Source organism: Sphingomonas sp. AOB5, from assembly GCF_029433115.1.
GTDB lineage: Bacteria > Pseudomonadota > Alphaproteobacteria > Sphingomonadales > Sphingomonadaceae > Sphingomonas.
Map to the genome: position 1 here is coordinate 1 of NZ_JARNTV010000009.1, position 57671 is coordinate 57671.

The 57671-nt window shown below is 65.6% G+C and carries 49 protein-coding genes (1 of these 49 running past the window's edge); 34 read left to right on the top strand and 15 right to left on the bottom strand.

Annotation, left to right across the window (positions count from 1 at the left end; translation table 11 throughout):
* Positions 1 to 89 precede the first annotated feature (89 nt).
* A complete protein-coding gene (locus tag P1X14_RS06005) occupies positions 90 to 329 on the top strand; it encodes a hypothetical protein (RefSeq protein WP_277314411.1) in 240 nt (79 codons plus the stop codon).
* Here P1X14_RS06005 and tssA read toward each other — a convergent pair.
* On the bottom strand, positions 326 to 1081 hold the full coding sequence (tssA, locus tag P1X14_RS06010; protein ID WP_277314412.1) for a type VI secretion system protein TssA: 756 nt from the start codon (positions 1079 to 1081) through the stop codon (positions 326 to 328). The two genes, P1X14_RS06005 and tssA, sit on opposite strands and share 4 nt — an antisense overlap.
* 84 nt (positions 1082 to 1165) lie before the next feature.
* Positions 1166 to 3493, bottom strand: a complete 2328-nt coding sequence (locus tag P1X14_RS06015) for a TonB-dependent receptor (protein WP_277314413.1) — start codon at positions 3491 to 3493, stop codon at positions 1166 to 1168.
* Positions 3494 to 3659: 166 nt separating this feature from the next.
* On the opposite strand from P1X14_RS06015, the gene P1X14_RS06020 reads away from it, so the two are divergent.
* From P1X14_RS06020 to P1X14_RS06030, 3 genes are read left to right on the top strand one after another with little or no spacing between them, the layout of a single operon-like run.
* Positions 3660 to 4967: a serine hydrolase domain-containing protein gene (locus P1X14_RS06020; RefSeq protein WP_277314414.1), complete on the top strand. Its 1308-nt coding sequence runs from the start codon at positions 3660 to 3662 to the stop codon at positions 4965 to 4967.
* Positions 4964 to 5677 (top strand): GntR family transcriptional regulator, encoded by a 714-nt coding sequence (locus P1X14_RS06025; protein WP_277314415.1) that lies wholly within the window; start codon positions 4964 to 4966, stop codon positions 5675 to 5677. The genes P1X14_RS06020 and P1X14_RS06025 overlap by 4 nt, the downstream gene beginning before the upstream one ends.
* A gap of 22 nt (positions 5678 to 5699) precedes the next feature.
* Positions 5700 to 6881 (top strand): serine hydrolase, encoded by a 1182-nt coding sequence (locus P1X14_RS06030; RefSeq protein WP_277314416.1) that lies wholly within the window; start codon positions 5700 to 5702, stop codon positions 6879 to 6881.
* Positions 6882 to 7069: 188 nt separating this feature from the next.
* Here the strand turns inward: P1X14_RS06030 and P1X14_RS06035 are convergent, their stop codons facing one another.
* From P1X14_RS06035 to P1X14_RS06050, 4 genes are all read right to left on the bottom strand, one after another.
* Entirely contained in the window at positions 7070 to 8431 is a 1362-nt protein-coding gene (locus P1X14_RS06035; protein WP_277314417.1) for a DUF1254 domain-containing protein, read from the bottom strand.
* Positions 8432 to 8468: 37 nt separating this feature from the next.
* Positions 8469 to 10055 (bottom strand): long-chain-fatty-acid--CoA ligase, encoded by a 1587-nt coding sequence (locus P1X14_RS06040; RefSeq protein ID WP_277314418.1) that lies wholly within the window; start codon positions 10053 to 10055, stop codon positions 8469 to 8471.
* Positions 10056 to 10125: 70 nt separating this feature from the next.
* Positions 10126 to 11097 (bottom strand): PHB depolymerase family esterase, encoded by a 972-nt coding sequence (locus P1X14_RS06045; RefSeq protein ID WP_277314419.1) that lies wholly within the window; start codon positions 11095 to 11097, stop codon positions 10126 to 10128.
* 11 nt (positions 11098 to 11108) lie between these two features.
* Positions 11109 to 13331, bottom strand: a complete 2223-nt coding sequence (locus tag P1X14_RS06050) for a TonB-dependent receptor (protein ID WP_277314420.1) — start codon at positions 13329 to 13331, stop codon at positions 11109 to 11111.
* Positions 13332 to 13436: 105 nt separating this feature from the next.
* Between P1X14_RS06050 and P1X14_RS06055 the strand changes: the two genes are divergently transcribed.
* The 9 genes from P1X14_RS06055 (at position 13437) to P1X14_RS06095 (ending at position 25801) form a co-directional block, all read left to right on the top strand.
* Entirely contained in the window at positions 13437 to 14099 is a 663-nt protein-coding gene (locus P1X14_RS06055) for a TetR/AcrR family transcriptional regulator (RefSeq protein ID WP_277314421.1), read from the top strand.
* A gap of 214 nt (positions 14100 to 14313) precedes the next feature.
* Positions 14314 to 16581, top strand: a complete 2268-nt coding sequence (locus P1X14_RS06060; RefSeq protein WP_277314422.1) for a TonB-dependent receptor — start codon at positions 14314 to 14316, stop codon at positions 16579 to 16581.
* 17 nt (positions 16582 to 16598) lie between these two features.
* Positions 16599 to 18254 (top strand): carboxylesterase family protein, encoded by a 1656-nt coding sequence (locus P1X14_RS06065; RefSeq protein WP_277314423.1) that lies wholly within the window; start codon positions 16599 to 16601, stop codon positions 18252 to 18254.
* Positions 18255 to 18286: 32 nt separating this feature from the next.
* Positions 18287 to 19003, top strand: a complete 717-nt coding sequence (locus tag P1X14_RS06070; protein WP_277314424.1) for a TetR/AcrR family transcriptional regulator — start codon at positions 18287 to 18289, stop codon at positions 19001 to 19003.
* Between the two features lie 82 nt (positions 19004 to 19085).
* A complete protein-coding gene (locus P1X14_RS06075; protein WP_277314425.1) occupies positions 19086 to 20381 on the top strand; it encodes an MFS transporter in 1296 nt (431 codons plus the stop codon).
* The gene (locus tag P1X14_RS06080) at positions 20378 to 21976 is read left to right on the top strand and encodes an AMP-binding protein (RefSeq protein WP_277314426.1); all 1599 of its coding nucleotides are present in this window, start codon (positions 20378 to 20380) and stop codon (positions 21974 to 21976) included. Before P1X14_RS06075 ends, P1X14_RS06080 begins: the two co-directional genes overlap by 4 nt.
* Complete coding sequence (locus P1X14_RS06085) at positions 21969 to 23273, top strand: family 1 glycosylhydrolase (protein WP_277314427.1); 1305 nt, start codon at positions 21969 to 21971, stop codon at positions 23271 to 23273. The genes P1X14_RS06080 and P1X14_RS06085 overlap by 8 nt, the downstream gene beginning before the upstream one ends.
* Positions 23273 to 24046 carry an SDR family oxidoreductase gene (locus P1X14_RS06090; RefSeq protein ID WP_277314428.1) on the top strand — a complete coding sequence of 258 codons (774 nt, stop codon included), beginning with the start codon at positions 23273 to 23275 and terminating at the stop codon, positions 24044 to 24046. The genes P1X14_RS06085 and P1X14_RS06090 overlap by 1 nt, the downstream gene beginning before the upstream one ends.
* A 9-nt stretch (positions 24047 to 24055) precedes the next feature.
* The gene (locus P1X14_RS06095; protein ID WP_277314429.1) at positions 24056 to 25801 is read left to right on the top strand and encodes an acyl-CoA dehydrogenase; all 1746 of its coding nucleotides are present in this window, start codon (positions 24056 to 24058) and stop codon (positions 25799 to 25801) included.
* Here the strand turns inward: P1X14_RS06095 and P1X14_RS06100 are convergent, their stop codons facing one another.
* Together P1X14_RS06100 and ribB are read right to left on the bottom strand one after the other, a co-directional pair.
* A complete protein-coding gene (locus tag P1X14_RS06100) occupies positions 25802 to 27028 on the bottom strand; it encodes an MFS transporter (RefSeq protein WP_277314430.1) in 1227 nt (408 codons plus the stop codon).
* A gap of 78 nt (positions 27029 to 27106) precedes the next feature.
* Positions 27107 to 28207: a 3,4-dihydroxy-2-butanone-4-phosphate synthase gene (gene ribB, locus P1X14_RS06105; protein WP_277314431.1), complete on the bottom strand. Its 1101-nt coding sequence runs from the start codon at positions 28205 to 28207 to the stop codon at positions 27107 to 27109.
* 165 nt (positions 28208 to 28372) lie between these two features.
* Here ribB and P1X14_RS06110 point away from each other — a divergent pair, with 165 nt between their 5' ends.
* From P1X14_RS06110 to P1X14_RS06125, 4 genes are all read left to right on the top strand, one after another.
* Positions 28373 to 28999 carry a TetR family transcriptional regulator gene (locus tag P1X14_RS06110; protein ID WP_277314432.1) on the top strand — a complete coding sequence of 209 codons (627 nt, stop codon included), beginning with the start codon at positions 28373 to 28375 and terminating at the stop codon, positions 28997 to 28999.
* Between the two features lie 76 nt (positions 29000 to 29075).
* On the top strand, positions 29076 to 29876 hold the full coding sequence (locus tag P1X14_RS06115; RefSeq protein WP_277314433.1) for an SDR family oxidoreductase: 801 nt from the start codon (positions 29076 to 29078) through the stop codon (positions 29874 to 29876).
* An 80-nt stretch (positions 29877 to 29956) separates the two neighbouring features.
* Positions 29957 to 31108 (top strand): aromatic ring-hydroxylating dioxygenase subunit alpha, encoded by a 1152-nt coding sequence (locus tag P1X14_RS06120; RefSeq protein WP_277314434.1) that lies wholly within the window; start codon positions 29957 to 29959, stop codon positions 31106 to 31108.
* Positions 31109 to 31162: 54 nt separating this feature from the next.
* Complete coding sequence (locus P1X14_RS06125; protein ID WP_277314435.1) at positions 31163 to 32782, top strand: long-chain-fatty-acid--CoA ligase; 1620 nt, start codon at positions 31163 to 31165, stop codon at positions 32780 to 32782.
* Here the strand turns inward: P1X14_RS06125 and P1X14_RS06130 are convergent.
* The gene (locus tag P1X14_RS06130) at positions 32775 to 33275 is read right to left on the bottom strand and encodes a flavin reductase family protein (RefSeq protein ID WP_277314436.1); all 501 of its coding nucleotides are present in this window, start codon (positions 33273 to 33275) and stop codon (positions 32775 to 32777) included. The genes P1X14_RS06125 and P1X14_RS06130 overlap by 8 nt on opposite strands.
* Positions 33276 to 33315: 40 nt before the next feature.
* Positions 33316 to 33774, bottom strand: coding sequence for a MaoC/PaaZ C-terminal domain-containing protein (locus P1X14_RS06135; protein WP_277314437.1), 459 nt, complete (start codon positions 33772 to 33774; stop codon positions 33316 to 33318).
* Between the two features lie 74 nt (positions 33775 to 33848).
* Between P1X14_RS06135 and P1X14_RS06140 the strand changes: the two genes are divergently transcribed.
* Genes P1X14_RS06140 through P1X14_RS06155 form a run of 4 tightly spaced genes read left to right on the top strand, consistent with a single transcriptional unit; the run spans position 33849 to position 37113 of the window.
* Positions 33849 to 34250: an OB-fold domain-containing protein gene (locus tag P1X14_RS06140; protein WP_277314438.1), complete on the top strand. Its 402-nt coding sequence runs from the start codon at positions 33849 to 33851 to the stop codon at positions 34248 to 34250.
* On the top strand, positions 34247 to 35395 hold the full coding sequence (locus tag P1X14_RS06145; RefSeq protein ID WP_277314439.1) for a thiolase: 1149 nt from the start codon (positions 34247 to 34249) through the stop codon (positions 35393 to 35395). Before P1X14_RS06140 ends, P1X14_RS06145 begins: the two co-directional genes overlap by 4 nt.
* Before the next feature lie 25 nt (positions 35396 to 35420).
* Positions 35421 to 36239 (top strand): SDR family oxidoreductase, encoded by an 819-nt coding sequence (locus tag P1X14_RS06150; RefSeq protein WP_277314440.1) that lies wholly within the window; start codon positions 35421 to 35423, stop codon positions 36237 to 36239.
* 16 nt (positions 36240 to 36255) lie between these two features.
* Positions 36256 to 37113 carry a MaoC/PaaZ C-terminal domain-containing protein gene (locus P1X14_RS06155; RefSeq protein WP_277314441.1) on the top strand — a complete coding sequence of 286 codons (858 nt, stop codon included), beginning with the start codon at positions 36256 to 36258 and terminating at the stop codon, positions 37111 to 37113.
* A 16-nt stretch (positions 37114 to 37129) separates the two neighbouring features.
* Here P1X14_RS06155 and P1X14_RS06160 read toward each other — a convergent pair whose 3' ends face one another.
* Positions 37130 to 37915, bottom strand: a complete 786-nt coding sequence (locus tag P1X14_RS06160) for an SDR family oxidoreductase (RefSeq protein ID WP_277314442.1) — start codon at positions 37913 to 37915, stop codon at positions 37130 to 37132.
* A 102-nt stretch (positions 37916 to 38017) separates the two neighbouring features.
* Here P1X14_RS06160 and P1X14_RS06165 point away from each other — a divergent pair, with 102 nt between their 5' ends.
* The gene (locus tag P1X14_RS06165) at positions 38018 to 39202 is read left to right on the top strand and encodes a CoA transferase (RefSeq protein WP_277314443.1); all 1185 of its coding nucleotides are present in this window, start codon (positions 38018 to 38020) and stop codon (positions 39200 to 39202) included.
* A gap of 32 nt (positions 39203 to 39234) precedes the next feature.
* Here the strand turns inward: P1X14_RS06165 and P1X14_RS06170 are convergent, their stop codons facing one another.
* Positions 39235 to 39813: a nuclear transport factor 2 family protein gene (locus P1X14_RS06170; RefSeq protein ID WP_277314444.1), complete on the bottom strand. Its 579-nt coding sequence runs from the start codon at positions 39811 to 39813 to the stop codon at positions 39235 to 39237.
* A 102-nt stretch (positions 39814 to 39915) separates the two neighbouring features.
* On the opposite strand from P1X14_RS06170, the gene P1X14_RS06175 reads away from it, so the two are divergent.
* The 12 genes from P1X14_RS06175 to P1X14_RS06230 all read left to right on the top strand — a co-directional run bounded on the left by P1X14_RS06175 (position 39916) and on the right by P1X14_RS06230 (position 55000).
* Positions 39916 to 41550, top strand: coding sequence for a class I adenylate-forming enzyme family protein (locus P1X14_RS06175; RefSeq protein WP_277314445.1), 1635 nt, complete (start codon positions 39916 to 39918; stop codon positions 41548 to 41550).
* A gap of 211 nt (positions 41551 to 41761) precedes the next feature.
* Complete coding sequence (locus tag P1X14_RS06180; protein WP_277314446.1) at positions 41762 to 43342, top strand: AMP-binding protein; 1581 nt, start codon at positions 41762 to 41764, stop codon at positions 43340 to 43342.
* A gap of 43 nt (positions 43343 to 43385) precedes the next feature.
* Positions 43386 to 45911 carry a TonB-dependent receptor gene (locus P1X14_RS06185; protein WP_277314447.1) on the top strand — a complete coding sequence of 842 codons (2526 nt, stop codon included), beginning with the start codon at positions 43386 to 43388 and terminating at the stop codon, positions 45909 to 45911.
* A 66-nt stretch (positions 45912 to 45977) separates the two neighbouring features.
* Positions 45978 to 46829, top strand: a complete 852-nt coding sequence (locus tag P1X14_RS06190; protein ID WP_277314448.1) for a CoA ester lyase — start codon at positions 45978 to 45980, stop codon at positions 46827 to 46829.
* A complete protein-coding gene (locus tag P1X14_RS06195) occupies positions 46829 to 48100 on the top strand; it encodes an acetyl-CoA hydrolase/transferase C-terminal domain-containing protein (protein ID WP_277314449.1) in 1272 nt (423 codons plus the stop codon). The genes P1X14_RS06190 and P1X14_RS06195 overlap by 1 nt, the downstream gene beginning before the upstream one ends.
* A gap of 16 nt (positions 48101 to 48116) precedes the next feature.
* The gene (locus P1X14_RS06200) at positions 48117 to 48875 is read left to right on the top strand and encodes an enoyl-CoA hydratase-related protein (RefSeq protein WP_277314450.1); all 759 of its coding nucleotides are present in this window, start codon (positions 48117 to 48119) and stop codon (positions 48873 to 48875) included.
* On the top strand, positions 48872 to 49651 hold the full coding sequence (locus P1X14_RS06205; RefSeq protein ID WP_277314451.1) for an SDR family NAD(P)-dependent oxidoreductase: 780 nt from the start codon (positions 48872 to 48874) through the stop codon (positions 49649 to 49651). Before P1X14_RS06200 ends, P1X14_RS06205 begins: the two co-directional genes overlap by 4 nt.
* 64 nt (positions 49652 to 49715) lie before the next feature.
* Positions 49716 to 50894, top strand: coding sequence for a lipid-transfer protein (locus P1X14_RS06210; protein ID WP_277314452.1), 1179 nt, complete (start codon positions 49716 to 49718; stop codon positions 50892 to 50894).
* Positions 50894 to 52039 (top strand): CaiB/BaiF CoA-transferase family protein, encoded by a 1146-nt coding sequence (locus P1X14_RS06215; protein WP_346770444.1) that lies wholly within the window; start codon positions 50894 to 50896, stop codon positions 52037 to 52039. Before P1X14_RS06210 ends, P1X14_RS06215 begins: the two co-directional genes overlap by 1 nt.
* Positions 52036 to 53040, top strand: coding sequence for an acyl-CoA dehydrogenase (locus P1X14_RS06220; protein ID WP_277314453.1), 1005 nt, complete (start codon positions 52036 to 52038; stop codon positions 53038 to 53040). The genes P1X14_RS06215 and P1X14_RS06220 overlap by 4 nt, the downstream gene beginning before the upstream one ends.
* Positions 53037 to 54194: an acyl-CoA dehydrogenase family protein gene (locus P1X14_RS06225; protein ID WP_277314454.1), complete on the top strand. Its 1158-nt coding sequence runs from the start codon at positions 53037 to 53039 to the stop codon at positions 54192 to 54194. The genes P1X14_RS06220 and P1X14_RS06225 overlap by 4 nt, the downstream gene beginning before the upstream one ends.
* A gap of 8 nt (positions 54195 to 54202) precedes the next feature.
* Positions 54203 to 55000 carry a crotonase/enoyl-CoA hydratase family protein gene (locus P1X14_RS06230; RefSeq protein WP_277314455.1) on the top strand — a complete coding sequence of 266 codons (798 nt, stop codon included), beginning with the start codon at positions 54203 to 54205 and terminating at the stop codon, positions 54998 to 55000.
* Between the two features lie 195 nt (positions 55001 to 55195).
* On the opposite strand, the gene P1X14_RS06235 is transcribed toward P1X14_RS06230, so the two are convergent.
* The 3 genes from P1X14_RS06235 to P1X14_RS06245 all read right to left on the bottom strand — a co-directional run.
* The gene (locus tag P1X14_RS06235) at positions 55196 to 55936 is read right to left on the bottom strand and encodes an IclR family transcriptional regulator (RefSeq protein ID WP_277314456.1); all 741 of its coding nucleotides are present in this window, start codon (positions 55934 to 55936) and stop codon (positions 55196 to 55198) included.
* Between the two features lie 95 nt (positions 55937 to 56031).
* A complete protein-coding gene (locus tag P1X14_RS06240; protein WP_277314457.1) occupies positions 56032 to 56889 on the bottom strand; it encodes an SDR family oxidoreductase in 858 nt (285 codons plus the stop codon).
* 54 nt (positions 56890 to 56943) lie between these two features.
* A protein-coding gene (locus P1X14_RS06245; RefSeq protein WP_277314458.1) for an acyl-CoA dehydrogenase family protein crosses the window boundary here: on the bottom strand, positions 56944 to 57671 show its 3' portion. 439 nt of this gene lie beyond the right edge of the window; only the last 728 of its 1167 coding nucleotides appear in the window; its start codon lies beyond the right edge, outside the window; the stop codon is at positions 56944 to 56946.

Here is a 57671-nt window from a genome sequence, read left to right on the forward strand (position 1 = left end):
GCAGAACAAGGCCGCAAGCGACGGCAAGACGCCCGACCTCCAAAAGCTCGTCGCCAAGGGACAAACCTGGTTGGTGGCGGAGACGGCCGATGCCTGAGGCCCCACGCGAACCGCGGCAGAGCATCATCCAGAAATACGGCTACACCTGGAAGGCGTATTTCATCGCACTTGTGCTGCTGCCGCCGGCCGCGATCCTGATCCCGCTGAAGATCCCGCATGTCGCGATGCCGTGGCGCGCCGGTGCCGCGCTGATGGTGATCCTGATCCATGGCGCGATTCTGGCGGGCGGCCTCACCCTGCTCGCCGAGCTGTTCGGGGGCGAGGACTAGCCTCCCGCGCGGGCAGCGGAAACGAAGTGGCCGATACCGGTAATGGCCTCGTCCAGATTGGCGAGGCTCGGGCTTTCCGGACCGCATAGCCGGTCCAGCGTCGCGCCGAGACTGGCGAGAATCGCGGCCGCACGATCCATTTCGCTGGCGACTGCATCCAGCAGCGCCACGTCGGTATGTGCGGCACAGTCGCGGATCATCGCGAGGCTCGGGCGATCCAGTGGCATTTGGGGATCCGCCTCGCGCAACCGTTCATATGCCTGTGCGGCCTTATAGTCCGACCAGCTGTAGCGGCGTCCGGGATCGGCGGCATCGATGACCACCGGCACCGCAGACAAGGCAACCGGTATCCGCCTGTCCAGCCATGCGATCACGTTGAGGCGGTACTCACTGCCGGGTTCAACGTCGCTTCGGGGATAGAGCTGGCCCCAGTAACGGGCGCACAATCCTTCGACCAACGCCAGCCCGGGCGCCAACCCTGCAAAGCCATGGATCCGGATCCAGGCTTCGCAGAGATAGGCGGCGATCTGGAGATCCTTCGAACGCGCGATGAGCGTCGCGACCGCCAGGTCCTCGACCCTCTTCCAGTCGGCACGCTTCAGCTCGTGTTCCCATGGGCCGCGCGGAAGCGACGGGTCGTCCTCGCGCCGCGCGTCCCGGATCGCGGCATATATCTCGCTCGCGTCCTCCCCCGCCGGGTCCGGTCCCGGCAGGGCTTCGAGCAAGGTCGCGATGACGGGATCGAAGGTCATGTGATCGCTCTTCCGCGGCTGTCGGGCGATCACGGTATCAGCGCTGTCGTTACGGCTCCATACTGGTTCCGGCGGCATCCTGGCTCAGAAGCGGGTTCCGAGCTGGATGCCGATGGTGCGCGGGCGATTGACCGAGACGCTGGTCGGGCGGAAATCGAGCTTGCCGCCGACCAGAATCGGCGTGCCCGTATTGCCCTGGATCGCCTGATACTGGATCTCGTTGGTGAGATTGTCGACGAAGGCGGTGAGCGACCAATGCTCGCCTTCCAGCCCCACGCGCAGATTGACGAAATTCTGCTCGCCCAGCCGGCTCGACGGATAGTTTTGCGACAGGGCGAAGCGCGGGCCGATATACTGGTACGAGAAGGTGCCGGTGAGCGAGATGCCGTCGCCGATCGGCTGGCGCAGATCGACGCCCGCGGCCGCCGCCCATTTCGGCGTGTTGACCGGTTGCGCGCCCTTCTGGAGATCCTGGGTGAAGCCGAGCCCGGCCAGCGTTGCGGGGTTGGCGAGCGCGGCCCCGCTCTGGAACGACGCATCCTGCCAGGTGCCGCTGAGATAGAAATTGAGGCCACGTGCCGCGCGCCAGCTCGACTGCAGCTCGACGCCGAAAATCTCTAGGTCCGGGCCGTTGAGGGTCAGGACGAAGGGATTGGCGGTCAGGATCTGCGGATCGCGGAAATCGGTGTGAAATGCCGACAGGTTGAAGGTGACGGCATTGTTCGCCCAGCGCGTCTTGGCGCCCACCTCGAACGTCAGCACCTGATCCTCGCGGAACGAGCGCGCGGCTGCGAACCGGGTGAGACTCGGCGGCGTGCCGGCACCGCGCAGTGCCGACGTGAACGGATTGAGATTGCCGTTGCGCACCCCGGTCGCGACGCTGGCATAGAGCATCGCATCGTCGCCGACGTCATATTCGATCGCGGCGCGGGGCAGGAACTTGGAGAGCTGGAACGATTCCTCCAGCGGGATGCCGGCGGCCACCGCGGTGGCGTTCACGTCCGCGATCACGAAGGGCGGGGCGAGGCCGGTCGGGCCGCCGCCGAACGCCGCAATCGACTGGATCGAGACGCTGGTGATCTTCTCATCGACATAGCGGATACCGGCGATGAAGCGCAGCCGGTCGCTGGCGCGGAAGGTGGCTTCGACAAAGCCCGAGATCTGCCGGGAATCGACCGACCCGGCCTGACCGATCAGCGTCGTGCCGCCGGCCGGCGTGGTGAAGGGCGCGAACTCGGGCGCGCTGGTGGTGAGATACGCCACATAGCTGGCGTCCTGATAGTAAAGGCCGCCGATCAGATCGAACGGGCCGCCCAGATCGGTCGCGAAGCGCAGTTCCTGGGTGAAGCTCTCATCGTCGGCATTCGACCGGCCGGTGGCGGTGAGGCGGGTCGTGAAGAGGCCGAACGCCGCGGCCGATTGGGCGTCGTAGAACTCGTCCTTGCGGCTGCGCGTATACCGGCCGGTGATCGAGGTGAGCGTGACCGGGCCGGCGTCATATTCGACCCTGCCGCTATAGAGTTCGAAATTGTCGTGGTTGCTGCCGCGCACCGGCGTGGAGAGCGTCAGCGCGTCGATCCGGGCGGGCGGCGCATCGACTTCATAAGTGCCGCCGAACTCGTCGCGGCCGGCAAAGGCCATCAGTCGGATCGACAGGCTGTCCGTGGGTTTCCACAGCAGGACGGCGCGGCCGCTGAACGCGCGATAATCGTTGAAATTCTCGATGCCGAGCCGGGGATTGTCGATGAAGCCGTCATCCTTGCGGTAATTGACCACGGCGCGGATGCCGAGCCGGTCGGGCACGAGGATGAAGGATGTCGCGGCCGACGCAGAGACGTTGGCGCCGCCCTGATCGGTGAAGGACAGGCTCGACTGGAACACCATGTCCGAGATGGCTGCGCCGCCAAGCTGCGGATCGCGTGAGAAATAGCGGATCGTGCCGCCGACCGAGCCTTCGCCGAACAGGGTCGGCTGGGGGCCGCGCAGGACCTCGATACGGTCGAAGTCGAAATAGTTGAAGTCGCGCTGGCTCGCGGTCGCGGCGGCGACGGGAATGTCGTCGAGGAACTGGCTGACCAGCGGACCCGAGCCGCCCAGATCGGACAGGCGCGGGCTGACGCCGTTGGAAATGCCGCGGACGCTCACATCGTTCTGGCTGGGGCCGCGATCGATCGTCGACAGGCCGGGCGTGCGGCGGGCGATGTCCTCGAAATCGTCGATACCTTCGCGGGCGATGGCGCTGCCGTCGATCGCCGAGACGCTGCCGCCGATATCCTGCACGCTCTCCGCACGGAAGCGCGCGGTGACGACGATATCCTCGTTCCGGTCCTGCGCGGCATCTTCCTGCCGGTCCTGGGCATGGGCCTGCGTCGTGCAGATCGAGGTGCAAAGCGCGAGAAAGCTGGCGGTCAACAGGGCGCGACCCGTGGTCCGGTGCATCATTTCAATCATCCTCCCGTCGCGGACGTCTCTCGTTCGGAGCCATCCTGCGATGCATAGTGTTACTCCGCAGTGACAGCTATTGTCAACGATCACAAATATTGTTTACAATAGTCGCAACGACACGGAGAGGGCCATAATGGAAGAGTCGATCGGCCGGCGCGCATTCGGCGCCGCCTTTGCCGGAGCATGTCTGACTGCGATGCTGCCTGCGCCTGCCTTTGCAGTGGGAGGCGATCGCAAGGCCCTGATCGCTGCGCTCAACGCGTGGTTCGCGAAGATTGTCGACAATGGCTGGGTCAGTGGCGCTGCCGTGCGGATCGTGCGGCCGGGCACGCGGACCGTCACCGTCATGCATGGCCTTGCCGATCGGGAGGCAAAGCTGCCGCTGAGCGAGGCGACGATCTACCGCATCTATTCGATGACCAAGCCGGTCACCGCGGCCTGCGTGATGGCGCTGGTCGATGACGGCAAGTTGAGCCTCGACCGGCCGATTCGCGACTTCCTGCCCGAGTTCGCCGAGCCGCAGGTGTTCGTGCGTTTCGATGACGACAGGCCGGTGACCGAACCGGCGCGGCGACCGATCACGGTGCGGCATTTGCTGACGCACACATCGGGACTGAGCGAGAGCTTCAACAAGGGATTCGAGCCGACCGCGGACCTGTATCACCGCATGGGGCTGATCGCCGGGCAGTTCCGGCCGGCGCTGGGGATCGATTCGCTCAAGCGCTACAGCGAGGTGCTTGCGACGATTCCGTTGGCGTTCCAGCCGGGCGACAAATGGCTTTACGGCAGCGGGCTGGAAGTCGCCGGGCGGCTGGTCGAGGCGGTTTCGGGCAAGGATTATGCGAGCTTCCTCGACGCCCGTATCCTGAAGCCGCTCGGCATGGCCGATACCAGCTTCGCGCTGCCGCAGGCCAAGCGCGCGCGGCTGGCGGCGATGTATGTCGCGGGACCCGAGGGCAGGACGGTCCGCCTCGATCCGCCGCGGATTCCGGCATGGGGCGATAGCAGCGTCATTCCGATGGGAGGCAGCGGGCTCTTTTCGACGCTCGGCGATTATACGCGCTTCGTCCGCATGCTGCTCGGCCATGGCGCGCTCGACGGCGTGCGCGTGCTCAGCCCGGCGTCGGTCCGGGCGATGATGACCAACCAGCTGCCGCCCGCGCTCGGCAATGCGCCGCTGAGCGCCGCGGCACGGTTCGGGCTTGGCGGCGAAGTGGCGGGGCTGGGCTTCGGTCTTGGCGGCTCGGTCCTCGTCGATCCGGCGGCTGCGGGCAGGATCGGCCATCGCGGCGAGTATGCCTGGGGCGGGGCGGCGAGCACCACCTTCTGGGCCGATCCGGTCACCCGCACCAGCGTGGTTCTGATGACTCAGAAGCTTCCGTCCGGCATCCACCCATTGCGCGACGAGCTGCGTCGCATTGCATATGGGAGCCTGACTTGAACCGCAAAACCGTCATTCCCGCCGACGATACGCCGACAGCCGAGCGTATCGCGGGCGAGATCGTGCGCCGCATCAACCAGGGCGAACTCGCCCCCGGTGCGCGGATCACCGAACAGGTGCTGGCCGATCAGTTCGCCACCAGCCGCGGACCGGTGCGCGACGCATTGAAGCTGCTGCAAGCGAAGGGCTGGGTCGAGATCGAACCGCGGATCGGGGCGCGCGTGGCTGCGCTCGATGGTTCGCCCAATCTCGAGAACATCCTGATCGCAGCCGCGATGCTCGGCCTGGCGTTTCGCTTCGCCGTGCAGAAAGCGAGCGACGAGCAGCTGGGCGATTTCTTCGCGCGTGCGGGGCAAGTGATCGCGATCGGCAAGGCGCAAGGCACATCGCCGGACAGCTTTGCGCGGGCCGCAATCGAGGCGGGGAACTTCGCCATCGCCATCGCCGACAACCGGCGGATCGACGATGCGGTCGGGCCGGTGCCGCAGGGTGCGCTGTCCGGCTTCATCCCGATGAGCGTGCAGACCGAAGAAGCGATGGGCGAGGCGACCCAGCTGTGGATCGAACTGGCCGCCGCTTTCCGCATGCGCGACGCCGACACCGCCGAGCGGATCGGCCGCCAGATGACCGAGACATCCTATCGCCGGATCCTGCGCTGGCAGGTTCAGCGCGACACCGATGTCCGGGCCAACGAATACCGGGGGGAATAACCACCACGAAGAGGAGAGGAAGATGCGACTTTCGAAGAAACTGGCCGGAGCGGCCCTGTTGTTTACGGCGAGCAGCGCCTTTGCCGCCTATGCGGTCAACGCAACGATGACCGCGCCGCCGCAAGGCCCGGGAACGGTACAGGTTTCGGCGAATGCGCCGCGGGGCGGAATTTCCGCCGGCGCTTCGCTGACGCTGGGATCGGCCCAGCCGCAGGACGCGGTCGACAAATGCGCCGCGATTCGATCGGCAGTCGATGCGGCCCGGCTTCAGGACGTCGCAGTCATCTTCGGAAACGCCGATGGCGAGGTCTGCCGCTACAAGAAGGGTGCGATCGAATATAACCAGAAGCTGGCACTGGCGTCGGCGACGAAGCTGCTGACCGGCATCCTGTCCTACCGCATGATCCAGGCGGGCAAGATCACCGCGACCAGCAAGCCGCAGCAATATTTCGGCTACTGGACCAACAGCGCGAGCGACAACCGCAGCAAGATCACGCTGGAGCAGCTGCTGGCCTTCACCAGCGGGTTCAACACCAAGGACACCAACCTGCTGAGCTGCGTCTACAACAAGTTCACGACGCTCGATCTGTGCATCCGCCGCATCTACAACGGCAATATCGATAGCGTGCCGGGTGCCGTCTATTTCTATGGCCCGCATCACATGCAGGTCGCGGCCGGCATGCTCGATGCTGCGGACACTGGGGATTTCGGGGCGATCTTCGCGCGCTATGTCACCACGCCGCTGGGCCTGACAGATACCAGCTATGCACTGCAGAGCGCGGCCAATCCCTGGGCGGCGGCCGGTGGCGAGAGCACCGCGAACGATTATGCGGTGATCATGCGGGCGCTGTTCAACGGTCAGCTGGTCACCAATCTCGACAATTTCTTCGCGCCGCGCACGCTGACCGCGACCAAGGGTGAAGTGCCGGCCGCGGTGCTCGCCAACAATGGCAGCCAGTGGGAATATGCGCAGGGTTCGTGGGTCGAGTGTGAGTACGGCACCGGCGGCGCCAATTATGCGACGCAGTGCGCGACCGACAAGATCAACTCCTCGCCCGGCGCCTGGGGCTTCACGCCCTGGATCGATCGCAAGAACGGCTATTGGGCCGTGATCGCGACCGAGGACCATTCGAGCGGCGCGGAAAAGGGCATCGAACTCGAGCAGGTGCTTCAGCCGCTGATGGTGGCTGCGCTGCTGCTCTGACCGGACAGACCCCCCGGCGGCCGGCGGCGAGGTGCATTCCACTTCGCCGCCGGTCTACGTTCGGAGGAAGTCATTTGGTGCGGAGCGGATCCTTGCGGCGGCGGTCGAGCGGACGAACCGGCCGGTGGCCGAACCAGCGGGCGCCGAAGCGCCCCGCCAGCGTGCCGAGGATCAGTGCGAGGAGCATTTCACGGGGTGACCCGCTCCAGCGCAGGCACGCGCCACTTGCGTTCGAGCAGCGCGGTTTCGGGCAGATAGGCGCGCAGCGCGAGCCGCATCGGCCCGGCAGGCGCGGGCAGCCAGTTCGCGGCCATCGGACCGGTGGGGCGTTCGTGCTGGATCAGGATGACCAGGCTGCCGTCTGGCTCGCGGACCAGACCCGGGGTGCGATCCCCGATCGAGAAGCGCCGGATCGGATTCTCGACCAGGAAATAGCGACCGTCCGGCTGGGGATCGTACATGGTCAGCGACCAGAACGCCTTGGCGGGCACGCCGCCGGGCGGCACGCGCCAGCGATAGGCATGGGCGCCCGACAGCCGCTCGCCGGCGCCATCGAAATTGGCGTGGAAATACATCGCTTCCTTCTCGCCCAGCGCAGCGATGCCGCCGAGTGCGATGAGCGAGCGCAGCCGGTCGTTGCGGCCGAACTCGCCGACGCCGCGCGGCTGATAGGTCCAGCCGCCCGCCACCAGATCGCGGAAGAGAAAGCCTTCGCGCAGGTCCTGATATGCGGCGGGCAAATAGGCGTTCCAGCGTGCGAGCAGTTCGGACGAAGGATTGTCGAGGCCGATGCCGAGCGAACGGAAGCGCGTCGCCCGCGCGGTTTCGCCGCGGCCGCCGGGCGAGCGGTTCAGCACTTCGCGCACGACCGCGAGGAAATTGCCCGCATCAGGCACGCCGGTCGTCGCGGCAGCGGTATAGCCCCGCGCCGTGCGGGCCGCGCCGGGCACGCGCACCTGAATCTGTTCGAGCAGCGCCGTCGCGGCGGGCAGGTCGTCCGGACCTTCGACGAGGATGCGCGCGAGCATCCAGACATCGTTGGTCGAGGAACGCAGCAGCTTTACGCCCGCCGGAACGCGTCCGCGCCATTGCGGCCCGGCCAGCCAGAAGCGGCCGCCTTTGCCGCCGGTCGCGCGGGTGCCGATATAAGCGAAATTGTCGGTGAAGGCGTCCATGAACGCGACCGAGAAATAGCGCGACGGGATGTTCGGCACCTCGATCTCGACCGGACCGCCGGAGAGTTCGAGGAAGGATGAGGCATAGATCGTGTCGTTGTTCGGCGCGGTGACGTTGCGCGATTTCTCGTCGGAAAGCTGCGCGCGGCGGGTAACGGTATTGAGCACGCCGGGGTTACCCAGCGAGCGGCCGAGCGCCTGTTCGGTCCGTGCGAATTCGTAGAGCGGGAAGGCGTAGTAGAAGGCGGCGCGCAGGGCCGCGCTGTCATCCTTTCCAAAGGCCATCGCGTCGGACCCTGCGAACGCGCCGGCCAACGGCAGCGCGGCAAGCCCTGTCATGAAGTGCCGCCGGGTGCCGGTGATGCCTTCGATCATCGCTCTTCTCCTGACTTCTTCTCGTTGTTTGCGCCGATCAGCCGACCAGCCGGTCGACACCTTCCCAGAACGGCTTGCGCAGTTCTCGCCGCAGGATCTTGCCTGCAGCATTGCGCGGCATCGTGTCGATGAAGCGCACTTCCTTGGGGCATTTATAGCCTGCGATCCGTTCGCGGCAGTGGACGATGATGGCGTCGGCGTCAGGCGCGGTGCCCGGCTTCGCGACGACCAGCGCCAGCACGGCTTCGCCCCAACGCGGATCGGGCACGCCGATGACGGCGACTTCCGATACCGTATCGTGCGACTGGAGCGCATGCTCGACTTCCAGCGGATAGATATTCTCGCCGCCCGAGACGATCATGTCCTTCACCCGGTCGCGGATGAACAGATAGCCTTCCTCGTCGAGATAGCCGGCGTCGCCCGAATGCAGCCAGCCATCGCGGATCATCTCCGCGGTCGCGATGGGATCGGAAGCATAGCCTTTCATGATCAGCGGTCCGCCGACCAGGATCTCGCCGGTTTCGCCTGCGGGCAGCGGCCGGCCTTCGGCATCGACGATGCGCAGTTCGACGCCGTCCACCGCCTTGCCGCATGATGCCAGCTTGCCACGCCCCGGCGCATGATCCTCGGGGCTGAGCAGGGTGATCGGTCCGGTCGTCTCGGTCAGGCCATAGCATTGGGCGAAGTCGCAGCCGATCCGCACCTGTGCCTCGCGCAGCACCGTCTCGGCGATGGGCGCGCCGCCATAGACGATGATGCCGAGCCGGCTGAGATCGGCATCCTGCATCGCGGGGCTGGCGAGACAGGCCTGGATCATTGTGGGGGCCAGCGTGGTGTAGCGCACGCCCTCGCGCGCCATCAGCTCGACCGCGGCGCCCGGATCGAACTGCCCGGCAAGCACCAGCCGCGCGCCGGATTCGACGCAGCGCAGGACCGGCCCGATGCCGGTGATGTGGAACATCGGCGCGGGCGCGTAGATCACGTCGCCCACGCCCAGATCGAGCGGCGGGCGGCTGAAGATTTCGAGTGACGCGACGACATTGGCGTTGGTCAGCTGCACGCCTTTGGGCAGGCCGGTGGTGCCGCTGGTGTACATCTGCAGGATGACGTCGTCCGCCTTGCCCATATGCGGGTGCGGACGCTCGCTCTGCCGTTGCCGCCAGCGGGCATAATCGGCGGCCTGCGCGCCATCGATATCCTGGATCGACAGCGCGCGCCCGGCCAGCGCACGCTCGACGGTCGGGCGGAACTCGGCATCCACGAACACGCGGCCCGCGCCGGAATGCTCGAGGATGTACGCCATCTCGGGTGCGGTCAGGCGCCAGTTGACGGTGAGCGCGATCTGTCCTGCGCGCAGGCAGCCGAACAGCAGTTCGACCTGCTCGGCGGAGTTGCGGCCGATGATCGCGACGCGATCCTGCCGCGTGCCTTCCGCGGCGAGGCCGTTGGCGACCTGGGTAACGCGGCGGTCGAACTCGCGGAAGGTGATCGCATCGGCCAGCGGGCCGACCGCCAGTACATCGGGATGCGCCGCCGCCATCCGGACGAGCAGGGCGTCTACGGTTGCCACCGCAGCATTTTTGTCACCGTTGCGATAGCCGAACAGCGAAAGGACCGGGTTCAAGAGACTGTCCTGAAAAATGCCGGGACGACGCGGTCGCCCCGGCAGGCGGTGGGAATGGGTCGGCGCGGGATCACTTGCGGACGTGCTTGCTGAAGAAGTCCCACAGCACATCGGTCGCGTTGAGCTGGTCGTAGCGATACCGCTCGAGCATCGGGGACTCGCCGGTCGCGCCGGGCCAGGTGTGGTTGGCCGAAGCGAGGCTGTAGACCGTCACGTCCGCGCCCGCCTTGCATCCGGTGAAGCTTTCGATCGTCGCGTCTCCGGCGGTGCGGGTCGCGGGCGTGGCGGTGCAGCCATTGGCGTGGACCCAGAAATCGACCGCGTAGCGCACCGGCTCGAACGGCTTGCTCTGTGCCTTGGCGACGAAGTCGAGCGTGCTCGGGCCACCCGCATAGGGCACCACCGAATCCTTCACGCCATGGATGATCATGATCGGCACCGGCCCACGCGGCTGGGTCTCGCCGCCGAACATCGCCCCGGCGACGATGCCCGCACCGGCCAGCCGGTCGCCGAGGGCGATGGCGATGCGGTGGGTCATCATGCCGCCATTGGACATGCCGGCGACATAGATGCGGCGCGGATCGATGCGGTGCGTGCGCTGCACCTCGTCGATCAGGGCGGTGATGAACGCTACGTCTTTGCTGTCGTCGGTCATCGCGAAGCCGCAACAGCCGACCGCGTTCCACGTCCCCATGCGCTCGTTGCGGCCGCTGCCATTGGGGAAGGCGACGACCAGCCCCGCCTGCCGTGCCTTGGCTTCCCATCGCCCGACCATCGATCCGGCATTGCCGCCGCCGCCGTGCAGCACGATCAACAATGGCGCCGGCTTGCCGCCGCCCGCGTCGAGCAACAGATAGTTGCGTTCGGTGCCTGCCACTTTGATCTTGTGCGCGGTCGTGCCGGCCGGCTGGGCCGGTTCGGCACGCTGCGCCCGCAAGGCGCGCAGGCGCTTGGATGCCTGCGCATCGGCTTCGGCTGCGGCGAACAGGCCCGCGGCGAGCGCAGCGAGCATCGCGGCTGCGGAGAGTGGGTGCTTCTTCATGATCGATGTCCTCACCAGTTGAACGAGAGGCTGCCTCCCCAGGTGCGCGGCGTGTTGTAGTAATTGTTCCCGGCGACGGTCACGACGCGGTAGATCTCGTTGGTGGCGTTCTTGACGAAGCCGAGCAGGCGCCAGTTCCGGCCCTGAATGCCCGCCGACGCATCGAGCACCGCGAAGGATTCGCTGGCGCGCGTGAGCGAGGCATCGTCGAACCCGCCGCCCGCGGTCTGGAAGCTGACGGTGAGCAGGCCGCTCAGCCCGCCACCGAGCGGCTGGGTGAAGCCGCCGTTGAGCGTGATCATATAGTCGCGGGTGCGCGGCACATCCTTGCCGCTGAGATCGAGCGTCGCGCCCTGGAACAGGATCGACGCGCCATCCTTCCACGTGCCGTGCGAAGTCGATGCGCTGGCCGAGAGGGTGAATTTGCCGTCGCCGACCGGCACGAGCGCGGCGATTTCGAGCTCGCCGCCATAGAGCCGGTTGCCGCCGACATTCTCCAGCGTGAACGCCGGATTGGTGGTGGTCAGCGTGGTCGTCTGCTGGACGTTGCGGGTCTCGCCGTAAAAGGCCGCGAGCTGGGTACGCAGCACCGTGCCGCCGCGTGTGCGGAACACGGTCTTCACGCCGAGTTCGCCCTGGGTGATGTCCTCCGGATCATAGGGCACACGATCGAAGAAGCCGGGTGCCGGGGTCTGATTGAAGCCGCCGGGACGATAGCCGGTGGCGACGCGGCCATAAAGCGTCACTTCGTCGCTCACGTCATAATCGATCGAGACGGTCGGCAGGAAACGCTTCCACTCGCGGTCGAACAGGCTGAGTGCGATGGCATCGTTGGTGGTCGCGTCGAGATCGAAGCGCTGGAAGCGGAACTTCTTCGAATCGACCTGAAAGCGCGCTTCGGCGGTCACGTTCAGCCGGTCGGTGATCGCATAGCCGAGCAGGCCGAACGCCGAGTAGGAGAAGAGATCCTCGCGCGCATTGTCGAGCCGCAGCTGACGGCGCACCGTGGTGGTGGTCGCGGCCGGGCCGATCACCGTGCCGTGCCGGTTCGAATAGATGTTGGTGGTGTAGGTCTGGAAATCGGTGCCGATCAGCCAGCTTAAGGGGCCGGTGCCGGTCGATCCCCAATGCACTTCGGCGCCATAGCGTTCGAACCGCTCGCCCTGATCGTCGATCAGCTGGATATTGGCATTGCGGATACCCGAATAGTGATCGAAATCCGCGCCGATCCGGTCGCCGTCGCGGCCCTTGTAATTGGCGAGCACGACCAGTTCGGAGCTGCCGAAATCGTGACGGAAGTCGAACAGCATCTGGGTCTGGGTGATCTTCACCCGATCGGTCGTGTCGAGGCCGGTGCGAACGAACGGATCGGGATCGAGCAGCGCATTCTGCCCGATCGAGGTGAAGCCCGGTGCGCTGGAGTCCGAATATTCGAGCGTCAGGTTGGCCGTGCTGGCGGTGCCGATGCCCAGCCCGATCGTGCCGCGCACACCCCAGCTCTTCTCGACATCGACATAGCGGCCGGTGACCTGATCGAGGTGGAAGCCCTTGTTCTGGTCGTTGTAATAGCCGCCGATGCGCAGCGCGACGGTGTTCGCGATGGGCAGGTTGAGCGTCGCCGATCCTTCGATCCGTTCGACCGAGTCATAGCCGGCCTTGCCGCGGATCTCGGTATCCATCACCGGTTTGCGGCTGATCACATTGACCGCGCCGCCCACCGCGCTGCGTCCGTAGAGCGCGCCCTGCGGACCACGATATACTTCGACGCGCTGGACGTCGTAGAAATCGATGTCGCTATAGCTGCGGCCGCCGAACCCGCCGCCCGCGACATAGATGCCGTCGCGGTAGATGCCGGTGGTCGATTCGGAGAAGCCCAGCCGCCCGCCGCCTTGGCCGCGCAGCGCGATGTCGTCGAGATATTGCGGACCCGATCCGATCAGGATCGCGCCGGGGGTCTGGCGGGTATAGTCGGCCACGTCCTTGACGTTCAGCCGCTCCAGATCGTCGCTGGTGAGCACGCTGACCGATGCGGGCACATCCTCGATCGACTCGTCGCGGCGCCGTGCCTGAACCACGATCTCCTCGCCGCGCGGCGCTTCGGCCGTTTCGGTGTCCTGCGGTTGCGCGTCCTGGGCCAGCGCCGGCGCGGCAGCCGCACAGGCGAGCACCAGCGACGAAAGCGCGACACCGGCGCGAAGGGCCTGAATGTTACGGGAAATCATATGCTTGGCCATCTCTCACTCCTCCCCCGCCGAGTGCGCGAACAGGCGCCTCGACTCTCTATGTCACTCGTGAGTAACATGATGTCACCAATGAGTAAACAGGATCGGATTCTCGCGATGACCGCCGACCCGGAGCACGCCGCAATTGCCAAACCGGCCGGAGTCGGCGAGCGTCGCGCGATGGCACAGACCTATTCGGAAATGATCGATGCGCACCGGGTGAAGCGGCGCGTGCAATTGCTGCGCGCGGCGGCCGATGTGCTCGAGCAGCGCGGCTTGCGGCAGGCGACGATGGATCAGGTCGCGACCCAGGCCGGCGTGTCGAAGGTGATCCTCTACCGTTACTTCAAGTCGAAGGACGGTCTGGTCGACGCGGTGCTCGAGGAAGTCGTCGAGGCGATTCTCGAGGCCGATCGCGAGGAAGCGGCATGGTGGACCGACCGGATCCGCCGCACCTTGCCCGTCGCGCGGGCGCATGCGGCGGCGATGAAGCTGCTGGTCCGCCATGCCGCGCACGATCCGATCTTCGGCGTGCATCTCGAACGGCTGACCGCAGCGCTGGTCGAGGCGGTGATCGAACGCGAGACCGAGATCCTCGGCCCGGAGCCGAGCGCGCCGGGGCCGGCGATGATCATGGCCGAGGCGGTCACCGCCTTCATGCTCGATTCCTATGTCCGCTGGATCGAGCAGGGCGATGCTGCGCGTGACGATCAGTTCGTCGAGTGGATCACCAAGTCGGTCCGCTCGATCGTCTATCACTGGCGCGGCCTCGATCCCTAGGGTCGGGCGGCCTCACACCAATCGAAGAAATCGGAGTCGGTTGCCCACCGCAAGGTGCGCGCCTGTGCCGTTGCGCGCCCTGCATTCTCATGTCCCTTCAAGGTCAATATTGACTGACACATAAGTCAGTATTGACTCCAGCGGACAGGCGGTGCCATGTTCGCGACGATCGCAGAACAGCGTCATGCAGGCGCGGCGGCGACAAGGAGGGGATATGAAACGCCTAGCTTATACATCGTCGCTCATCGCGCTGATCGCCGCGGTGCCTGCGGTCGCGCAGACCGGTCCGGCTCAGGATCCGGCGGCGCAGAGTGAAGCAGCGAGCGAGGACGAGATCGTCGTCACCGCCACGCTTCGCAGCCAGCGCCTGCAGGACGTGCCGCTCAGCGTCACTGCCTTTTCGCAGCAGGAACTGACGCAGAAGGGCATTGTCGGCTTTGAAGGGATTGCCCGCGAGACGCCGGGCGTCGCGCTGAACAAGGCCAGCGACAACAATGCGCGGTTCACCACCCGCGGCATCTCCACCAATGGCTGGGGTGCGGGCCTGCAGACGACCACGACGGTCTATCTCGACGAACTGCCGCTCACCACGATCGGCAATTCGATCACGCTCGATTCCAACCTGTACGATGTCGAGCGCGTGGAGTTCCTGCGCGGGCCGCAGGGCACCCTGTTCGGATCGGGTTCGCTGTCGGGCGCGATGCGCATCCTGACGCGCAGCCCGAACCTCAAGGATTTCGACGCGTCGGGTCTCGTTGATCTGGGCTGGACGCCCGATGGCGGCAGCATCCGCCAGCGCTACAACGGCATGGTCAATGTGCCGCTGGTCAGCGACACGCTCGCGCTGCGTGCGGTCGGTTATTACCGGCACGAAGAAGGCTATATCGACAATGTCGGCACCGGCGTGAAGAACGCCAATACGCTGAAGGGCTATGGCGGCCGCGCCGTCCTGCTGTTCAAGCCGACCGACCGGTTCAGCGTCCGGCTGATGGCAGCCTATGAAGACAGCGGACCCGAGGACGCCTCGCTGACCAGCCCCGCGCTGGGCGATCGCAAGCGTTCGAGCGTCCGTCCGGACCGCTACACGTCGAAGACGCAGGTCTATAACGGCACGCTGGAATATGATTTCGACTGGGCGCGCCTGACCAGCTCGACGACCTACTCGGTGAACGAAGGCGATTTCGACGTCGATCTGGGCGGCACGTTCAATCTGGCGATCCCGTTCCTGATGGACGACGATTACCAGACCAAGACCTTTGTGCAGGAAACGCGGCTGGTCTCGGCCTCGCGCGGGACCGGGTTCGAATGGGTGATCGGCGGCTTCTATCTGCACCGCGATCTCGATCTGGTCGGCCGCTATCAGTCGACCCCGGCCTTCCTGTCGGCGCGCGGTATCACCGGGCTGACCGACTCGGTCTTCCAGACCTTCGGCAACCGCACCCGCAACTACGAACTCGCCGGTTTCGGCGAGCTGACCTACAACTTTACGCCGCAGTTCTCGGTCAGCGGCGGCATCCGCTATGGCAAGTACGGCGCGAAGGTGGATACCTATGCGGGCATCAACACCGCCTATTTCACCTATGCGCTGTTCGGCATTGCCGGCCCGCTGGCGATCACGCCGGTTCCGGCCGCGACCTACAACTACCCTTCCGCCGAGCGCGCGTCGTGGAAGGCGAGCGTCACCTACCGGCCGACGCGCAGCCTGACCATGTACGGTACGGTTTCGACCGGGTACCGCACGCCGGTCTACAATGCCCGCGCGGGCAGCGTGAGCCTGGTCAATCCCGCCGATCTGGTGATCCCGCAGGGTGCGGGTTCGGATAACCTGATCAACTATGAAGTCGGCCTGAAGGGACGTTTCCTCGACGGCCGGCTGACCATGGCGATGGCTGCCTATTATATCGATTGGCAGAACATCCAGGTGCAGGCCAACCGCGTGTCGGACTCGGTGCAGTTCGCCACCAATATCGGTGGCGCCCGCAGCCAGGGTCTCGAGGCCGAGATCACCTTCACGCCGGTGCCCGGGTTGACCTTCGGTCTAAATGGCTCGCTCAACAGTGCGAAGGTGACCAAGCTCTCTGCGCAGGAGGCGCAGATCTCCGGTGCGGTGAATGGTGGTCGCCTGTCTTCGCCCGAAGTACAGGGGTCGTTCTACGGCACCTATAATTACGGGCTGGGCGGCGATGTGCGCGGCTTCAGCAGCTTCCAGATCCAGCATGTCGGTTCGTTCCCGAACATGTTCCCCAACACGCCGGGAACGCTGGGCACGCGCAGCCCGCTGTACGATCACACCGACAATTACACCTATATCAACCTGCAGACCGGAGTGACGGTCAAGGACCTGACCGTGACGCTGTATGTGGAGAATCTCGGCAACAGCCGGGCCACCACCTACATCCATCCCGAAGCGTTCGTGTACAGCCGCTACGCGATCCTGCGGCCGCGCACCTTCGGCATCCGCATCGGCTACAATCTGTGGTGATTGCGGCACTCTCGACCGTGCGGCCGGGAAGCCGGGCGCGCGGGTGGGGATGGGCGGCGTTCGCCGGCCTGTCCCTGCTCGCCGCCCCGGCGGCGGGGCAGGACGTCCGGATCCAGCAGGGAGCGCTGCGGGGCGTCGCTGGGTCCGGCGTCACCGCGTATAAGGGCATACCCTATGCGCGACCGCCGGTCGGCGATCTTCGCTTCCGCCCACCGGCGGCGCCAGAGTCCTGGAAGGGCGTGCGCAACGCCCAGTCCTATGGCCGTGCCTGCCTGCAGCCGCCGCAATCGCCGACCGGACTCTATGCGGGCGGCATGGCCCTGCAGAGCGAGGATTGCCTGACGCTCAACGTCTGGGCTCCGGCTGGCGCGAAGAAGCTGCCGGTGATGGTGTGGATCCATGGCGGCGCCCTGGCGGGCGGGAGCAGTTCGGAACCGCTCTATGACGGCACCGGACTGGCACGGCAGGGCGCGATCATCGTTTCGATCAACTACCGGCTCGGTGTGCTCGGCTATCTGGCACACCCGGCACTGAGCGCGGAATCCGCGGACAGGATCTCGGGCAATTACGGTCTGCTCGATCAGATCGCGGCGTTGCGCTGGGTCCAGAACAATATCGCCGCGTTCGGGGGCGATCCGGCGCGAGTGACCATTGCGGGTGAATCCGCGGGCGCGCTCAGCGTCATCGCATTGCTCGCCAGCCCGAAGGCCAGGGGCCTGTTCTCCGGCGCGATCGCGCAGAGCGGCTATATGCCCTCCTATCGCGCACTGAACCGTGAGGCGCTCGGGCTGCCTTCGGCTGAGAGTGCCGGTGCGGCGTTGGTGAAGGCCGTCGGTGCGACCGACGCCAAGGCACTCCGCTGGGCCGATCCGGCGGCGCTGCTTGGCGCCGCCTATGCGACCGGCTGGGCGCCCGAACCGGTGATCGACGGGGTGCTGCTGGAAAACCAGCTCGCGGCTGTCTTCGCGCGCGGCGGGCAGGCAAAGGTACCGGTGCTGGCGGGATACAATGAGGGCGAGATCCGCTCGCTGATGTTCCTCGCACCCAAGGCGCCTGCGACCCAGGCGGCGTATCAGGCCGATGTCCGCAGCCGGTTCGGCGATCAGGCGGATGCGTTTCTCGCCATTTATCCGGGTGCCGATCCCAAGGCGGACTCGATGGATTCGATCCGCGACGGACTTTACGGCTGGGCCGCGCAATATCTGGTGCTGCAACAGGCGATGGCCGGCCAGCCATCCTATCTCTATTATTTCAGGCACAGCACCCCGGCGCAGCGCGAGCGCGGGCTGGCCGCGTTCCATGCCAGCGAGATCCCCTATATCTTCGGGCAGGTCGGCCCCGGTGCCGCGCTTGGCCCCAACTGGCCCAAGCCGCCGAACAGCCCCGGAGAATCGGCGCTGTCGCAGGCGATGATGCGCTACTGGATTTCCTTTGTGCGCGGCGAGGCGCCCAAGGCACCGGGTGAAGCGGATTGGCCGCGCTACACGCTGGACAGCCGCGCCTATCTCGACATTGCGGAGCGACCTTTGGCGTCGCGCGACCTCCATGCCGCGGCATTCCGCTGGGCAGACGGGCTGGTTGCGGGGCGCTGGTCGCAGGGTCGCGGCTGGCGATACGATATCGGCTTCTCCGCCTATCCGGCGGCCTCCGGCGAACAGGGGGCACGGCGTTGACGCACTTGCTACAGACCGGCACGCTTCGGGCGATGAGCAGCGACAAAGCCAGCCCGAAGGACGCGCCCGCACCGCGTACCCGCGCCCGTAACCACAAGGCCCGCGTTCGCGAGGCATCGATCGAACGCATCCTCGATGCCGCCGAGCAGCTGTTCGCCGAGTTCGGCTATCACGGCGTCACGCTGAAGGATGTGGCGAACCGCGTTGGGGTCAGCTCCACGCTGATCCATTATCATTTCAGCGGGAAAGAAAGCATCTACGAGGCGATCTGGGCGCGCAAGGCACCGGCTTCGGCGCACAACCGGCTGGAGGCGATGCGCCTCTATGCCGAGCGGGCGGGCGACGACATCACCGTCGAAGGTGCGCTGCATGCCTGGATCGATCCCGATCTGAACGTCCATCTGGAGGATCAGGAATATTGGGCGGCGATCGGCAAGATCAGCGCGCAGGCCAACAGCGCCGCGGGCTGGGGCGCCGAGAAGATGACCAAATATTACAACCCGGTCGTGCTGGCGCTGATCGAGCTGCTCAAAAAGGCGATGCCCGATTGCGACGAGGCGACGATCTTCTGGGGCTATCATTTCCTGTCGGGGGCGATGACCCACAATATGGCGCGCACCGGCCGGCTCGACGAGCTGTCGCACGGCCTGTGTTCGTCCGACGATTTCGCATCGATCCGCAAGCATATGGCGACCTTCATGGCCGCCGGTTTCAAGGCGATCTGCCAGCCGGAGGCGGCAGGAAAATAGCAAACCGCAAACTGGCGGTGGCATCGCCGTGCGTCAGCGCGGGCGATGTCCGGCGCCCAATGTTCGAGAGTGGATGACGAGAATGGCCACCGATACGACAGCGACGGCGCGAGATGGCGGGCGCGAGGGACGTTATGCCGGAATGGTCCTGGCGCTGCTGTGCCTGGTCTATGTGCTCAACTTCCTCGACCGCCAGCTGCTGTCGATCCTCGCCAAGCCGATTCAGGACGATATGGGCATCACCGATGGCCAGCTAGGCTTGCTCGGCGGTCTCTATTTCGCGCTATCCTATTGCATCCTCGGCGTGCCGGTCGCGTGGCTGGCGGATCGCGGCAACCGCGTCCGCATCCTCTCGATCGCCTGCGCGCTGTGGAGCGCGGCGACGATCGCGTGCGGCATGGCCAGCACCTATCCGCAGCTCGCCGTCGCCCGGATCAGCGTCGCGATCGGCGAGGCGGGCGGAGTGCCGCCTTCCTACTCGATCATCTCGGACTATTTCCCGCCCAGCCGGCGCGGCACCGCGCTTGGCCTTTTCAATCTCGGCCCGCCGCTGGGGCAGGCGCTCGGCGTGGCGTTCGGCGCGAAGATCGCCGCAGCCTATGACTGGCGGCTGGCCTTCATCCTGCTCGGCGCAGCGGGATTGATCGCGGCGATGGCGGTATGGGGCCTGATCCGCGAACCGAAGCGCGGCGGCACCGATGCCGTGGCCGCTACCCCCGTAGCCGAGGCGCCTGCGGAAGCGGCGACGAGCTTCTGGACCGCGCTGCGCAACTTCGCGGCGAACCCCGTTCTGATGCTGGTCGCGCTTGCTGCCGGGGCCACCCAGTTCGTCACCTATGCCACGATGGGCTTCACCACCCTGTTCCTGATGCGCGAAAAGGGCATGACGCTCGATCAGGTCGCGATCTGGTATGCACTGCTGCTCGCGATCTGCGTCAGCGCCGGCATCTTCCTGTCGGGCCGGCTGGTCGATCGCTTCGCCCAGCGCTCTCCGCAAATCTATGGTTGGCTGCCCGGGGTCGCTTTGGCGGCAGCGGTGCCCTTCTTCATCGGCTTCGTCCATGCGCCTGTCTGGCCGGTCGCGCTTGCGTTCCTCGCGGTGCCGACCTTCCTCAACTATTTCTACCTGACCCCGGCAGTGACGCTGGTGCAGAACAGCGTGCCCGCGCGTCAGCGGACCCTTGCCGGGGCGGTGCTGCTGCTGATCATGAACCTGATCGGCCTTGGTCTCGGCCCCACCTGGCTCGGCGCGGTCAGCGACTGGTTCCGTCCGACCAATCCGGGCAACTCGCTCCAACTCGCTTTCTACAGCCTGGTGCCCTTCTACCTGATCGCGATCGCCTTGCATTTCGCGCTCGCGCGGCGGCTCAAGCGATGACGGCGATCCCCTTGCACGGCTCGATGCAGCCCTATGCTCTGACGGTCGACCGGCTGATCGATCACGCCGCCAAATGGCATGGCGCGACGGAAGTGGTGACCGCGGGCAGCGGCGGATCAGCCACGCGGATCGGCTATGCTGCACTGCGCGAGCGCAGCAACCGGTTGTCGGGTGCGCTTCGTGCACTTGGCCTTGGCATGGGCGACAATCTGGGTGTGCTGGCGTGGAACAGCCAGCCGCATATGGAATGCTGGTATGCCGCGATGGGCGCGGGCATCGTCTGCCACACGCTCAACCCGCGTTTGTCGCACGAGCATCTGGCGGAGATGATCCGGCAGGCGGCCAATCCGGTGCTGGCGATCAGCCCCGATCTGGGGCCGCTGGCCGAACAGCTGGTCCCTCTCTGCCCCAGCATCGCGCATGTGATCGTGCTGGACGAACCCGGCACCGATTTCCCGTTGCCCGACTGCGGCGTCCGCTGCTGGCGTTATGGCGATCTGCTCGAACAGCTTGGCGAACCCGTCGTCTGGGGTGATTTCGACGAGAACAGCCCGGCGGGCCTGTGCTTCACGTCGGGCACCACCGGCGCGCCGAAGGGCGTCACCTATACGCATCGGTCCAACTATCTCCACACCATCCATCAGCTTCAGGCCGATGTGATCGGGCTGACCGTGCAGGACACGGTGCTGGTCGCGGTACCGATGTTCCATGCCAATGGCTGGGGGCTGCCCTTTTCGGCACCGGTGGCGGGATCGCGCCTCGTGCTGCCAGGCCGCCATCAGGACGGCGCCAGCCTTGCCGCGCTGATCGAGGCCGAGCAGGTGACCGTTGCTGCGGGCGTGGCGACGGTGTGGCTCGGCCTTGCCGATCATCTCGACCAGACCGGCGGAGACGTGCCTTCGCTGGACCGCATCCTGCTTGGCGGATCGCCGGTGCCGCAGGCGCTGATGGACCGGCTCGAAGCCCGGCTTGGGGTCAAGGTGCAGACGAGCTGGGGGATGACCGAGCTGTCGCCGCTCGGCACCACAACTCCGCCCGGTGCCATCGAGCGCAGCGCCGCCAAATCTGGTCGCCCCCCACTCGGCGTCGATCTGCTGCTGACCGATGCGAATGGCGCGGCGCTGCCGGAGCAGCGCGGGCAGGAGGGGCGGCTGCGCGTCCGCGGCGCCAGTGTCGTCCATCGCTATTTCGGGCATGATGCTCCCGCCACCGACGCCGAGGGCTGGTTCGATACCGGTGATCTCGCGACGATCGACGATAGCGGACAGATCAGCATCACCGGCCGCGCGAAGGACCTGATCAAGTCCGGCGGCGAGTGGATCAATCCGCAGGAGATCGAAGCGATCGTCGGCGAACTGCCCGAGGTCGCGCTGGCCGCGGTCGTCGGCCGCGCGCATCCCAAATGGGGCGAGCGCCCGATCCTGGTGGTAGAGCCGTGCCGCGGCGCCGAGATCAGCGACGAGACGCTGCTGGAAACATTGCGGGCAAGGGTGGCAAGCTGGTGGCTGCCCGACGCGATCATCCGCGTGGTGGCGATGCCGCTCGCGATGACCGGGAAGATCGACAAGAAGAGGCTGCGCATCGACCATGGCTGAAGGAACGACACGTCGCACCGTGCTGGCGGGGATCGCCGCGGCAACCGCAATCCGGCCGGTCATGGCCGCCCCGGCTGCGAAGATGCCCAAGGGGTTTCTGTGGGGCGCCGCCATCTCGGCGCATCAGAGCGAGGGCGGCAACACCGCGTCCGACAGCTGGCTGCTCGAGAATTTGCCGGAGACGGTCTATAAGGAACCCTCGGGCGACGGCTGCGACAGCCTCAACCGCTATGCGCAGGACTTCGCCATCGCCAAGGCGCTGGGACTCAACTGCTACCGCTTCGGCATCGAATGGGCGCGGATCGAGCCCGAGCCGGGCCGCTTCTCGCTGGCGGTGCTGGATCATTATCGCCGCGTGCTTGCCGCCTGCCGCGCGCATGGGCTGATGCCGATCGTCACCTATAGCCACTTCACCGTGCCGCGCTGGTTCGCGATGCGCGGCGGATGGGAGGCGGCGGACAGCGCCGATCTGTTCGCGCGTTTCTGCGAGACCGCTACCCGCGCGCTGGGCGACCAGATCGGCATGGCCTCGCCTTTCAACGAAGCGAATATCCATCTGCTCGCGAAACTGTGGCGTGGCGCGGCCACCCCCGAATATCGCGCCAAACGCACGGCGATGATCGCGGCGGCGGCCAGGGCGACCAACTCGCCCGCCTTCTCCTCGATCCTGTTCGCCGATCCGGACCGGATCGACGCCCACCTGCTCGATGCGCAGGCCAAGGCCTATCAGGCGATCAAGGCCGGGCCGGGCGATTTCCCGGTCGGCGTCACGCTCACCACCCAGGCAGTCGAGCCGTTCGGCGAAGGCAGCGTCGCGGCGCGGATCGAGGGCGAGCTCTATGGCAGCTGGTGGGACGCGGTGAACGCCAGCGATTTCGTCGGCGTCCAGACCTATACCCGCATGCGCGTCGACGCGAACGGGCTGATGCCGCCGCCGCAGGGCGCGGAGCTGACTGCGGCGGGGTACGAATATTATCCGCAGGCGCTCGGCCACACGATCCGGCTTGCCGCGCGCAAGACGAACAAGCCGATCTACGTCACCGAAAGCGGGATCGGCACCGACGACGACAGCCGCCGCATCGCCTGGCTCGATGCCAGCATGGCCGAGCTGGAACGGTGCATGGCGGACGGCATCAAGGTCCACAGCTATATCTACTGGTCGCTGCTCGACAATTTCGAATGGACGCAGGGCTATGGCCAGCGCTTCGGCCTCGTCGATGTCGATCGCACCAGCTTCGCGCGCAAGATGAAACCCAGCGCGCGGCATTTTGCCAGCCTGATCCGGGCGCGGCGATGATGCTGGCCGGACTCTTCGACCTTGGCGGACGCGTCGCCATCGTCACCGGCGGATCGCGCGGGTTGGGGCTGCAGATCGCGCAGGCGCTTGGCGAATATGGCGCGTCTCTGGCGCTGGTTGCCCGCAAGCAGGCCGATCTAGACGCGGCGGTGGAGCAGCTTGCGGCGTCCGGCTGCACTGCATCTGCCTTCGCAGCTGATCTCGGTGAACCCGATGCCGCCGCCGATCTCACCACCCGCATCCTCGCGCATTTCGGGCGGATCGACATATTGGTGAACAATGCCGGTGCCGCCTGGGGCGCGCCTGCGGAGGATTTTCCGCTCGAGGGCTGGAGCAAGGTCATCGACCTGAATGTGACCGGCCTGTTCCTGCTGACCCAGACGGTCGCGCGTGAAGCCATGCTGCCACAGGGCAAGGGCAGCGTGATCAACCTGGCTTCGATCGAGGGGCTGCTCGGCCATCATCCCGACCGGCTCGGCACCATCGCCTACAACACCGCCAAGGGCGCGGTGATCAACATGACCCGCGCGCTCGCCGCCGAATGGGGGCCGCGCGGCATTCGCGTCAATGCGATCGCGCCCGGCTTCTTCCCGTCGAAGATGACCGGCGCCACACTCGACGCGCACGGCGCCGAATTGCTCCGCCAGACGCCGCTCGGCAAGCTGGGCGGCGAAACCGACCTGATGGGGCCAGCATTGCTGTTGGCCTCCGATGCCGGTGGCCATATCACCGGTCAGGTGCTGGTGGTCGACGGCGGCACCACGATCATCTGAAGGCAAGACATGACCAGCCTGCTGCTCCATCGCCGCGACATGGACTTCCTCCTGCACGACTGGCTGGGGGCGGACGCCTTTGCCGATCGCCAGACGGTCGACGCGATCCTCGACCTGTCGGAGAAGCTCGCCGTCGAAGCCTTTCTGCCGCACTACAAGCTGGCGGATGTCGAGGAGCCCCGGCTGGGCGCGGACGGGCAGGTCCATATCTGTCCGGCGATCGGCGAGGCGCTGGCCGAATATGCCCAGGTCGGGCTGTTCGCAGCCGGCTTCGACGAGGATCGCGGCGGGTTGGGCCTGCCCTATCTGGTTTGCGCCGCTTCGTTCGCGTGGTTCGCGGCTGCCAATGTCGCCACCGCCGCCTATCCGATGCTGACGGTCGCCAATGCGCGGCTGATCACCACCTTCGGCACGGAGGCGCAGTTCGAGGCGTTCGCGCGGCCGCAGATCGAGGGGCGCTGGTTCGGCACGATGTGCCTCTCCGAGCCGCAGGCGGGTTCCAGCCTTGCCGATGTCCGCACCCGCGCCGTGGCCGATGGCGCCGACGCGCTCGGCAATCGCTATCGCCTGACCGGCAACAAGATGTGGATCTCCGGCGGCGATCAGGATGTCAGCGACAACATCGTCCATCTCGTGCTGGCCAAGATCCCCGACGCGGACGGTGTGTTGCCGGAAGGGAGGGCCGGCATCTCGCTGTTCATCGTGCCGAAGCAGCTTCCCGATGGCGCGCGTAACGACGTGACCGTGGCGGGCCTCAATCACAAGATGGGCTATCGCGGCACTGCCAACTGCCTGCTCAATTTCGGCGAGGCCGGCGGGGCGACCGGCTGGATCGTCGGCGAACCCGGGCAGGGCCTGCGCCAGATGTTCCTGATGATGAACGAGGCGCGGATCGGCGTCGGCATCGGCGCGGCGGCGCTCGGTTACCGCAGCTATCTGCTGTCGGCCCGTTATGCCCGCGAGCGGCTGCAGGGTCGCGCGGTGGGGACGCGTTCCGGACCGCCGGCCGCGATCATCGAGCATCCCGATGTTCGCGCGATGCTGCTGCAGCAAAAATCCTATGTGGAAGGTGCGCTGGCGCTGTGCCTCTATTGCGCACGCCTCGTCGATACCGCTGCGGGCAACAGCGACGACGAAGCCTTGCTGGGCCTGCTCACGCCCGTCGCCAAGACCTGGCCCTCCGAACATGGCCTCGCCGCCAACGACATCGCGATCCAGATCCATGGCGGCTATGGCTATACCCGCGACTTCGATGTCGAGCAGTTGTGGCGCGACAATCGCCTGAACCCGATCCATGAGGGCACCACCGGTATTCAGGGCATCGACCTGGTCGGCCGCAAGATACTCAGCGACGGATCGGGATTGCCCGTCCTCGCGCTTCGCCTGTTGCAGACCTGCAAGGCGGCCGCCGCGATTCCTGAACTCGCCCACCATGGCGCCGCCCTGTCGGACGCTTGGCACCGCGTCACCGGGACGATCGACGCGCTGCGCGGCTGCGAAGCCGGTGCCGCGTTCGACAACGCCACCGCGTTCCTGCGCGCATTCGGCCATGTGGTCATGGCGTGGCTGTGGCTCGATCAGGCCGTGGCAGCGGCCGGGCTGGATCGCGCCGGGCCCGATTGCGATTTCGCCGACGGCAAGCTTCACGCCTGCCGCTTCTTCTTCGAATGCGAGTTGCCCAGGGCACTCACGCTCCTGACCTTCGTCGCCTCGCGAAGCAATGTGGCCTCCGGAGTGCCGGCGCGGATCTTCTGATTATTCGGGCTGCCGGCCGGCGCCTTGCGGATACCGCCCGAGTGTCAGCAGGATAAGCGATCCGACCGCGAACAGTCCCGCGCCGACCTGAAAGGCGGGGGCGTAGCTGCCGAACCGGTCATAGATCGCGGCGAACAGGAACGGCGCGACGCCACCCGCAACGGCGAGTGCGGCGTAGAACATCGAATAGATCCGCGCATAATGGGCCAGCCCGAAATAGCGCGCGCTGAGAAAGGCGAGCAGGTCGAGTTCGGCACCCGCGGCGATTCCGATGATGACCGCGCAGGCCATGATCACGAAATAGTCGTCGCTTCCCGGTAGCATCAGGCATGCGAAAACCGGCAGGAAGGTCACTATCGCAGCGACGCCCGGTGCCCAGATCCGGTCGATCAAATAGCCGACTGCGATCCGGCCGACCACGATCGAGACGCCCAATACGCTTTGCACATTCGCTGCCGCCTGCGCCGATACGCCGGTGTCGGTGACGGCCGGAATGAGATTGGCGACGATGCCCGACTGGGCAAGGTAGATGCAGGCGATCGAGGCGAAGATGACCCAGAAGCGATAGCCGCGCAGCGCCTCGCCAAGGGAGATTCCCCATGACGCTTCGTCCGGTGCTCCTGCCTCGTTTGCGGGGGGCGTCTCATCCGGGCGAAACAGCCACCATGCCAAGGGCAGCGCGATCGCCAGCGGCAACATGCCGAGGCCGATAAGCGCGAAATCGACTCCGCCCCATGCGATCATCGCCGTGACCAGCTGTGGAATGACGATGGCGCACAGGCCGGTTCCGGTCAGCACCAGCCCGAGCGCGAACCCGCGCTGGCGCGAGAAGCTCGATGCGATGCCGCGCGTCCAGCTGACCGGACTCGATCCCGCGCCGAGCACCGCCATGCCGGCAAAGGCGAGATAGAAGATCAGGATCGACGATCCCGAAATGCTCGCGAGGAAGAAGGACAAAGCGAGGCCGACCAGCCCCGGCATCGCGACCCGTCGCGCGCCGTATTTCTGCACCAGTGCGCCGACCAATGGCGACATCAGTGCGCCAAGGCCGACGCTGAACAGGATTGCCGTCTGTACCTCGGAACGCGACCAGCCATGGGCTTCGGTCAGCGGCTTGGTAAGCGGTCCGATCGAATAGAAGGGCAGGGCGGTGGCGCTGCACGCGACACCGATCGCCGCCGCCAGGATCAATGGCGCGCGACGGACCACCTCCGGTTTCGAATCCATGCGCAACCCTCTCCAGTTCATTTATCATCCTACTAGGTGGTATGAACGGGATGCTGTCAAGCGCGGGTAGCCGTCGGTTCAGGCGTCAGGCACTTCGCGGCGGCCGGTCACGCGCAGGCCGAACCCCTCCAGTGCTGCGAGCTTTGCGGGGCTGGAGGTGAGCAGGATCATGTCGCGGACGCCAAGATCCTGGAGGATCTGTGCACCCACGCCATAGTCGCGCGTGGCCATGGTGCGCTGATATTCGCCGCGCCCGCCATTGACCCGGTCGGACAGGGACGTCGGACTGCCATCGCGAACGAACACCGCCGCGGCCGGGCCATCATGCGCGGCCAGTGCGCGCAACGCCCGCGGCACATAATCGCGATGCGCCAGCGACCAGCCGAGCATATCGGTCGCGAGATCGATTTGATGCACGCGAACCAGCGTCGGCGTTTCTGCCGAGATCGCGCCACGGGTCAGCGCGACATGCTCGGATCCGTCGATGATGTTGCGATAGACGAAGATGCGGAAATCGCTGCCATGGACGCTGTCGAACGGCGCTTCCGCGACGCGTTCGACGATGGTTTCGAAACGGCGGCGATAGGCGATCAGATCGGCGATGGTGCCGACCTTGAGATCGTGGGCATGGGCAAAGTCGATAAGCTGGGGCAGCCGGGCCATCGTGCCGTCGTCGTTCATCACTTCGCAGATGACACCTGCGGGTGTGAGCCCGGCGAGGCGCGCGATATCTACCGCAGCTTCGGTGTGTCCTGCGCGGATCAGTACGCCGCCGTCGCGCGCGGTCAGCGGAAAGACGTGGCCCGGCGATACCAGATCCTGCTCGCCCTTTGTCGCGTCGATCGCCACAGCAATGGTATAGGCGCGGTCATGCGCCGATATGCCGGTGGTGACGCCCTCACGGGCCTCGATCGAAGTCGTGAAAGCGGTGCCGTAACCCGAGGCGTTGTTGCGGGCCATCGGGGAGAGGCCTAGCGTGGCGGCGCGTTGGGCGGTGATGGCGAGGCAGATAAGGCCGCGGGCATGCACGGCCATGAACGCGATCCGATCGGGCGTGGCGAACTGCGCCGGGATGATGATGTCACCCTCATTCTCGCGGTCTTCGGCATCGACCAGAATGAAGGGGCGGCCGTTGCGCGCTTCGTCGATGATCTCCTCGATGGACGCGATATCGTACATGCCGGCCTCTCCCTTTGCGTTGGCCACATACTACTTGGTATGAATCGAATTCAACCTGCACTCTTTACCCGATGCGGCGGCTGGGGCATCACGTCGCAATGGCGGGACAGGTCCCGATTGCCAGAAGGAATTGAAGTGGCGAGACGACCGGCAACTGCGGCACGCATGATTGATCAGGCCGACGAACGGCGCGCGCAGATCATCGATGCGGCAGCGAATGCGTTCATGTCGGAGGGGTTTGCGGCGACGTCGATCGATGACGTCGCGCGCCTGCTCGGCTGCACGAAGGGGCTGATCTACTACCATTTCAAGAACAAGACCGAGCTGTTCTTCGCGGTCCACTGGCACACGATCGAGACCAATCTGGGCGAGATCAAGCCGATCGCGCAGGGCGACGGACCGGCTGTCGAACGGATGCGCAGCATGATCCATTCGCATGTGCGATCGATCATCGACAGGCTGGCCTATCAGCGCGTGGCGCTTACCGGCCTCGAGATGCAGATCATCGGCAGCACCACGCCGCAAGAGCGGGCGATGCTGAACGACCTGCTCAAGATGTACGACGAATATGAGAATCTGTTCGTGCAGGTGATCAAGGACGGCATCGCCGAGGGCGCGTTCCATCAGGGCGACCCGCGGCTGATGGCAAAGCCGTTGCTGGGCGCAGTGAACTGGATGATCATGTGGTACCGGCCGCGGCCCAATGCCGGAAAAGGATCGAGCGAGAAGCTGTGCAACAGCATGTCGTCGTTCCTGCTGCGTGGCCTGGGTGTTGCCGATCAGCCGGAATAAAGACGACGGCGCTTGCATCAAATTTGAATACCAGACAGTATGAAATCGGATCGGCAAACGGTCCGGGAGAGGCTGTGTGGAACTCAAGGATCGGATCGTCGTCGTCACGGGCGCCGCGGGCGGCATCGGCGCGGCGATGGCAGCGCGGTTTGCGCGGGATGGCGCGCGCTGCGTGATCGTAACCGATCGGGATGCCGAAGGCGCCAAGCGCAGTGCAGCAGCGATCCGCGAAGCCGGCGGATCGGCCGAGGCCCATGGGCTGGATGTCTCAAGCGAGGCTGCGATCGCGGCGCTGGTCGACGATGTGACGGCCCGGTTCGGCGGGATCGACCTGTTCTGCTCGAACGCTGGCGTGATCGTCGAAGGCGGAGCCGAAGCGCCGGACAGCGGCTGGGACCTTTCCTGGTCGGTTAACGTCATGGCGCATGTCCATGCCGCGCGCGCCGTGTTGCCGCAGATGCTGGCGCGGGGTGAGGGCTATATCCTGAACACTGCCTCTTCGGCGGGCCTGCTGACGGCATTGGGTGCCGCGCCGTATAGCGTGACCAAGCATGCCGCGGTCGCGTTCGCCGAGTGGCTGGCGATCACCTATGGCGATCGCGGCATCCGCGTCAGCCTGCTTTGCCCCCAGGCGGTGAAGACTGCGATGCTCGACGCAGCGACCTCCGGCAGCGCGGCGAGCGCGGTCAAATCGGCCGGAGTGGTGCTGACCCCGGAGCATGTCGCGGATCAGGTGGGCGAAGCCATAGCAGCCGAGCGCTTCCTGATCCTGACCCATGACGAGATCGGCGGATATATGCAGCGCAAGGCGGCGGATACCGATCGCTGGATCGGCGGCATGCGCCGCTTCGCTGCGGCTGCTGCGCAAGGCGATTGATCGTAACGCGAATCTACGATACATACTGCTGAGTATTATATTTATAAGCGGCCGAATGCGCCGCCGGGAGCAGGAAAGCGATGGACCTCTCAACGCAGCGCGAGATCCTCGACCGGTTGAACCACAACTATGACGCGAACAGCGAGACGCTGGCGGATTCGGACATGTTCCACCGCGCGACGACCTATAGTGACCCCGATTATCTCGCCGCCGAACAGACCGTGCTGCGCCAGAATCCGGTGATCATCGGTCATTCGAGCTCGCTGCCCAATGCCGGCGATTTCCTTACCGATCGCAGCCTGGGACTGCCGATCCTGTTGTCGCGTCAGACCGATGGATCGCTGAAGGCACTGCTCAATATCTGCCGCCATCGCGGATCGCCGGTCTGCCTTGAGAAATCTGGCAACGCCAAGATCTTCGTCTGCCCCTATCATGCCTGGTCCTATCGCTCGGACGGCTCGTTGCTGCGGGCGCCGTCGGTCGCCTTTCCCTCGGTCGAGGGTGAGGTCGGCAGCATGGTCGAACTGCCGGTCGAGGAACGTCACGGCCTGATCTGGGTCGTCGGTACGCCCGGTGCCACGATCGACGTTGCGGCGCATCTGGGTCCCGAGATCGACGCGGATTTCTCGTCGTTCGGGCTGGGCGACCTGGTGCTGGAGCGCGACGCGGTTCTCACCGAGGATTTGAACTGGAAATATATCCTCGACGGCTTCCTCGAGGTCTATCACATCCCCAAGCTGCACACGCTCAGCATCGCACCCTATATCCACGGCAAATACAGCCTGTTCGACCGGTTCGGTCCGCACGGCCGGCTGGTCGCGGCGCGCAAGTCGCTCGATCCGATCCGCCGCGAGGTCGAGCAGGGGCCGGACTTCATGAAGCATGTCGCGGTCAATTATCAGCTTTTCCCGAACACGATCATCGTGTGGCAAGGCGATCATTTCGAGATCTGGACGTCATACCCCGACGGCGATCCGTCGCGCTGCACGGTTCGCGTCCAGTCGCTGACGACTCGCGCCATGGCGGCGCCCGAATACAAGGCGCGGTGGGATCGCAACTGGGATATCCTGATCGGAACGGTAGTCAGCGAGGACTGGGCGATCTCGAAGACCGTCCAGAGCGGCATCCCCTATCTGACCGAGGACCGGGTGATCCTGGGCCGGAACGAGCCGGGCATGCAGCATTTCCACGGCATGCTGGATCGTGCGGTAAGCGATTTGAAGGCGGCCTGAAGCGGGTATCGTCACAACAAAGCCGGAAAACCGGTGGTAATGGAGAGGCAATCGATGGCGACTCAGGCTCTGGAACCCCCGTTTGACGAAGGGGCGGACATCGCCGACATCGTTGCATCGATCGCGACGCTGGAAGATGCGGTGCGGGTTCACGGCCGGCATCATCCGGACCGCAACGCCGTCACCTTCGATGGCCGTAACCTCACCTTTGGCCAACTGGACGCCCGTAGCAACCAGCTGGCGAGCGCGCTGGCCGCGGAAGGGCTGGGGCCCGAGGACCGGGTCGCGGTCGCGCTGAAGAACAGCACCTATTATTTCGAGACCCTGTTCGGTGCACGCAAGCTGGGTGCGGTCCAGGTGGGAATCAACTGCCGCCTCGCCGCCGCCGAGATGGTCTATATCCTGAAGGATGCCGGCGCCCGGGTGCTGGTGCTCGACAGCGAGCTGATCGCGCTGGCGGATGCGATCCGTGCCGATGTGGGCGATGGGGTGCGCATCCTCGTGGCGGGCGATGGCGATCATGCGGGCCTCGAGGATTATGACGCATGGCTCGCGGCCTTTCCCGCGGCCGACCCGGGCCATCGTTCGGAACCCGACGATACCGCGCTGCAGCTCTATACCTCCGGCACCACCGGGCGGCCCAAGGGCGTGATGCTCGCCAACCGCAACCTGCAGGCCTATTTCGCGGCGGCGCGCGATATCTTCCCGATCCCCTATCAGGGTGTACATCTGATCGCGCTGCCGCTGTTCCACGTTGCGGCGCTGGTCTGGTCGATGCGTGCGCTGACCCATGGCGGGCATTGCGTCGGCCTGCGCGATTTCGACGCGGAGCGGCTTCTGTCGATGATCGAGGAATATCGCGCGAACGACTTCATCGTCGTGCCCGCGGTGCTGCAGATGCTCGTCAACCAGGCTGATCCGGCCAAGACCGATTTCTCCAGCCTGAAGGCGGTCGGCTATGGCGGCGCGATCCTTACCGAAAAGCTGGCGCGGCGCACGATCGAGATCTTCAAGCAGCCCATCTACGGCATGTACGGCTCGACCGAACTGGCGTTCGGCTGCACCATCCTGTTCATCGACGATGCGGTGCTTGCCGATCCGGTGCTGCTCGAATCCTGTGGCCAGCCACTGCCCGGCACGACGCTGCGGATCGTGAATACGGAGACGCTTGAGCCGGTCGCGGATGGCACGGTGGGCGAGCTGTGGGTCGCTTCCGGCCAGCGCGCCAAGGGCTATTGGAACCTGCCGGAAGCCACCGAGGAGAGCTTCCGTTCGGACGGGTGGTTCCGCACCGGCGATATGGGCTTCGTGCGTGACAACACGCTCTATCTGACCGACCGGCTGAAGGACATGATCAAGACCGGCGGCGAGAATGTATATCCCGCCGAAGTCGAGCGTGTTCTCGCGGAGCATCCGGCGATCGAGGACAGCGTGGTGATCGGCGTGCCCGACGAGAAATGGGGCGAAGCGGTCAAGGCGCTGGTGATCCTGTGCAAGGGCGCGAGCGCAGATGCCGACGAGATCATCGCGTTCACGCGCCAGCGGCTCGCCGGGTTCAAATGCCCCAAGACGCTGGAGATCGTGGAAAGCCTGCCGCGCACCGCATCGGGCAAGGTGCAGAAGAATGTGGTCCGCGAAGCCTATTGGCGCGGCCATGAACGGCGGATCAACTGACGTTGGCTAGCGGGGCGGCAGCCATGTAGCTGCCGTCCAGATGCAGCAGCGGTGCGATCGCCGGTTCGTTGATCGCGCGATCGACAAGACCGACGATCAGGTCGTGCGTGCCGAAGGTCGTGACCGGCCCGGCGGTGCAGAACATTACCGCCTGCGCATCTGCCAGCCAGGGCAGTCCGTTCTCATCGGTGTGCCAGTCGCCGACGGTGAAGCGCTCGTCGGTGGCAAGCGCGGAAAAGTCGGCGCAGAAGCGATCGTGAGAGGCGCGCAACAGGTTGACGCAGAAGCGGCCGGTGCGTGCCAGTGGCGCCGCGATGGATGCGCTGCGGTTCACGCCGATCGCCAGCGATGGCGGATCCATCGATAGCGACATGACGGCGGTCATGGTCATGCCGTAGCGGCGGCCTTCCTCCGCTGCGGTGACGATTGCGACGCCGCCTGCCAGCCGCCGCATCGCGCCGCGAAACGCTTCCTTCATATCGTCTTCGATCATCGCCCGACTCTCAATATTGATACCATATGGTATGAAAATATCACGCCTCGCCATCCTCGCGGCGAAGGACGACCATAGGCGACCGGCCATGTTGCGGCACGAATCCGTCGCCGCGCACCAGTTCGAAATTGCGGTCGACCATTCCGCGTCCCGATCGGGTCAGCCTTTTGGCGCCGATGGTCAGCCGCAGATGGAAGCTGTCGCCGATGAACATCGGTGCGACGAAGCGCCATTCGTCGATGCTCGCCATGACGATCGCAGTCTCGCGAAACTGCGGTAAAGTGCCGAAAAGTCCGATCCCCATGGCGATCCCGAACGGGCCGTGTGCGATCCGCTGACCGAACTCGGTACCGGCGGCATAGGCAGCATCGACATGGATCGGATGATTGTCGCCCGAGATGCGCGCGAACGACAGGAGATCGTCCTCGACGATGGTGCGCGACACGGTCTCGAACACCATGCCCTGCTCCAGATCCTCATAGTAGAGATTTTCCGGCATCGCCGCGACTCCTGTTGTTGCAAGTTCATACTAGCGAGTATAATCAGTCTGCATAGTGAGGTGAGAAAATCGGCATGAGCGGAGAGGGCGTAAGCGAAGCGGCGGTCGGCGCGGAGCGGTATTTTCAGGACCGTATCGACGAAGGCCGGTTCATGATCCAGCGCAGCCGGTCGAGCGGTGCGCACGTCTTCTATCCGCGCGCGCTGGCGCCGGGCACCGGTGCGGACGATCTCGAATGGGTGGATGCGAGCGGCGACGGCGTGGTCCATTCCACCACCGCGGTGCTGCCAGGCCGCAATGGCGGCGACTATTACAACATCTCGCTGGTCGATCTGGCCGAAGGGCCGCGGATGATGACCCGGGTGATCGGCATCGATCCGCAGGCAGTGTATATCGGCATGGCGGTGCGGGCGACCATCGGCGAGATTGCGGGCAAGAAGGTGGTGCTGTTCACCCCCGCCGGAGACGCGGCATGAGCGTGCTGCGCGGCAAGACCGCGGTTGTCGGGGTCGGCACTGCCGGGATCGGCTATGCGCCGGGTTTTAACAGCCTCGAGCTGATGGCGCAGGCTTCGCACGAGGCGCTGGCCGATTGCGGGCTGACCATGGCCGATGTCGACGGGCTGTTCGTCTCGTCGGTGACCAACGCGATGCCGACCGTTTCCGCAGCCGAGTATTTCGGTATCCATCCGCGCCACGCCGCCGGCACGTTCATCGGCGGATCGGCCTTTGTCGCAGGCGCGCTGGATGCGATGCTGGCGCTGGAAGCCGGGCTCTGCGACGTCGCGCTGATCGCCTATGGCAGCAACCAGCGCTCGGCGGGCGGGAAGCTGCAGGTGATTTCCGAGCAGCAGCCTTACGAGAAGGACTATCTGCCGCAATATCCGCTCAGTTCCTACGCGCTGACCGCCGCGCGGCACATGCATGAGTACGGCACCACGCGCGAGCAGATGGCGGCAGTGGCAGTAGCGGCGCGGCAATGGGCGCAGTTGAACCCCGACGCGTTCCGCCGCGATCCGCTGACGATCGAGGATGTGGTGTCCGCGCCGATCATGGCGCCGCCGCTCGGCACCAAGGATTGCTGTCTGGTGACGGACGGCGCGGCGGCGGTAGTAATGGTTCGCGCCGACCGGGCGAAGGATATGCCGCGCAAGCCGGTCTATCTGCTCGGCGCGGCAGCAGCCTATTCGCACCGCCAGATCGCCCAGGCCGCCAGCCTGACCCGCACCGCCGCGGCCGATTCCGGCCCGCGCGCGCTGGCGATGGCGGGGCTGGGAGTCGGCGATGTCGATGTGGTCCAGCTCTATGACGCCTTCACCATCAACACGATCCTGTTCCTCGAGGATCTCGGCTTCTGCCCCAAGGGTGAGGGCGGACGCTTCGTCGAGAATGGCCGGATCGCTCCCGGCGGCGCGTTGCCGGTCAACACCAATGGCGGTGGTCTCAGCTGCGTCCATCCCGGCATGTACGGCCTGTTCCTGATCGTCGAGGCTGTCGAGCAGCTTCGCGGCCAGTTGGGCGACCGTCAGGTGAAGGGCGCGGAGACCGCGCTGATCCACGGCAATGGCGGCGTCTTCTCCACTCAGGTGACCGCCCTGCTGGGCACCGAAGCCACGCTTTGAACCTTTCGATTTCAGGAGACGCCGGATGGCCGAAACCCTTGCAATGCCCTTCACCGAATTGCCCACCGCGCCGGGCCAGATCCTGAGCCTTGCCGAGCGGACGATTATCATCACCGGCGCGGCGCAGGGGATCGGTCAGGCGGTCGCGCAGCTTTCCCACAATCTCGGCGCGTCGGTGGTCGCGGTCGACATGAATGGCGAGGCGCTGGACGCCTGGGCCGCGTCGGTCGGCGGCGAACGGGTGATGACGGCGGTCGGATCGGTCGGCGAGGAGGGCTTTGCCGAACAGGTGGTGGCAGACGCGGTCGCGCGCTTCGGCGATGTCGATGGGCTGGTCAACAATGCCGGCATTTCGCGCGCGGCGATGATCGAGAAGATGACCGCGCAGCAATGGCAGGACGTGCTGGGGATCAACCTGACCGGCGCCTTCTATTTCCTTCAGGCGGCCGGGCGGCACATGATTGCGCAGGCCAAGGCCGGCAAGCCGAGCCGCGCCTCGATCGTCAACATCTCGTCCGACGGCGGCCGGCGCGGATCGATCGGCCAGATCAATTACAGTTCGGCCAAATCGGGCATGTTCGGCCTGACGATGAGCGCGGCGCGCGAATGGGCCAAGCACGGCATTCGCGTCAATTCGGTCGCGTTCGGCGTGGTCGAGACGCCGATGACCGAGACGATCCGCGGCGACAAGTTCCGCGACGGGATGCTCGACATGATCCCGATGAAGCGCTTTTCCAACACCGCCGAAGTGGTGCCGCCGATCTGCTTCCTGCTTTCGGACGGCGCGTCGTACATCACCGGGCAGAATCTGTCGGTGAATGGCGGCTACACGATCAGTCTCTGAACGGCGGAGCGCAGCGATGGCGATCGATTACGACCGGCTGATGAAGATCGAGATCCCCGATGTGGAGCAGAGCTTCACCCGGCGCGATACGATGCTCTATGCGCTGGGCCTCGGCTTCGGGGCCGATCCGATGGACGCGCGGCAGCTGAAGTTCGTCTATGAGGACGGGCTGCAGGCGGTGCCGACCTGGGGCGTGATGCTGGCCTATGCCGGCTTCTGGATCCGCGAGCTGGATACCGGGATCGACTGGGTCAAAGTGGTCCATGGCGAGCAGGATGTTGTGCTGCACCGGCCGCTTCCCGTCGAAGGCACGGTGATCGGCAAGACCCGCGTCGTCGACATCTTCGACAAGGGCGAGGGCAAGGGCGCGATCGTGCTGTCGCGGCGCGACGTGTTCGACAAGGCGACCGGCGACCATCTCGCTTCGATGGACAATATGACCTTCTGCCGCGGCGATGGCGGCTTTGGCGGGACGGCGGTCGCGCCGCCACCGCCCCCGCCGATTCCGGATCGCACGCCCGATGCCGTTATCAGCCTCCAGACGCTGCCCCAGGCCGCGCTGATCTACCGGTTGAGCGGTGACTATAATCCGCTCCACGCCGATCCGGGCATCGCGGCAAAGGCAGGCTTTCCGCGGCCGATCCTGCATGGCCTCGCTACCTATGGCGTGGCCTGTCATGCGGTGCTGCAGGCGTGCTGCGATCATGATCCCGCGCGGATGGCATCGATCGGCGTGCGCTTCTCGTCGCCGGTCTATCCCGGCGAGACGATCGTGACCGAGATCTATCGCGATGGCGATGCGGTGCAGTTCCGCTCGCGCGTGGCGGAGCGCGATGTGATCGTGCTCCAGAACGGCCGCGCCCGCCTGCGTTGAGGCGGGCGCGCCTTTCTCAGATCGAATAGCCCCCGTCGAGCACCAGCCGCTGTCCGGTGATGTAGGACGAGCGGGCCGAGGCGAGGAACACCACGGCATCGGCGGCTTCGTCCACGCTGCCCATGCGCTTCAGCGCGTTGCCCGCCTTCATCTTCTTTTCGAACTCGGGGCTGAGGCCGTCCCACAGCCGATCCATCAGCCCGCCATCGATCACGCCCAGCGCGACCGAGTTGGCACGGATGCCGAACCGGCCTTCCTCGCGCGCGACGGCACGCACCAGCGATTCGATCCCGCCCTTGGGCCCGATGGACAGGATGTCCTTGGGCGAGAAATGGACCATCGCTGCCGAGCTGAGCGCGACGATCGCGCCCCCCCCGCCTGCGCGTAGCACGGGAATCGCAGCGTGGACGACGTTGAAGAAACTGAACAGGTCGTTCCGGATCGTATCCTGGAATTCCTGAACGCCGATTTCCGCGACATAGCCCATGCGCATATTGGCGCCGGTCGCAACGACGATGGTGTGGATGCGCCCGAACTCGGCCTGGACGGCATCGAAATAGGCGTTGGTCGCGTCGGTATCGGTGATGTCGAGCGACGCAAGGTGGAGCTTGCGGCCCAGCGCTGTGACTGCCGCGCCTGCTTCCTCGGCGGGTGCGCGGTTGCTGCGATAGGTGATCGCGACGTCGCTGCCGCTTTCGGCCAGCTTGCGGCAGACCGCGGCGCCGATACCGCCGCTGCCGCCGATGACGATGGCGACTCCTTCCGGAAAATCGGCGCGCGCGCCGGCACTCGTGTCAGTCATGAATTTGCCTCTCCCGAATGGATCGCGGGGTCAACCGCTGTTGCACGTTGTACAGATATATGCATATTGAATTCATATCAATGAACTATCGAGGGGCAGAGGGTGACGGTTACGGGTCCATTGGAGGGCGTACGGGTCCTGGATCTCACATCGGTGCTGATGGGTCCCTATGCCAGCCAGCTACTCGCCGAGATGGGCGCCGATGTGATCAAGGTCGAATCGCCCGATGGCGATATCGTCCGGCAAATCGGGAAGGCGCGGAACCCGGGAATGTCGGGCCTCTTCCTCACCGCCAATCGCGGCAAGCGCAGCATCGTGCTCGACCTGAAGGCGCCGGGCGACAAGGCGGAGCTGCTGCGGATCGCGCGCACCTGCGACGTGCTGCTGTACAATGTCCGGCCGCAGGCGATGGCCCGGCTGGGCCTTTCCTATGCCGAGGTCGCGGCCGCCAATCCGGCGATCATCTATGCCGGTGTGTTCGGCTATGCGGAGGGTGGCCCCTATTCGGGAAAGCCGGCCTATGACGATCTGATCCAGGGTGCGTCGGCGGCGGCGTCGCTGTTCATGATGACCGGCGGCGATCAGGCGCCGCGCTATATGCCGCTGGCCATTGCCGATCGCGTGGTCGGCATCCACGCGGTAAACTGCATCCTGGCGGCGCTGCGGCATCGGGACCGGACGGGGCAGGGACAGCAGGTCGACGTGCCGATGTTCGAGACGATGGTCTCGATGGTGCTCGGCGATCACCTTGCGGGACTTACCTTCGATCCGCCGCTCGACGAGGGCGGCTATGCGCGGCTGCTTGCGCAGGACCGCACGCCGCAACGGACCAGCGACGGCTATATCTGCGCGCTGATCTACAACGACAAGCATTGGAAGACCTTCTTCGAACTGCTCGGCCGCGATGATGCCGAGACCGATCCGCGCTATCGCAATCACGGCACCCGCACCGTGCATATCCGCGACATCTATCGCGAGTTGGGCCAGATTTTCCTGACCAAGACGACCGCGGAATGGATGGATCTGCTGGAAAAGGCCGACATCCCGGTGATGCCGCTGCACGATCTCCATTCGATCCTGCAAGATCCGCACCTCGTCGCGACCGGCTTTTTCGAGGAAGTCGATCATCCCAGCGAGGGGCGCATCCGCGGCATGCGGATTCCGAGCCGGTGGAGCGAGACCCAGCCGGCATCGCCGCGCCCCGCGCCGCGGCTTGGCGAGCATAGCGACGAGATCCGCGCCGAAGTGCGCGCGATCGAAGCCGCGCAGGACAAGCTCGTGGTTTGACGGCCATGCCGGTCCACGCCTCCGCTTCGATATCAGCTAAGGCCGATTTCCCGGCGCAGTTGCATCAGCGCGTCGGCCGGGCTGCGCTGGCCGGTCGTCCAGGTCGGTGCATTCTTCGGCGCGTCCTCGGGCACGTCGAATCGCATCGCGCGTTCGAACACCGTCGTGCGGCGATCGATCTTCCAGGCCCCCTCGCGATAGCCGAAGCGATCGACGTAGCGGGCGGACATGATCATATCGATCGGCAGGTCGGACGTGTCGGTGCCGCCCGAAATTACCGCGCGCGCCACCCGATCCTCGGTCGAATAGCGTTGCCACACCAGGCAATAGCTCTCGGCCGCGGCGGTCTCCGCATCGGCGAATTCGATGAAGACGTTGCCGATCATGTGTATCGACATCTCGATCCCGCGATGGCGGGCCTTCAGCGCTTCGATCAGCCCATCGACCGGGCCGACATAGATGCCGTGATCGTCGATCGCCCCCGGATGGAAGGCGCTGGCGGCAAGCGTCCAGTCGAGCCGGTCAACACCGCGGGTCCAGGCGAGAATCCGGTCGTGGATCTCGGCACGGGCAAGCAGCAGATCGATTCCGGTGGGTGCGGCGCTCGCCATGGCATTCTCTCCCGTCCTGTTCCGATGAACGGACTGCCTAATATCCATTATCGTGAAAATATAGTCTCCATATCAGTACAAATCACGCCGGAGTATCTGTAAATGGCAGGGCTGGAAACGACACTCGGCGCTGCGATTGATGCAACGGCAGCGGCGCATGGCGCCGAGCCGGCTTTCATCGCGGACGGCAAGGCGACCGACTATGCGACGCTCAAGCGCGATAGTGATGCTCTGGCGGCTGCGATGCTGCGCGACGGAGTTTGCAAGGGTGACCGGGTCGGCATCTGGCTGCCGACCAGCGCGGCCTGGCTGACGATCTTCTGTGCGGTGGCCCGGATCGGGGCGATCGCGGTGCCGGTGAACACGCGATATCAGGGCGAGGAGGTCCGGCATGTCCTGACGCATGCCGGTGTCTCGCTGCTGTTCGCGCAGCCGCGGATGTGGCGCACCGATGCGTTCGAAACCCTGTGTGCGATCAGTCCGGATCTGGCGGTCGCGCAAGACGTCAAGCTGACGCTGGAGGCGCTGCCAGATCTGCGCCGCATCGTGATGACCGAAGCGCATCCGGCGCGCGCGGTGGTTGCGCTCGCGGATTACGCCGCGGCGACATCGGGTGGACCGGCAATCTTTCCCGAAGTCGTGGAATCGGATTCCCTGTTGATCTGTTTCACTTCGGGCAGCACGGGCAGGCCGAAGGGCGTGGTGCACAGTCATCGCGTGTTGCGCCATTGCCGCCGGCTTGCCGAAATACAGGGGCTGAAGCCTGGCGAGCGATCGCTGGCGAACTGGCCGCTGCATCATGCGGGCGGGCTGTTCATCCTGCTGGTGCCGACCCTGCTGAGCGGTGCGGCGATGGTCGGGATCGCGCAATGGACCGGCAGCGACGCGCTGCGCCTGATCGAAGCCGAGCGGGTGACCGTGATCGGCGGGATTCCGACGCATTATCTCGATATGATCGATGATCCGGCGATGGGGCAGCGCGATCTCTCGTCGCTGCGCTATTGCTATATGGGCGGCGCCAATGTGGCGGGCGATGTGTTCGACCGGATCGTTCAGGCGCTGGACTGCGGGACGCTGCCGTCAACCTATGGGCTGACCGAGAACACGGTTTGCGCGACCTTCAACCTGCCGGGCGATCCGCCCGAATGGTGCAGCCGCAACATCGCACCGGTAGTCGCGGATTGCGAAGTGGCGATCGTCGATCCCGCCACCGGCGAGTCGGTGGCCGCGGGCGAGCCGGGCGAGATACGGTTCCGCGGCGCGACGGTGATGGACGGCTATTACAACGATCCCGACGCGACGGCCGCTGCGATCGATGCGGATGGCTGGTTGCGCACCGGCGATCTCGGCGTGCTGCATCCGAACGGCTATCTCCAGCCGACCGGCCGGTTGAAGGAGATGCTCAAGGTCGGCGGATCGAATGTGTCGCCGACAGAGGTGGAATCGGTGCTGATCGAGCATCCCGCGGCGCGCAACGCCGTCGTGGTGGGCGTGCCGGACCGCCGGTTGACCGAGGTCGCATTCGCTTTCGTCGAGCGACGACCGGGCTGCGACTCAAGCGAAGCGGAGATCATCGCCTTCTGCCGTCCGCGCATGGCCGACTATAAAGTGCCGCGCCACGTGCTGCTGCTGGACGAGCTGCCGCGGCTGAGCACCGGGAAGATCGATCGCGCGGTGCTGGCGTTGCAAGCGAAAGAGGCCGTTTCTCAGCTGGTTACGGAGAGCGGCGCTGTTTGAGATGGCGCAGAATCGGGTAATTCGTCCATAATTGCGAATAGCTTGTCCACATGTATGAACATCACTTGATCGCTTTCATACTCTGTGGTAGCAACTTCGAACGATGAAGCTGAGGGCGGCAAACGCCCCGCAACATCGCCCCGGTCACGCGTGGGAGAGGATTTTGCAGGTTCACGGCAACACGATCGGCGCAGTGCTGAGGGACGCGGCCGTGCGTGATGCGGATCGGCTGTTCCTGCGCTGTGGCCTTCGCGAAATCAGCTTCGCGCAAGCCGATGCGGCCGTCGATGTGCTGGCGTGCGTGCTGCTGGGGCGAGGCATGGGCCAAGGCTCGCGCATTGCCCTGCTGCTGCCCAGTATCGCTGAATTTCCACTGTATTTACTGGCCTGTGCGCGGATCGGTGCGGTCTGCATCCCGATCGGGACCCGCTATACAGGGTCCGAGATCGTCGATCTGCTGCGCCGGTCGCGCTCGGCGATGCTGATCCTGGGCGAGGTCGCCGATGGCCCCGATTTCGCCGCGCGCATCGCCGATGCGGCACCCGGATTCGATCCCTCGCGTCGCGATCATTGCGGCGGGTCCGTGCTTCCCGACCTGTCATGCGCGATCCGTGTGCCCGATCCGGTGGGGGCATCCACGCTGTTGTTGCCGGATGAGTCCGAGACCGGTCGCGAAGCGCTCGCGGCTGCGGAAGCGGCGGTAGAAATCCATGATCCTGTCGTTGTTGTCTATACTTCGGGCACGTCGGGCGTTCCCAAGGGCGCGGTTCACACCCATGCGATGCTGCGCAACTGCACCAACATGGTCCGCGCCTTCGCGATCACCCGCGACGACCGGATCCTGGGTCACATGCCGCTCTACCATGTCGCGGGTCTCTGCGCGGCGCTGATCCCGCCGTTGCTCTCGGGCGCTTCCGTCACCTTGGTTCGCAGCTGGGACGCCGCATCGGTCGCCGCGCTGATCGAGCGCGAGCGGATCACCATGTTCGGTGGGATCCCGACCCATTATGTCGACCTGCTCGATGCGGTGGCCGAAGGCGGGTTCGATACGTCGAGCCTGCGCACGGCATGGATCGGCGGCGCCACGATCAGCCCCGAGCTTGCCCGCCGCGCGGTGGACGAGCTTGGCCTGGGCGGGCTGCAGGCGATCTACGGGATGACCGAGACCACCTCCACGACCACGCTGACGCCGATCGGCGACGATCTGATGCGGGTCTGTGAGAACAAGGGCAAGCCGATCGGCGATTTCGAAATCGCGGTCGTCGATCCCGGGACCGGGCAGTGCTGTGCGGTTGGCGCGGCTGGCGAAGTTCGCGTCCGCGGCTATCTGGTCATGGCCGGGTATCTCGACGATCCCGAAGCGACCGCGCAGGCGATCGATGCCGATGGCTGGTTCCACACCGGCGATCTCGGTGCGTTCGACGATCAGGGCTATCTCCAGATCCGAGGGCGGCTGAAGGACGTGTTCCGCGTCGGCGGGTCGACGGTCAGCCCGGCCGAAGTCGAGGCGGCGATCGCGAAGCTCGATGGCGTGCGCCAGTCCGTCGTGGTCGGCGTCGCCGATCCGCGGCTGGGCGAGGTTGGCTTCGCGTTCATCCAGCCGGTTCAGGCGGGTGCAGTCACCCGGGCAGAGATCGACGCGCATCTTCGCGACCGGCTCGCCGGATACAAACGGCCTCGGTTCGTCCGCTTCGTCGATGCATTCCCGATGACTTCAACCGGCAAGCTGCGCCGCGAGGAATTGCGCCGCATCGCCGGTGAAGAAGCAAGCGCCGCGCAGGCGGCTGCGTGATCACAGACAACAACAAGCAGATAACAAAAGGAGAGGGGAGATCATGAAAACACAAATCAAGGCGATCCGGATCGCCGCGCTGACATCGGTATGCATCGGCATGTTCGCGGCCGGCTCGGCTCAGGCGCAGGAAGCGGCGCCCGCACCCGCGCCGCAGAGCGCCGAGCCGGAAGACTCCGGAGTCGAGATCGTCGTCACCGCGCGTCTCCGCAACGAGCGCCTGATGGAGACGCCGGTGGCAGTCACCGCGCTGGGTGGCGAGGATATCGCGCGCTACAATGCGGTCGATCTGACCAAGATCGGCGAACTGACCCCGACGGTGATCGTCAGCAGCACGCGTTCGACCGGTTCGGGTTCGATCGCGATCCGCGGCATCAGCTCGCCTGCGACCAACCAGGGTTTCGAACAGGCGGTGTCGGTGGCCATCGACGGCGTGCAGTCCTCGTCGGGCCGCGTCTCGTCGCTGGGCTTCTTCGACGTGCAGCAGGTCGAAGTGATGAAGGGGCCGCAGACCCTGTTCTTCGGCAAGAACAGCCCGGCGGGCGTGATCGCGATCACCACCGCGGGCCCGACCGATCAGATCGAGGTCGGCGGTCGTGTCTCCTATGAATTCGTGGCCGATGAAATCACCGGCGAAGGCTATATCGCCGGTCCGATCGCCGAAGGCCTGGGCGGCCGCGTCGCGGTCAAATATCGCAAGATGGAAGGCTGGCTCCACAACAATGCGCTGCGTGCGCCGAACCCGTTCTTCCCCGCATCGCTGCCGGCGACCCTGGGCACCCTGCCCGGGCGCCAGTCGGAGCGTGTGGGCGATGACGAGATCATGGGCCGCATCACGCTGCAGTTCGAGCCGACCGACAATTTCACCGTCACCGCCAAGGTATTTGGCACGCGCGGGCATGATCAGGGCGCGGGCGCCTATGCCCAGAATATCGGCCCCTGCTCGGACGGAAAGCCGCGCTCGTTCGGCGTTCCCGATCCCTATGGCGACTGCAAGGCTGACAATCAGATCAGCTATGGCGATCTGGTTCCGGTCGTGGCCGGGGCCCTCGCGCGCGGCGAGAATAATGGTCGTGCCCGCGGCCGCCAGTCGGCTTACATCGCCTCGCTCAACATGCAACTCGATCTCGGCAATGTGTCGATCACCTCGATCACCGGCCGCATGCAGCATTCGTACAAGAGCGTTGCGGGCCTGACCCAGACCAACGACAGCGGCCTGATCGTGCTCGAGGACACTTCGTATCGCAGCTTCAGCCAGGAACTGCGTTTCGCGACCAGCTTCGATGGTCCGATCAACGGCATGATCGGCCTCTATTATCAGGACACGCGCGATGATCTGTACAACGATGCCGTGTTCCGCGCGGACATCAGCTATCAGTCGGCAACCGGGCGTTTCGACACCTATGAGAAGCTCGCCTATCTCACCGGCCGCACCTATTCGGCATTCGGCCAGCTGAGCTGGGAGATCGTGCCTTCGCTCGAACTGTCGGGCGGTCTGCGCTGGACTTCCGAGAAGAAGTCGACCCGCAACCAGAATCTGTACGGCATCAATTCCGCACTGGGCGCCTTCAACACCTCGGCCACGGTGTTCCCGGGATCGAGCGATCCGACGCCGGGCATTCTTGCCGGCGAATTCTCGGACGACAATCTCTCGCCTGAAGTCACCCTGTCCTGGCATCCGGTGGCGGATACGACGATCTATGCGTCCTATCGCACCGGCTACAAGTCGGGTGGCTTCGGCATCACCAGCCCGATCCAGACCAACGCGACGCTCGGCGATATCGACTTCGATTCCGAAACCGTGTCGGGCGGTGAAATCGGCGCGAAAGGCGAGTTCTTCAATCGCCGGGTGCGCATGACCGCTTCGGCATTCTATTACGACTTCAAGAATCTTCAGGTCACGACCTATGACGCCGCGGCGATCCGCTACAAGATCAACAATGCGGGCCTGGTTCGCCAGCGCGGCTTCGAGATCGAAGGCGATTTCCGCGTCACGCCCAATCTGAAGATCCGCGGCGCCTTCGCTTATGTGAACAACCGCATCTCGGGCTATACCGGTCAGTGCTATGGCTACAGCATTCCGGTCGCCCAGGCGCTGACCGCGGCGGCGCCTCCGGGCTGCTCGTTCGTGCTCAACCCGAACGGCACGCGTTTCCAGACCGGGACCGGCGCCGCAGTGCTTCAGCAGGTGTTCGATGGCCGCGCGCCGGCGCGTTCGCCCGACTGGAGCGGGAATATCGGCTTCGACGCCAATTTCCCGACCGGCGGCGGTAAGGAGATCACGCTGACCGGCGATGGCTTCTACAGCTCGAGCTATTATGCCAGCGACTCCTATTCGCCGGCGGCGCTGCAGCGGGCCTTCTGGCGGTTCAACGCCAGCGTTCGCTTCGGCGATGAACAGGGCCGGTGGCAGTTCGCGCTGGTCGGACGCAATCTCACCAACAAATATTACCTGCTGTTCGCGGGCGATCGCACCGGTGGTGCCAGCGTTCCGCTGACGTTGGGCGAGCAGCGCGCGTCGGTGGCGCGCGGTCGCGAAATCGCGGCTCAGGTGAGCTTCAAGTTCTGACGATCCCCAGCCGGGCGGGCGGAGGCAAGACCTTCGCCCGCCCGTTTTCTTTATCCGGAGTTCCTCGTGTCCTGGCGCAATCTGTTCTTCGCCCCCGGTAACCGCCCCGATCTGCTCGGCAAGTTCGAACGGGTGCAGGCCGACAATTTCGTGATCGACCTGGAGGATGGAACCCCGCCGGACCACAAACAGGCAGCGCGAGAGGCGCTGGCCGACAATGTCGCGATGATCCGGGCAAAGCCGCTGTCCGGCCGGTTGCTGGTGCGCATCAATGCGATCGGAACGCCGGGCGCAGAGGCCGATCTGCAAGCGGCACTCGCGACTCCGATCGATGGCATCGTTCTTCCCAAGATCGAGAAGGCGTCGGATCTGGCGTGGATCGATGCCGAGGCCGGGCGTGCGGCACGGACCGATATCATCGTCGTCGGCGGCGTTGAGTCGCTGACCGGTATCCTCGACATTCGCGACTTCACCCGCGAGCCCGGGCGGCTCGTGGCACTCTATTTCGGACCCGAAGATATCGCGGCGCAGGCGGGCATGGAACGCACGGCCGAAAGCGACGAGGTCCTGTATGCGCGCCAGCGTGTCCTGCTCGCGGCCAAGGCTGCGGGGATCGGGGCGATCGATCAGGCCGTCGTCAATATCCACGATGCCGAAGCATTCGAGCGGGACTGCGCTCGCGCACGCCGCTGGGGCTTCGATGGCAAGATCTGCCTCAATCCGCGTCAGGCCGCCGATGCGTGCCGCTTCTTCACCCCCGCTCCGGAAGCGATCGATCGCGCCCGGCGGTTGCTCGCGGCCTATGCCGATGGTGCGGCGCAGGGGCGTGGCACCATCACTTTCGAAGGCGGGATGATCGATCAGCCGATGGTGATCCGCGCACGGGCCATATTGGCGGCGGCGGGGGAACCGGGCTGATGCCGCGGCACATCCCGCTCGATGCGCTGGACTTTGCGGAATTCGTTCGCCCCGGCGACGGAGTGATCTGGGGCCAGGTGGCGGGCGAGCCGCTGCCGCTCTCATCGCGGCTGATGGAACAGCGGTCGTCGATCGGCGGCCGATTCTCGATCTTTCTCGGCGCCAGTTTCTCGGACACGGTCCAGCCCGATCATGCCGATCATATCGACATGCGCGCGATCGGCGGCATTGCCGGCAACCGGCGGCTCGCCAAGGCGGGTGTGCTCGACGTGATCCCGACGCATATCTCGGCTGTCGCCGACTATATCCGCGACCGGCGGATTCCGGGCGACGTCGCGATGGTCCAGCTCTCGCCGCCCGACGCCGATGGCCGATACTCCTATTCGGTCGCCTCGGACTATATCGTTGCTGCGGTCGAGAATGCGCGCGTGGTGATCGGCGAAGTCAACGCATCGGCACCGCGTACCTCCGGACCGCATCGTATCGATCCCGAGCGGCTGGCCTGTATCGTCGAGACCGATCGCCCGGTGCTGGCCGTGCCCCCCGGCCGAATCGGTGACGCCGAGCGCCGCATTGCCGAACTGGCCGCCGAACTGATCCCGGATCGTGCGGTGCTGCAGGTCGGGATCGGTGCGGTGCCCGATGCGATCCTGACGCTGCTGGGCAATCACAAGGATCTGGGCGTGCATTCGGGCATGATCGGCGACGGCGTGATCGACCTGATCGAACGCGGCGTGGTGACCAATGCCTATAAGCTATTCGACCGGGGCGTGAGCGTCACCGGAACCATGGCCGGGACCGAGCGGCTCTACCGTTTTGCGCACGACAATCCGGCGATCGAGATGCGCAGCACGGATCATACCCATGGCGCGGCCGTGCTGGCGGCGATCCCGGGTCTGGTCTCGATCAACTCCGCAATCGAGGTCGACCTGACCGGTCAGGTGAATGCCGAGGAAGCGGCGGGCATGCATATCGGCGCAGTCGGCGGTGCGGTCGATTATGTTCGCGGTGCGCACAAGGCACGCGGCGGGCGTTCGATGATCGCGCTTTCGGCAACGGCCGGGGACGGCAAGATCAGCAAGGTCGTCTCCCGGCTCGGCGGAGCTGTTAGCACCGCGCGCAGCGACGTGGATGTCATCATCACCGAATTCGGCGTGGCCGAGCTGCGCGCGAAGTCGCTGCGCGAACGCGCCCGCGCGATGATCGCCATCGCCCATCCCGATTTTCGCGAGCAGCTCGCTGCCGATGCGCGCGCAATGTTCGGCGCCTGAACCGACGGAGAGAAACGTGTCAGACGTATTGTTCGAGATCCGCGGCCAGATCGCGATCATCACCATCAACCGCCCCGACACGATGAACGCGATCAACACCGGGGTTCGCGCAGGCCTGTACGAAGCCTTTGACCGGTTCGAGATTTCGAACCTGCGCGCGGCGGTGCTCACCGGCGCGGGCGATCGCGCATTCTGCGCGGGCATGGACCTGAAGGAAGCGGCGGCGATGGGCACCGGCGTGCCGCCGCGCGATTTCCTGCCGATTCTCGGCGACACGCTGACGGTCACCAAGCCGGTCATCGCCGCGGTGAACGGCATCGCCTATGCCGGCGGCTGGCTGTTCGCCCAGATGTGCGATCTGTGCGTGGCCAGCGAAAATGCCAGCTTCGCCATTACGGAGTCGCGGGTCGGACGCGGCATGCCCTGGGCAGTGCCGCTGGTGCATATGATCCCGCAACGCATCGCGCTCGAGCTGCTGATGACCGGCAACCCGATCAGTGCCCAGCGCGGCTATGAGGTCGGCTTCGTCAACCATGTGACTCCGCCCGGCGGCGCGCTGGAAAAGGCATTGGAACTGGCTGATCGCATCGCCGACGGCGCGCCGCTCACGGTGACCGCCGCCAAGGAAACGATGCGGATCGCGACCGAAATGGGCCGCAGCGCTGCGCTGATGGCGGCGCACCATATCTTCGAGCGCGTCTATCGCAGCCGCGACGCTCTGGAAGGGCCGCGCGCCTTTGCCGAGAAGCGCAAGCCGGACTGGAGCGGCGAATGAAGCGCCTGTCGGGCCGGACTGCGATCGTCACCGGCGCCGCGTCGGGGCTTGGGCTGGCGATTGCAGAGCGACTGTTGACCGAAGGTGCTTCGGTACTCGCGGTCGACCGTAACGGCCCGATGCTTGCGGCGTTGCCCGAAGCTGCGGGTCTTCGCACCTTCTGCATCGATCTGATGATCGACGATGCGCCGTCGGCCATTCTCGAGGCTTGTAGCGATGCGTTCGGCAAGCCCGATATTCTGGTCAATAATGCGGGGCAAGGCGACTCGCCGGGCCTGCTGGCGGCGACCGATGCGGACTTCGATCACTGGATCGGAATCAATCTGCGCACCTGTTTCCGCCTGTGCCGCGAAACGATGCCGGCGCTGCTGGAAACGCGCGGGATCATCGTCAACGTCGCCTCCACGCTTGGGCTGCAAGGCTATGGGATCCAGCCGCTCTACAGCGCCGCCAAGGCGGGGATCATCGGGCTGACGCGCCAGCTGTCGACCGAGTTTTCGGGCCGCGGCGTTCGCGTCAACGCAATCGCCCCCGGCGTGATCGCCACGCCTGCCACCGCGGCACGGCTGGACAGCCGGCGGTTCCAGGCCGCCGTGGTCGAGATCACCCCGATGGAGCGGGTTGGCAGGCCCGAGGAAGTGGCGGCTGCGGCGGCATTCCTGTGCAGCGACGATGCCAGCTTCGTCACGGGTCAGGTTCTCGCCGTCGATGGAGGCGCCACTACGGCCTGCTACGCCAGCAACAAGATGATCGGTCTTTTCGAAGCCGGCGGATGAGGAGAGGGCTTGACCGCGGCCCACCCTTCTGCAAGCTGATTTAAATACTCAGTAGGATCAAAACATGGGATCTGCACGTATCGCCGGGGTCGGCATGACGGCCTTCTCCAAGCCCGGAAAGGGGCCGGCCTATCCGGAACTGGCCGGTGCGGCGCTGGCCGACGCGCTGGCGGATGCCGGGCTGGGCTATGATGCGATCCAGCAGGCCTATGTCGGCTATGTCTATGGCGACTCCACCGCGGGCCAGGCGGCGCTCTATCCGACCGGGTTGAGCGGCATCCCGATCCTCAACGTCAACAACAACTGCGCCACCGGATCGAGTGCGTTGTTCCTCGCGCGTCAGGCAGTCGAGAGCGGTGCTGCGGAATGCGTGCTGGCGCTCGGCTTCGAACAGATGAGTCCCGGCGCGATCGGCAATGTCTTCCCGGACCGGCCGGCGCCGCTCGACGCGTTCACCGGTGCGGTCGATGCGGCTTTCGGGCCGAGCGAGGCGCCGATGGCGCTCAAGATATTCGGCGGCGCTGCGATCGAATATGCCGAGCGCTACGGATCGGACCCAGCCCTGTTCGCGAGCGTCGCGGTAAAGGCGCGGCGTCATGCCGAGCATAATGAGCGGGCCATTTTTCGCGGGCAGCTGAGTGTCGAGGAAGTGCTCGCATCGCCAGCCTTGTTCGGCCCGCTGACCCGATTGCAGGCCTGTCCGCCGACCTGCGGTGCGGCGGCGGCAATCCTGGTTTCGGAAGCCTTTGCGAAGCGGCACGGGCTTTCCGCCGATATCGTCATTCGCGGACAGGCGATGACCACCGATCGCGCCTCGACCTTCGAAGGCAACAGCATGATCCGGCTGGTCGGCGCCGATATCGCTCGCGCGGCGGCGGAGGCGGTCTATGCCGAAGCCGGTGTCTCGCCGGGCGATATCGACGTGGTCGAGCTGCACGACTGTTTCACCATCAACGAGATACTGACCTACGAAGCGCTGATGCTCACGCCGGAGGGCACCGCCGACCGGTTCGTTGCCGATGGCGACAACAGCTATGGCGGCGCGGTGGTCACCAATCCTTCGGGCGGGTTGCTGTCCAAGGGGCATCCGCTCGGCGCGACCGGCCTTGCCCAGATCGCGGAGCTGGTGTGGCAGCTGCGTGGACAGGCAGGACCACGACAGGTGGAAGGCGCGCGGCTCGCGCTGCAGCACAATCTCGGTCTTGGCGGCGCCTGCGTCGTGTCGCTGCTGGAGCGCGCATAATGGGACCGCTTGCAGGTATCCGGATCGTCGAGATCGCGGGCATCGGACCCGGCCCGATGGCGGCGATGCTGCTGGCCGATATGGGTGCCACCGTGCTGCGCGTGACTCGCGTCGAGGATAATGGCCCCGGCCTGCCCAAGCCGCCCGAGTTCGACCTGGTGATGCGCGGCCGGAAATCGGTCGCGGTCGATCTGAAGTCGCCCGAAGGCATCGCGCTGGTGCTCGACCTGATCGAGAAGGCGGATGGCCTGATCGAGGGGTTCCGCCCCGGGACGACCGAGCGGCTGGGCATTGGTCCGGACGAAGCGCTGAAGCGCAATCCGCGACTGGTCTATGGCCGCATGACCGGGTTCGGTCAGGAAGGGCCATTGGCCAAGGTCGCTGGACACGACATCAATTACATCGCGATCACCGGTGCGCTGCACGCGATCGGGGAAGCCGGTGGCGGGCCGGTGCCGCCGATCAACCTGCTGGGCGATTTCGCGGGTGGGTCGCTCTACCTCGTGTTCGGCATGGTCTGCGCGCTGCTGGAGGCGCAGCGATCGGGGCAGGGGCAGATGGTCGATGCCGCGATTGTCGATGGGACCATCTCGCTGATGGCGATGATCTATGGCCTGCACGCCGCGGGGATGCACAGCCTGAAGCGGGGCGAGAACCTGCTCGACGGCGGATCGGCGATCTATGCCAGCTATAAGTGCGCCGACGGGGAATATGTGTCGATCGGGCCGATCGAGCCGAAGTTCCGCAAGATCCTGTTCGAGCGCATGGGGCTCGAGCCGACGATGGACGATGGTCCCGAAACCGCGGCGCGGCTTGCCGCTGCATTCCGGACGCGAACCCGCGACCAATGGTGCGAACTGCTCGAAGGGACCGATGCCTGCTTCGCGCCGGTCCTGTCGATGGCCGAGGCGCCTGCGCATCCGCACAATGCCGCGCGCGATGCGTTCGTGACCATCGGCGGCGTGGTCCAGCCCGCCCCGGCACCGCGCTTCAGCCGCACCCGTCCCGATCTGCCCACGGCGCCGGAAGCGCCGGGCGCGAGCGGGCGCGAGGCGTTGGCGGAGTGGGGCATCGATGCGGCAAAGGTTGCGGCATTGGCCGGTTCGGGCGCAATCAGCCTGCCCGACCTGCAGGGTGCCGCATGACGCCTGACGAAATCGCACTGATCCGCGACGCCGCACAACGGCTGTTGAACGACCACGCAACCCGCGAGACGATTGCTGCGGCCGAGACCGGCGGCTGGCCGGGGGAATTATGGTCCTCGCTCGCCGATGCTGGGCTGACGATGGCGCTGGTTTCGGAAGGCGGCGGCGGTGTCGGACTCGACATTGCCGACGCGCTCGATCTGGCCGGACTCGTCGCCGAATATGCCGCGCCGGTGCCGTTCGGCGAGACGATGCTGGCGGCCTGGCTGCTCGACCGGGCGGGGATCGCGGTACCGGATGGCGCGCTGACCTTCGCGGGTATCGACGCCGATCGCAAACTGGCGCGGATCCCCTGGGGGCGTAGCGCGCAGCTGGTGCTGGTGACGGAGCATAATGGTCAAGCGGTTCTGGCGCTTCTGGAGCCCGGCGAACTGAACTGGGAACACGCCACCAACATGGCGGGCGAGCCCCGCGACACGGCGACCCTCGATCCGGCGTTCGACACCGCCCGTTTCGTGCCTTCGCCAATCTCGCCCACGGAACTCCGCCAGCTCGGCGCGGCGCTGCGTTCGGCGCAGATTGCGGGTGCCTTGCGGCGGTCGTCCGATCTGGCGGTGCTCTATGCGACCCAGCGGTCCCAGTTCGGCAAGACGCTGTCGCAGTTCCAGGCGATCCAGCAATCGCTGGCGGTGCTGGCGACTCAGGCCGCGGTGGCGACGGCTGCCGCCGGATATGCCGCACGCGCGATTGCGGCCGGATCGCCGATGCCCGCGATAGCCATCGCCAAGGCGCGATGTGGCGAAGCGGCGGGTGCCGGATCGGCGATCGCACATCAGATCCACGGTGCAATCGGCTTCACGCTGGAGCACGACCTGCAATTCTCGACCCGGCGCCTGTTGTCCTGGCGCGACGAGTTCGGCGGCGATGCGGAGTGGAACGAAGCGTTCGGACGGCTGGTGCTGGCCGGTGGCGATGTATGGAAGGCGGTGAGCGGGCGATGAGCGAGATGTCGGCCTTCACCTTCCGCCCCGCGACAACCACTGCCGCAGCCGAGGCGCTGCGCGGCGAGGTTCGCGATTTCCTCGGCCTGGCGTTGCGTGACCGTCCGCCTGCTCAGCGTGCCTTGAGCTGGGCCGGCTATGACGACGATTTCAGCCGGGCGATGGGCGAGCGCGGCTGGATCGGCATGACCTGGCCGAAAGCCTATGGCGGGCATGAGCGCAGCGCGCTGGAGCGCTATGTCGTGCTCGAGGAGATGCTGGCCGCCGGTGCGCCGGTCTCCGCGCATTGGATCGCGGATCGCCAGAGTGGCCCGTTGATCCTGCGATCCGGCACCGAAGCGCAACGGCAACGCTATCTGCCCGGCATCGCGCGGGGCGAGACCTTCATCTGCGCGGGCCTCAGCGAACCCGACACCGGATCCGATCTCGCTTCGGCCCGCACCCGCGCGGTGGAAACCGATACGGGCTTCGTGATCAACGGCACGAAGGTGTGGACCACCAATGCGCATCGCAGCCACCATATGATCCTGTTCTGCCGTACTGCGGCGCCGGACAGTGGAGCGCGGCATACCGGGTTCAGCCAGCTGATCGTCGACATGACCACGCCGGGGATCGAAGTGACCCCGCTCTACGATCTGGCGGGCGAGCATCACATCAACGTGGTCCATTTCACCGATGTCGAAGTGCCGAAGGATGCGCTGCTCGGGCAGCAGGGCGATGGCTGGAAGCAGGTGATGGCCGAGCTGGCGAACGAGCGCAGCGGGCCGGAGCGGTTCCTGTCTTCCTTCACGGTACTGGTCGAACTGACCCGGGTGCTTGCCAACTCGGCCAGCTCGGCTCAGGCCACGGCACTTGGCCGGCTTGCGGGGCAGGTTGCGGTGCTGCGCGAGATGTCGATGTCGATCGCGGCAATGCTCGAGGCGGGCGACGATCCCACGGTCCAGGCCGCAGTGGTCAAGGATCTGGGCGCGGTCCTGGAGCAGGAGATTCCGGAGGTCGCGCGGTTGCTTGTCAGTTGCGAGCCCGACCTGCATGGAGACGATCTGAACGCCGTTCTGGCCGCGACGATGCTGGCCGCACCATCCTTCTCGCTGCGCGGCGGCGCACGTGAGATCCTGCGCGGCATTATCGCCCGCGGCCTTCGCCTGCGCTGAGGAACATCATGGCCGATCACGTCCTTCTCGATCTCGATACCGATGGTATCGCAACGATCACGATCAACCTTCCCGAGACGCGCAACCCGCTGTCGCATCCCGACACGGTCGATCAGCTGGTCGGCATCCTCGACGCGATCAATGTCGATCTTGCGGTGAAGGTCGCGATCCTGACCGGGGCGGGCCCTTCGTTCAGCGCGGGTGGCGATCTCAAGACGCTGGGCCAGCCGGGCGGCCTTGGCGGTGGCGAACCGGTGCGCACGCCCGGACAATATGCCCAGAATATCCAGCGGGTACCGATGGCCTTTTCCCGGCTGGAGGTGCCGATCATCGCCGCCGTCAACGGCCCGGCGATCGGCGCCGGTTGCGATCTGGCGTGCATGGCCGATATCCGCATCGCTTCCGAAACTGCGCGGTTTGCCGAGAGTTTCGTCAAGGTCGGGCTGATCCCGGGCGATGGCGGCGCGTGGTTGTTGCCGCGCATCGTCGGCTATTCGAAGGCGTGCGAGATGGCATTCACCGGCGACGCACTCGATGCGCAGGCGGCGCTGGCCTGCGGTCTCGTCTCACAGGTGGTCGCGCCCGACATGCTGATGGAAACGGCGCGGGGCCTGGCGAAGCGGATCGCGGTCAACCCGTCCGATGCGGTGCGCATGTCGAAGCGGCTGCTGGCGCGCGGTCGCGAACTGCGACTGGTCGAGGTGCTCGAACTGTCCGGCGCGCTTCAGGCGCTGGCGCATACCACGCCCGAGCACAAGCAGGTCGTCGCCGGACTGATCGCGCGGCAGCAGGCGAAGGCAGTTTAGGGTCGCGGAACTTCGCTCGTTTGTGACCTTTGGCGGAGGGGAAATGGTCACTTTCGGGCAGGGCGTGGAGCGCCATGCGAAACGGGTCTCGACAGTTCAAAGAGCAGGTGTCGATCCGAGCAGCCGAACTCCAACATTGCAAGCGTTGCCCGGCCCGGATCGACATCCGGTGGACCATTCGAATGTCGAGACTGACTAGGCCTTCGTCTCCAGCCCATGTCGCTTCAGCGCGGCCTTCATGATCTGGGCGATCTCGTCGACACGGCCTTCCATCCGGTAGGACGGACCGGCCACGGTCACCGCCAAGCGCCGGGTTTCGATCGCCAGCGGTAATGACACACCGTACAGGTCGGGCACGTTGCCCGCCGGATTCTTGTGATAGCCGCGCTCGATCGCGCGCTTCAGTTCGGCCTCGACCTCTTCGATGCTGACCAGCGTCGTATCGGTGGTTCGCTCGAACTTTACCCGGCGCAGCAATTGCGACAGTTCGCGCGGCGAATATTGCGACAGGATCGCCCGGCCGGAAGCGCTCGCGGTGATCGGCACGCGGTGGCCGACATGGGCGACATATTTGATCGCCGCGGGGGATTCGACCACATGGACGAAGATCGCGTTCACCCCGGCCGATGCCGCAACCAGCGCGGTCTCACCGGTTTCCGCTGTCAGTTCGGAAACGAGCGTGTAGACATCGGCGGGCAGGGGCTGTGCGTCGATGATGACCTGTGCCAGCGCCAGCCAGCGCGGGCTGGGATAATAGCCCTGACGCGCCTTCGGCTCGTACAGAAAGCCCTTCTCCGACAGGGTGTAGAGGATGTTGAAGGTGCTCGATCGCGGCCAGCCCATCTGTTCGGACACTTCGGAAAGCGTGGCGGGGCGGCGCGTCGTCGCGAAATATTCCAGCAGGTCCAGTACGTGCGCTGCCTGACGAACGAACATTAAGACCTCATGCCGGTTTGAATCTGTCTATCGGAGGATGAGCTTCATCGCTGCTACCGGAAGCATCCCCCAGCGTCAAAACCCATCTGGTTGCGTCACGCTCCGCTCTCGAAATAGTCCGGGCGGCCATTGGTGAACAGATCGCCCCACAAGGCGCCGCCGCCATCGACGGTGACGGTCGATCCGGTCATGAAGCGCGATGCATCGCTCGCCATGATGCCCACCATCTGGGCGAGGTCCCAGGGATCGCCCAGCGTCTTTTGCGGATTGGCGAGGTGGAAGATCCGGCTGGCCTGCTCGGGATAGACGCGCAGGCCGCCGGAATCGATCGCGCCCGGCGCGACGGTGTTCACCCGGATGCCCAGCGGCGCCCATTCGACGGCGGCGGTGCGGGCAGCGTTGATGATCCCCGCCCGGGCCGCGGACGTGTGGATGATGCCCGGCACGCCGCGCTCGACGGCGGCGGCGACATTGACGATGATCCCGCCGCGTCCGGCGTCGCGCCAGCCACGCGCGGCGCGCTGCATCATCAGCCAGGTGCCTGTCAGGTTGTTCTCGATCACTGCGCGCCAGCCCTTGGACGGGATATCGATCGCATCCATCGGGAACTGGCCGCCGGCATTGTTGACGAGGATATCGAGCGTACCGTGCCGCGCCTCGACAGCTTCGAACAGCGCCTCGATCTGGCCTTCCTCACGGATATCGGCACGGATCGCCGCGACCTCGAAGCCGGCGGCGGCCAGCCCTTGCCGGGCCTCGTCCAGCCGTTCCTGCTTGCGCCCGCAGATGGTCACATGGGCGCCCAGCCGGGCAAAGGTCCATGCGATCGCCTTGCCGATCCCGCTGCCGCCGCCGGAGACGATCACCGATTTGCCGGCGAACAGCTCCGCCGCGAGGCAAAGCGGCAGCGCCGCCAGCCGCTCGTCCGCGACGAGCGTTGCTTCCTTCACCATCCTCTTCTCCCGCTCGTCGCTGCGAAGCGTGTCGTTCGTTTCAGTGTGATCTGGTCAATATGATTTGGGCAGGCCGAGCACGCGCTCGGCAATGTAGCAAAGGATCAGCTGGGGGCTGATCGGTGCGATCCGCGGGATCATCACTTCGCGCAGATAGCGTTCGACATGATATTCCTTGGCATAGCCGAAGCCGCCATGGGTCATCACGGCCTGAAGGCACGCGCTGTGGCCAGCCTCGGCGCCCATATATTTGGCGGCGTTGGCGGCCGCGCCGCATTCCATGTCGTTGTCGTATCGCCACGCCGCCGACATCGCCATCAGCCATGCGGCTTCCAGCTCCATCCAGTTCTGCGCGAGCGGGTGCTGGATCGCCTGATTCTGTCCGATCGGACGATTGAAGACGATCCGCTCCTTGGCATATTGGGTAGCGGCATTCAGCGCGAGCGTGCCGATGCCGACCGACTCGGACGCGAGCAGGATCCGTTCCGGGTTCATACCGTGCAGGATGTAATGGAAGCCCTTGCCCTCTTCGCCGATCAGGTCGGCGGCGGGGATGCGCCAGTCCTCGATGAACAGCTCGTTCGAATCGATCGCCTTGCGGCCCATCTTCTCGATTTCGTGGACCGTCACCGCGGCGCGATCGAGATCGGTGTAGAACAGGCTGAGGCCTTCGGTCGGCTTGCGCACCTGATCCAGCGGGGTGGTGCGCACCAGGATCAGGATCTTCTCGGCAACCTTCGCGGTCGAGATCCACACCTTCTGGCCGTTGACGACATAATCGT

Excerpts from the sequence above, each read along its gene's own strand:
- P1X14_RS06005 (WP_277314411.1), top strand. The coding sequence starts at position 90 with ATGCCTGAGGCCCCACGCGAACCGCGGCAGAGCATCATCCAGAAATAC.
- tssA (WP_277314412.1), bottom strand. The coding sequence starts at position 1,081 with ATGACCTTCGATCCCGTCATCGCGACCTTGCTCGAAGCCCTGCCGGGA.
- P1X14_RS06020 (WP_277314414.1), top strand. The coding sequence starts at position 3,660 with ATGGAAGAGTCGATCGGCCGGCGCGCATTCGGCGCCGCCTTTGCCGGA.
- P1X14_RS06030 (WP_277314416.1), top strand. The coding sequence starts at position 5,700 with ATGCGACTTTCGAAGAAACTGGCCGGAGCGGCCCTGTTGTTTACGGCG.
- P1X14_RS06035 (WP_277314417.1), bottom strand. The coding sequence starts at position 8,431 with ATGATCGAAGGCATCACCGGCACCCGGCGGCACTTCATGACAGGGCTT.
- P1X14_RS06045 (WP_277314419.1), bottom strand. The coding sequence starts at position 11,097 with ATGAAGAAGCACCCACTCTCCGCAGCCGCGATGCTCGCTGCGCTCGCC.
- P1X14_RS06050 (WP_277314420.1), bottom strand. The coding sequence starts at position 13,331 with ATGGCCAAGCATATGATTTCCCGTAACATTCAGGCCCTTCGCGCCGGT.
- P1X14_RS06055 (WP_277314421.1), top strand. The coding sequence starts at position 13,437 with ATGACCGCCGACCCGGAGCACGCCGCAATTGCCAAACCGGCCGGAGTC.
- P1X14_RS06060 (WP_277314422.1), top strand. The coding sequence starts at position 14,314 with ATGAAACGCCTAGCTTATACATCGTCGCTCATCGCGCTGATCGCCGCG.
- P1X14_RS06070 (WP_277314424.1), top strand. The coding sequence starts at position 18,287 with ATGAGCAGCGACAAAGCCAGCCCGAAGGACGCGCCCGCACCGCGTACC.
- P1X14_RS06075 (WP_277314425.1), top strand. The coding sequence starts at position 19,086 with ATGGCCACCGATACGACAGCGACGGCGCGAGATGGCGGGCGCGAGGGA.
- P1X14_RS06080 (WP_277314426.1), top strand. The coding sequence starts at position 20,378 with ATGACGGCGATCCCCTTGCACGGCTCGATGCAGCCCTATGCTCTGACG.
- P1X14_RS06085 (WP_277314427.1), top strand. The coding sequence starts at position 21,969 with ATGGCTGAAGGAACGACACGTCGCACCGTGCTGGCGGGGATCGCCGCG.
- P1X14_RS06090 (WP_277314428.1), top strand. The coding sequence starts at position 23,273 with ATGCTGGCCGGACTCTTCGACCTTGGCGGACGCGTCGCCATCGTCACC.
- P1X14_RS06095 (WP_277314429.1), top strand. The coding sequence starts at position 24,056 with ATGACCAGCCTGCTGCTCCATCGCCGCGACATGGACTTCCTCCTGCAC.
- P1X14_RS06100 (WP_277314430.1), bottom strand. The coding sequence starts at position 27,028 with ATGGATTCGAAACCGGAGGTGGTCCGTCGCGCGCCATTGATCCTGGCG.
- ribB (WP_277314431.1), bottom strand. The coding sequence starts at position 28,207 with ATGTACGATATCGCGTCCATCGAGGAGATCATCGACGAAGCGCGCAAC.
- P1X14_RS06110 (WP_277314432.1), top strand. The coding sequence starts at position 28,373 with ATGATTGATCAGGCCGACGAACGGCGCGCGCAGATCATCGATGCGGCA.
- P1X14_RS06120 (WP_277314434.1), top strand. The coding sequence starts at position 29,957 with ATGGACCTCTCAACGCAGCGCGAGATCCTCGACCGGTTGAACCACAAC.
- P1X14_RS06125 (WP_277314435.1), top strand. The coding sequence starts at position 31,163 with ATGGCGACTCAGGCTCTGGAACCCCCGTTTGACGAAGGGGCGGACATC.
- P1X14_RS06130 (WP_277314436.1), bottom strand. The coding sequence starts at position 33,275 with ATGATCGAAGACGATATGAAGGAAGCGTTTCGCGGCGCGATGCGGCGG.
- P1X14_RS06135 (WP_277314437.1), bottom strand. The coding sequence starts at position 33,774 with ATGCCGGAAAATCTCTACTATGAGGATCTGGAGCAGGGCATGGTGTTC.
- P1X14_RS06140 (WP_277314438.1), top strand. The coding sequence starts at position 33,849 with ATGAGCGGAGAGGGCGTAAGCGAAGCGGCGGTCGGCGCGGAGCGGTAT.
- P1X14_RS06145 (WP_277314439.1), top strand. The coding sequence starts at position 34,247 with ATGAGCGTGCTGCGCGGCAAGACCGCGGTTGTCGGGGTCGGCACTGCC.
- P1X14_RS06150 (WP_277314440.1), top strand. The coding sequence starts at position 35,421 with ATGGCCGAAACCCTTGCAATGCCCTTCACCGAATTGCCCACCGCGCCG.
- P1X14_RS06155 (WP_277314441.1), top strand. The coding sequence starts at position 36,256 with ATGGCGATCGATTACGACCGGCTGATGAAGATCGAGATCCCCGATGTG.
- P1X14_RS06160 (WP_277314442.1), bottom strand. The coding sequence starts at position 37,915 with ATGACTGACACGAGTGCCGGCGCGCGCGCCGATTTTCCGGAAGGAGTC.
- P1X14_RS06170 (WP_277314444.1), bottom strand. The coding sequence starts at position 39,813 with ATGGCGAGCGCCGCACCCACCGGAATCGATCTGCTGCTTGCCCGTGCC.
- P1X14_RS06175 (WP_277314445.1), top strand. The coding sequence starts at position 39,916 with ATGGCAGGGCTGGAAACGACACTCGGCGCTGCGATTGATGCAACGGCA.
- P1X14_RS06185 (WP_277314447.1), top strand. The coding sequence starts at position 43,386 with ATGAAAACACAAATCAAGGCGATCCGGATCGCCGCGCTGACATCGGTA.
- P1X14_RS06195 (WP_277314449.1), top strand. The coding sequence starts at position 46,829 with ATGCCGCGGCACATCCCGCTCGATGCGCTGGACTTTGCGGAATTCGTT.
- P1X14_RS06205 (WP_277314451.1), top strand. The coding sequence starts at position 48,872 with ATGAAGCGCCTGTCGGGCCGGACTGCGATCGTCACCGGCGCCGCGTCG.
- P1X14_RS06210 (WP_277314452.1), top strand. The coding sequence starts at position 49,716 with ATGGGATCTGCACGTATCGCCGGGGTCGGCATGACGGCCTTCTCCAAG.
- P1X14_RS06215 (WP_346770444.1), top strand. The coding sequence starts at position 50,894 with ATGGGACCGCTTGCAGGTATCCGGATCGTCGAGATCGCGGGCATCGGA.
- P1X14_RS06220 (WP_277314453.1), top strand. The coding sequence starts at position 52,036 with ATGACGCCTGACGAAATCGCACTGATCCGCGACGCCGCACAACGGCTG.
- P1X14_RS06225 (WP_277314454.1), top strand. The coding sequence starts at position 53,037 with ATGAGCGAGATGTCGGCCTTCACCTTCCGCCCCGCGACAACCACTGCC.
- P1X14_RS06230 (WP_277314455.1), top strand. The coding sequence starts at position 54,203 with ATGGCCGATCACGTCCTTCTCGATCTCGATACCGATGGTATCGCAACG.
- P1X14_RS06235 (WP_277314456.1), bottom strand. The coding sequence starts at position 55,936 with ATGTTCGTTCGTCAGGCAGCGCACGTACTGGACCTGCTGGAATATTTC.
- P1X14_RS06240 (WP_277314457.1), bottom strand. The coding sequence starts at position 56,889 with ATGGTGAAGGAAGCAACGCTCGTCGCGGACGAGCGGCTGGCGGCGCTG.